41 protein-coding genes and 1 pseudogene (1 of these 42 cut by a window edge) are annotated in these 41,434 nt (G+C 61.4%); 33 read left to right on the forward strand and 9 right to left on the reverse strand.

Annotated elements, in window-relative coordinates; translation table 11 throughout:
* The 16 genes from CUN63_RS31400 to CUN63_RS31475 all read left to right on the forward strand — a co-directional run.
* On the forward strand, nt 1–1,135 hold the 3' portion of the coding sequence (locus CUN63_RS31400; protein ID WP_256657636.1) for a M15 family metallopeptidase. The gene continues 233 nt to the left of window position 1, outside the view; only the last 1,135 of its 1,368 coding nucleotides appear in the window; its start codon lies off the left edge, out of view; it ends in the stop codon at nt 1,133–1,135.
* 108 nt (nt 1,136–1,243) lie between these two features.
* The gene (locus tag CUN63_RS31405; protein WP_174553771.1) at nt 1,244–1,915 is read left to right on the forward strand and encodes a GntR family transcriptional regulator; all 672 of its coding nucleotides are present in this window, start codon (nt 1,244–1,246) and stop codon (nt 1,913–1,915) included.
* Nucleotides 1,916–2,029: 114 nt separating this feature from the next.
* The gene (locus CUN63_RS31410) at nt 2,030–2,962 is read left to right on the forward strand and encodes a 4-hydroxyproline epimerase (RefSeq protein WP_129444999.1); all 933 of its coding nucleotides are present in this window, start codon (nt 2,030–2,032) and stop codon (nt 2,960–2,962) included.
* The gene (locus CUN63_RS31415; RefSeq protein ID WP_129445000.1) at nt 2,959–4,074 is read left to right on the forward strand and encodes an FAD-binding oxidoreductase; all 1,116 of its coding nucleotides are present in this window, start codon (nt 2,959–2,961) and stop codon (nt 4,072–4,074) included. The genes CUN63_RS31410 and CUN63_RS31415 overlap by 4 nt, the downstream gene beginning before the upstream one ends.
* The gene (locus tag CUN63_RS31420) at nt 4,067–4,303 is read left to right on the forward strand and encodes a (2Fe-2S)-binding protein (RefSeq protein WP_008157207.1); all 237 of its coding nucleotides are present in this window, start codon (nt 4,067–4,069) and stop codon (nt 4,301–4,303) included. The genes CUN63_RS31415 and CUN63_RS31420 overlap by 8 nt, the downstream gene beginning before the upstream one ends.
* The gene (locus CUN63_RS31425; RefSeq protein WP_129445001.1) at nt 4,300–5,556 is read left to right on the forward strand and encodes an FAD/NAD(P)-binding oxidoreductase; all 1,257 of its coding nucleotides are present in this window, start codon (nt 4,300–4,302) and stop codon (nt 5,554–5,556) included. Before CUN63_RS31420 ends, CUN63_RS31425 begins: the two co-directional genes overlap by 4 nt.
* Before the next feature lie 74 nt (nt 5,557–5,630).
* The gene (locus CUN63_RS31430) at nt 5,631–6,380 is read left to right on the forward strand and encodes an AraC family transcriptional regulator (protein ID WP_129445002.1); all 750 of its coding nucleotides are present in this window, start codon (nt 5,631–5,633) and stop codon (nt 6,378–6,380) included.
* A 250-nt stretch (nt 6,381–6,630) separates the two neighbouring features.
* On the forward strand, nt 6,631–7,449 hold the full coding sequence (locus CUN63_RS31435) for a transporter substrate-binding domain-containing protein (RefSeq protein ID WP_095132633.1): 819 nt from the start codon (nt 6,631–6,633) through the stop codon (nt 7,447–7,449).
* A gap of 10 nt (nt 7,450–7,459) precedes the next feature.
* The gene (locus tag CUN63_RS31440) at nt 7,460–9,238 is read left to right on the forward strand and encodes an aconitase X (protein WP_129445003.1); all 1,779 of its coding nucleotides are present in this window, start codon (nt 7,460–7,462) and stop codon (nt 9,236–9,238) included.
* The gene (locus CUN63_RS31445) at nt 9,231–9,896 is read left to right on the forward strand and encodes an amino acid ABC transporter permease (protein WP_008157202.1); all 666 of its coding nucleotides are present in this window, start codon (nt 9,231–9,233) and stop codon (nt 9,894–9,896) included. The genes CUN63_RS31440 and CUN63_RS31445 overlap by 8 nt, the downstream gene beginning before the upstream one ends.
* Nucleotides 9,897–9,906: 10 nt before the next feature.
* Complete coding sequence (locus CUN63_RS31450; RefSeq protein WP_008157201.1) at nt 9,907–10,557, forward strand: amino acid ABC transporter permease; 651 nt, start codon at nt 9,907–9,909, stop codon at nt 10,555–10,557.
* Nucleotides 10,550–11,272 (forward strand): amino acid ABC transporter ATP-binding protein, encoded by a 723-nt coding sequence (locus tag CUN63_RS31455; RefSeq protein WP_129445004.1) that lies wholly within the window; start codon nt 10,550–10,552, stop codon nt 11,270–11,272. Before CUN63_RS31450 ends, CUN63_RS31455 begins: the two co-directional genes overlap by 8 nt.
* Before the next feature lie 134 nt (nt 11,273–11,406).
* A complete protein-coding gene (locus CUN63_RS31460) occupies nt 11,407–12,435 on the forward strand; it encodes a proline racemase family protein (RefSeq protein WP_129445005.1) in 1,029 nt (342 codons plus the stop codon).
* Between the two features lie 136 nt (nt 12,436–12,571).
* Nucleotides 12,572–13,489 carry a dihydrodipicolinate synthase family protein gene (locus CUN63_RS31465; RefSeq protein ID WP_007903713.1) on the forward strand — a complete coding sequence of 306 codons (918 nt, stop codon included), beginning with the start codon at nt 12,572–12,574 and terminating at the stop codon, nt 13,487–13,489.
* Between the two features lie 72 nt (nt 13,490–13,561).
* The gene (abaF, locus tag CUN63_RS31470) at nt 13,562–14,959 is read left to right on the forward strand and encodes a fosfomycin efflux MFS transporter AbaF (RefSeq protein WP_129445006.1); all 1,398 of its coding nucleotides are present in this window, start codon (nt 13,562–13,564) and stop codon (nt 14,957–14,959) included.
* Between the two features lie 62 nt (nt 14,960–15,021).
* Nucleotides 15,022–16,602, forward strand: coding sequence for an aldehyde dehydrogenase (NADP(+)) (locus CUN63_RS31475; RefSeq protein WP_129445007.1), 1,581 nt, complete (start codon nt 15,022–15,024; stop codon nt 16,600–16,602).
* Nucleotides 16,603–16,743: 141 nt separating this feature from the next.
* Here CUN63_RS31475 and CUN63_RS31480 read toward each other — a convergent pair whose 3' ends face one another.
* Nucleotides 16,744–17,751, reverse strand: a complete 1,008-nt coding sequence (locus CUN63_RS31480; protein WP_129445199.1) for an Ldh family oxidoreductase — start codon at nt 17,749–17,751, stop codon at nt 16,744–16,746.
* Nucleotides 17,752–17,988: 237 nt separating this feature from the next.
* Here CUN63_RS31480 and CUN63_RS31485 point away from each other — a divergent pair, with 237 nt between their 5' ends.
* The 4 genes from CUN63_RS31485 to CUN63_RS31500 all read left to right on the forward strand — a co-directional run bounded on the left by CUN63_RS31485 (nt 17,989) and on the right by CUN63_RS31500 (nt 20,104).
* Nucleotides 17,989–18,429, forward strand: coding sequence for an Ohr family peroxiredoxin (locus tag CUN63_RS31485; RefSeq protein WP_129445008.1), 441 nt, complete (start codon nt 17,989–17,991; stop codon nt 18,427–18,429).
* Nucleotides 18,430–18,505: 76 nt separating this feature from the next.
* Nucleotides 18,506–18,958 (forward strand): Ohr family peroxiredoxin, encoded by a 453-nt coding sequence (locus CUN63_RS31490; RefSeq protein ID WP_129445009.1) that lies wholly within the window; start codon nt 18,506–18,508, stop codon nt 18,956–18,958.
* A 109-nt stretch (nt 18,959–19,067) separates the two neighbouring features.
* On the forward strand, nt 19,068–19,508 hold the full coding sequence (locus tag CUN63_RS31495) for an Ohr family peroxiredoxin (RefSeq protein ID WP_129445010.1): 441 nt from the start codon (nt 19,068–19,070) through the stop codon (nt 19,506–19,508).
* 134 nt (nt 19,509–19,642) lie between these two features.
* Nucleotides 19,643–20,104, forward strand: a complete 462-nt coding sequence (locus CUN63_RS31500; RefSeq protein ID WP_129445011.1) for a MarR family winged helix-turn-helix transcriptional regulator — start codon at nt 19,643–19,645, stop codon at nt 20,102–20,104.
* Nucleotides 20,105–20,141: 37 nt separating this feature from the next.
* On the opposite strand, the gene CUN63_RS31505 is transcribed toward CUN63_RS31500, so the two are convergent.
* Nucleotides 20,142–21,026, reverse strand: a complete 885-nt coding sequence (locus CUN63_RS31505) for a LysR family transcriptional regulator (protein WP_129445012.1) — start codon at nt 21,024–21,026, stop codon at nt 20,142–20,144.
* Between the two features lie 100 nt (nt 21,027–21,126).
* Here CUN63_RS31505 and CUN63_RS31510 point away from each other — a divergent pair, with 100 nt between their 5' ends.
* On the forward strand, nt 21,127–22,518 hold the full coding sequence (locus tag CUN63_RS31510; RefSeq protein ID WP_129445013.1) for an aldehyde dehydrogenase family protein: 1,392 nt from the start codon (nt 21,127–21,129) through the stop codon (nt 22,516–22,518).
* 45 nt (nt 22,519–22,563) lie between these two features.
* Here CUN63_RS31510 and CUN63_RS31515 read toward each other — a convergent pair whose 3' ends face one another.
* Entirely contained in the window at nt 22,564–22,935 is a 372-nt protein-coding gene (locus CUN63_RS31515) for a nuclear transport factor 2 family protein (protein ID WP_178082689.1), read from the reverse strand.
* A gap of 147 nt (nt 22,936–23,082) precedes the next feature.
* On the opposite strand from CUN63_RS31515, the gene CUN63_RS31520 reads away from it, so the two are divergent.
* Nucleotides 23,083–23,763: a glutathione S-transferase family protein gene (locus CUN63_RS31520; protein WP_129445014.1), complete on the forward strand. Its 681-nt coding sequence runs from the start codon at nt 23,083–23,085 to the stop codon at nt 23,761–23,763.
* 18 nt (nt 23,764–23,781) lie between these two features.
* Here CUN63_RS31520 and CUN63_RS31525 read toward each other — a convergent pair whose 3' ends face one another.
* Nucleotides 23,782–24,600, reverse strand: a complete 819-nt coding sequence (locus tag CUN63_RS31525; protein ID WP_134422838.1) for an aldo/keto reductase — start codon at nt 24,598–24,600, stop codon at nt 23,782–23,784.
* Here CUN63_RS31525 and CUN63_RS32515 point away from each other — a divergent pair.
* Together CUN63_RS32515 and CUN63_RS31530 are read left to right on the forward strand one after the other, a co-directional pair.
* Entirely contained in the window at nt 24,599–24,892 is a 294-nt protein-coding gene (locus CUN63_RS32515) for a hypothetical protein (protein WP_256657771.1), read from the forward strand. The genes CUN63_RS31525 and CUN63_RS32515 overlap by 2 nt on opposite strands.
* A gap of 309 nt (nt 24,893–25,201) precedes the next feature.
* On the forward strand, nt 25,202–25,990 hold the full coding sequence (locus CUN63_RS31530) for an alpha/beta hydrolase (RefSeq protein ID WP_129445016.1): 789 nt from the start codon (nt 25,202–25,204) through the stop codon (nt 25,988–25,990).
* Nucleotides 25,991–26,227: 237 nt separating this feature from the next.
* On the opposite strand, the gene CUN63_RS31535 is transcribed toward CUN63_RS31530, so the two are convergent.
* Nucleotides 26,228–27,559 carry a PLP-dependent aminotransferase family protein gene (locus CUN63_RS31535; RefSeq protein ID WP_129445017.1) on the reverse strand — a complete coding sequence of 444 codons (1,332 nt, stop codon included), beginning with the start codon at nt 27,557–27,559 and terminating at the stop codon, nt 26,228–26,230.
* 83 nt (nt 27,560–27,642) lie between these two features.
* Here CUN63_RS31535 and CUN63_RS31540 point away from each other — a divergent pair, with 83 nt between their 5' ends.
* Nucleotides 27,643–28,533 carry a DMT family transporter gene (locus tag CUN63_RS31540; protein ID WP_129445018.1) on the forward strand — a complete coding sequence of 297 codons (891 nt, stop codon included), beginning with the start codon at nt 27,643–27,645 and terminating at the stop codon, nt 28,531–28,533.
* On the opposite strand, the gene CUN63_RS31545 is transcribed toward CUN63_RS31540, so the two are convergent.
* The gene (locus CUN63_RS31545; RefSeq protein WP_129445019.1) at nt 28,481–28,888 is read right to left on the reverse strand and encodes a hypothetical protein; all 408 of its coding nucleotides are present in this window, start codon (nt 28,886–28,888) and stop codon (nt 28,481–28,483) included. The two genes, CUN63_RS31540 and CUN63_RS31545, sit on opposite strands and share 53 nt — an antisense overlap.
* A gap of 173 nt (nt 28,889–29,061) precedes the next feature.
* Here CUN63_RS31545 and CUN63_RS31550 point away from each other — a divergent pair, with 173 nt between their 5' ends.
* Nucleotides 29,062–29,922 carry a CAP domain-containing protein gene (locus tag CUN63_RS31550; protein ID WP_129445020.1) on the forward strand — a complete coding sequence of 287 codons (861 nt, stop codon included), beginning with the start codon at nt 29,062–29,064 and terminating at the stop codon, nt 29,920–29,922.
* A gap of 16 nt (nt 29,923–29,938) precedes the next feature.
* Here the strand turns inward: CUN63_RS31550 and CUN63_RS31555 are convergent, their stop codons facing one another.
* From CUN63_RS31555 to CUN63_RS31565, 3 genes are all read right to left on the reverse strand, one after another.
* Nucleotides 29,939–30,568, reverse strand: a complete 630-nt coding sequence (locus CUN63_RS31555; RefSeq protein ID WP_129445021.1) for a PQQ-binding-like beta-propeller repeat protein — start codon at nt 30,566–30,568, stop codon at nt 29,939–29,941.
* Between the two features lie 36 nt (nt 30,569–30,604).
* Nucleotides 30,605–31,825 (reverse strand): helix-turn-helix domain-containing protein, encoded by a 1,221-nt coding sequence (locus CUN63_RS31560; RefSeq protein ID WP_129445022.1) that lies wholly within the window; start codon nt 31,823–31,825, stop codon nt 30,605–30,607.
* Nucleotides 31,826–31,971: 146 nt separating this feature from the next.
* A complete protein-coding gene (locus CUN63_RS31565) occupies nt 31,972–32,904 on the reverse strand; it encodes a LysR substrate-binding domain-containing protein (protein WP_129445023.1) in 933 nt (310 codons plus the stop codon).
* A 199-nt stretch (nt 32,905–33,103) separates the two neighbouring features.
* On the opposite strand from CUN63_RS31565, the gene CUN63_RS31570 reads away from it, so the two are divergent.
* From CUN63_RS31570 to CUN63_RS31830, 7 genes and pseudogenes are all read left to right on the forward strand, one after another.
* Nucleotides 33,104–34,396 carry an MFS transporter gene (locus CUN63_RS31570; RefSeq protein WP_256657637.1) on the forward strand — a complete coding sequence of 431 codons (1,293 nt, stop codon included), beginning with the start codon at nt 33,104–33,106 and terminating at the stop codon, nt 34,394–34,396.
* A 30-nt stretch (nt 34,397–34,426) separates the two neighbouring features.
* Nucleotides 34,427–35,653 carry a CaiB/BaiF CoA-transferase family protein gene (locus tag CUN63_RS31575; protein WP_129445025.1) on the forward strand — a complete coding sequence of 409 codons (1,227 nt, stop codon included), beginning with the start codon at nt 34,427–34,429 and terminating at the stop codon, nt 35,651–35,653.
* The gene (gene scpB / locus CUN63_RS31580; RefSeq protein WP_129445026.1) at nt 35,650–36,444 is read left to right on the forward strand and encodes a methylmalonyl-CoA decarboxylase; all 795 of its coding nucleotides are present in this window, start codon (nt 35,650–35,652) and stop codon (nt 36,442–36,444) included. The genes CUN63_RS31575 and scpB overlap by 4 nt, the downstream gene beginning before the upstream one ends.
* A gap of 447 nt (nt 36,445–36,891) precedes the next feature.
* Complete coding sequence (gene katG, locus CUN63_RS31585; RefSeq protein ID WP_129445027.1) at nt 36,892–39,147, forward strand: catalase/peroxidase HPI; 2,256 nt, start codon at nt 36,892–36,894, stop codon at nt 39,145–39,147.
* Nucleotides 39,148–39,299: 152 nt separating this feature from the next.
* Nucleotides 39,300–39,828: pseudogene (locus CUN63_RS31590) on the forward strand (AbrB family transcriptional regulator).
* Nucleotides 39,829–40,100: 272 nt separating this feature from the next.
* Nucleotides 40,101–40,919 (forward strand): diaminopimelate epimerase, encoded by an 819-nt coding sequence (dapF, locus tag CUN63_RS31595; protein WP_129445028.1) that lies wholly within the window; start codon nt 40,101–40,103, stop codon nt 40,917–40,919.
* Between the two features lie 239 nt (nt 40,920–41,158).
* The coding region (locus CUN63_RS31830; protein ID WP_165353302.1) for a hypothetical protein at nt 41,159–41,434 on the forward strand (276 nt) is incomplete at its 3' end.

Consider the following 41,434-nt stretch of genomic DNA (forward strand, 5'->3'; position numbering starts at 1 on the left):
CAGCCGTGCCGTTGCCGATATGGGGCGCTTCGCTTTGGTGCCGGGTGACCCACGCAAGGCCGAGTTCTATCCGCGCGTGGACAAGCAGAACTTCTGGCGCCTGGGTTACGTGGCACGGGTGTCCAACCACTCCAAAGGCTCAACCGTGGATCTGACACTGACCGGTCCCGATGCCCTGCCCGTCGATAGCTGGACGCCTTCAGCCGGGCAAGTCGATTGCACGGCCGCCTATGGCCAGCGTTGGCGCGACGGCGCGCTCGACATGGGTACCGGTTTCGATTGCTTTGATGAGCGAGCGCATACCGACAACCCGACGATCAGCGCTGCCGCCAGGGACAATCGCCAGAAGCTCAGCAGGGCCATGGAGAAAGAAGGGTTTACCGGGTACTCGAAGGAATGGTGGCACTTCACATACAGTGGGGAAGGTTCGCCGAAGAATGTCATGGACTTCCCCATCACGCCGCTCGGTACACGCGACGCTCTCGACACCGCCAATCAGCTGATCGTGGTCACCACAAAAAACTGGACTGACATCCAGGGCACGGCCCAGCGCTACGAACGGCAGGGCAACACCTTTCGAAAATACGAAACGTCGTTTCCAGTGGTGGTCGGCAAGAGCGGGCTGGCGTGGGGCAAGGGGCTTGGCAGCGTTGAGCAACGCGAAGGTCCGGTCAAAAGTGAAGGCGATGGAAAAGCGCCTGCCGGGGTATTCAAACTGGGAGCGGCTTTTGGCTACGACGGTACGGCCGACACCAAACTGCCTTACCTTGCGTTGACCTCGACCATCGAATGCGTGGATGACAGCCACTCCGCACGCTATAACGAGCTGGTTGATGGAGCGACTGTTTCGAAAGACTGGAACAGCTCCGAACGTATGCGTCGCGATGACGACCTGTATCGAAAAGGCATTTTCATCGAGCACAATACGCCAGCGTCCCCCGCCTCGGGCTCGTGCATTTTCTTTCACATCTGGCGTGGCCCCACCTCTCCGACGCTGGGCTGCACCGCCATGGATCCAGCGGATATTTCTCGCTTGTTCCATTGGCTGGATCCTCGCCAGTCCCCTCTGCTGGTTCAAATGCCCGAGGCGCAATACGAGCACTTTCACGAACGCTGGAACCTGCCCGAACGTTGATAGCGTCAGCATTGGCAGACGGTGTCTGGAAGTCCTGGCCATCGCCGAAGGAACACCCAGTGCAAATTCGTATACCCTATCTGCAATTCATTCCGAACGATCACGACCGTGGCCCTGACAAAACTCAACGCTCCCGACCTTGGCAATTCGCCTTCGACGTCGGAAATCATCACCCGTCATCTGCGTGACGCCATCGTCGCCGGGCATTTCGCCGAGGACGAGCCGATTCGCCAGGACGACATCGCCCGCCAGTTCAACGTCAGCAAGATTCCGGTGCGCGAAGCCCTCAAGCGCCTGGAGGCCGAAGGCCTGGTGATGTTCCAGCGAAATCGCGGGGCGATGGTCACCCGGGTTTCCGATGCAGAACTGGCGCAGATGTTCGAAGTGCGCATGCTGCTCGAAGACAAGGTGCTGCGCCTGGCCATTCCGAACATGACCGAAGAAACCTTCGCCCGTGCCGAGCGTATCTGCCAGGAGTTCATCGGCGAAGATGATGTGGGGCGCTGGGCCGAGCTCAACTGGGAACTGCACGCTTGCCTCTACGAGCCGGCGCAACGTCCGTTTCTGGTCGGCCTGATCCGCTCGGTCAACGACAAGCTGGAGCGCTACCTGCGCATGCAGATGAGCCTGTCGGCCGGTAAGGAACGCGCCGATCACGAACACCGGGAAATCCTTGCGGCCTGCCGTGCCGGTGACGTGGACCTGGCGGTGAAGTTGCTCGACGAGCACATTGCCGGCGTCTGCAAGACCCTGTTCGAGCACCTGCCTCACCACCACTGACAGCTCGCCGCACTGTGCCGATTTCGTCATCGACACTGAATAAAACCATCAAGCCGGCAAGCCCCCGCACAGGCCACTCTTTCGTTCACTCATCTGAACGGACGTGGCCATCCCATGAAACGCATCACCGTGATCGACTCCCACACCGGCGGCGAACCGACCCGCCTGGTGACCGCCGGTTTTCCTGACCTGGGCAGCGGCAGCATGGCCGAACGTCGACAGCGGCTGGCCGAACAGCATGATCAATGGCGCGCTGCCTGCGTGCTCGAACCACGGGGCAGTGACGTGCTGGTCGGCGCCCTGCTCTGTGAGCCGGTGGACCCGAGCGCCTGTGCCGGCGTGATTTTCTTCAACAACAGCGGTTACCTCGGCATGTGTGGCCACGGCACCATCGGCCTGGTGGCCTCACTCGCACATCTGGGCAAGATCGGCCCCGGGGTGCACAGCATCGAAACCCCGGTGGGCACGGTGCAGGCGACGCTGCACGACGACCATTCGGTGAGCGTGCGCAATGTGCCGGCGTACCGTTACCGCAAAGCGCTGGCGCTGCAGGTGCCGGGGATCGGTCAAGTGACCGGCGATGTTGCCTGGGGTGGAAACTGGTTTTTCCTGATTGCCGAGCACGGTCTGCGCATTGCCGGCGATAACCTCGATGCGCTGACCGCCTACACCTTCGCCGTGCAGCAAGCACTGGAGACTCAGGGTATTCGCGGCGAAGACGGCGGCTTGATCGACCATGTCGAGCTGTTCGCCGATGACGAGCAGGCCGACAGCCGCAACTTCGTCCTCTGCCCCGGCAAGGCCTACGACCGCTCGCCCTGCGGCACCGGCACCAGTGCCAAACTGGCGTGCCTGGCGGCCGACGACAAATTGCAGCCGGGACAGATCTGGCGTCAGGCCAGTGTCATCGGCAGCGAGTTCGAAGGTTCCTACGAACTTCAGGGTGAGCGCATCGTGCCGACCATTCGCGGTCGCGCCTTTATCAGCGCCGAAGCCAGCCTGATCATCGAACAGGACGACCCGTTCGCCTGGGGCATTCGCCCGTGAACGAGGGCCGGGTGGCCGATGTGATCGTGATCGGCGCCGGCATCATCGGCGCCGCCTGTGCCCAGGCGTTGGCAGGTCGCGGCTTGCGCGTGCTGGTGCTGGACGCCGGCCTGCCCGGCGCTACGGCGGCGGGCATGGGCCACTTGCTGGTCCTCGACGACAACCCGGCCGAACTGGCCCTCAGTCAATATTCTTTGCAACGCTGGCGCGAACTCGCGCCGACCTTGCCCGACGGCTGCGCCTACCGTTGCAATGGCACCCTCTGGCTGGCCGCCAATGCTGAAGAAATGGCCGTCGCCCACAGCAAATACCTGAATTTGCATGCCCAAGGCGTGGCCTGCGAATTGATCTCCAGCAATGCCTTGCACCAGCGCGAACCGGAACTGCGCGAGGGCCTGGAAGGCGGACTGCTGATCAATGGCGACGGCATTCTTTATGCCCCGGCGACCGCCAATTGGATGCTCGACACACCAAACATCAGCCAACGCCGGACGCGGGTCAGCGAAGTCGATGGCAACCGCGTGCGACTCGACGACGGCCACTGGCTAAGCGCCGAAGCAGTGATTCTGGCCAACGGCATCCAGGCCAACGCGCTTTGCCCCGAGCTGCCGATCGAACCGAAGAAAGGCCACTTGCTGATCACCGACCGCTACCCCGGCAAGGTCACTCACACCCTGGTGGAACTCGGTTACGTCACCAGTGCCCACAACGCCAGCGGTCCCTCGACGGCGTGCAATATCCAGCCTCGGCCGACCGGGCAATTGTTCATCGGCGCCTCGCGACAATTCGGCACCACCGACCCTCAAGTCGAGGGCTGGATGCTGGCGAAAATGCTCCGGCGTGCCACCGACTACATGCCGGGTCTGGCTCAGCTCAACGGCATCCGCGCCTGGACCGGTTTTCGCGCTGCCAGCCCCGACGGTTTACCGCTGGTGGGTCAGCACCCGCAACGCAAAGGTTTATGGCTGGCAGTCGGTCACGAGGGCCTCGGCGTGACGACCGCCCCCGGCACCGCCGACCTGCTGGTCGCGCAGCTGTTCGACGAAACGCCGCCACTGGCCGCGCACCCGTATCTGCCGCAACGTTTTCTCGGAGAGCCCGTTTATGCCTGAATTGATGCTGGACGGACGTGCCCTGCGGGTTGCCGAGGGCACCAGCGTCGCCGCTGCACTGGCCCTGAGCGGCGACGGCTGCACGCGCACATCGGTCAGTGGCCAACGCCGCGCCCCGTTATGCGGCATGGGCATTTGCCAGGAATGCCGGGTGACCATCGACGGTCGCCGGCGCCTGGCCTGCCAAACGCTGTGCCGTGACGGCATGCACGTGGAGACGCAAGCATGAGCGAATACGCCGACCTGCTGATCATCGGTGCCGGTCCCGCCGGCATGGCCGCCGCGCTCGCTGCGGCGCCAAGCGGTGCGCGCATCGTCCTGCTCGACGACAACCCGCTCCCGGGCGGGCAAATCTGGCGTGACGGGCCTCAGGCCAACCTGCCGAACCTGGCGCGTCAAATGCGCGAACGACTGGAGGCGTGCAGCAACATCCACCGCCACTCCGTCACTCGAGTGATTGCCTGCGCCGGGCCGAAACAACTGCTGGTCGAAGACGCCGATCGAGGCTGGTTGATCGGTTACGACAAACTGATTCTGTGTACCGGCGCCCGCGAGTTGCTGCTGCCCTTCCCCGGCTGGACGCTGCCCGGCGTGACTGGCGCGGGTGGCCTCCAGGCATTGATCAAAGGCGGGCTGCCGGTGCAGGACGAACGCATTGTGATTGCCGGCAGCGGACCGTTATTGCTGGCCAGCGCCGCCACCGCAAAACACAACGGCGCCCGGGTGCGGCGCATCGCCGAGCAAGCCCACGCGACCGCCGTCGCCGGTTTCGCCGCGCAACTGCCACGCTGGCCCAACAAGCTGATGCAGTCGGTCACGTTGTTCGACTGCCATTACCGTACCGGGACCTACGTACTGGCCGCCGTGGGCAATGAACGGCTGGAAGGTGTGCGCCTGCAACAGCAAGGAAAAATCGTCGAGCTGGAATGTGATCGCCTGGCCTGCGGTTTCGGTCTGATTCCCAATACCCAACTCGGCCAGGCCCTCGGCTGCGAGCTCGATGGCCCGGCGATTGCCGTCGATGCCTGGCAGACCACTCGCCGTGCCGATCACTATGCGGCGGGTGAATGCACCGGTTTCGGGGGCAGTGAACTGGCGTTGGTCGAAGGCGCAATTGCCGGTCACGCCGCGGTCGGTGACCTTGAGTCGGCCCGAGCTTTGTGGCCGCGTCGTGCGCGCTGGCACGGTTTCGCCAACGCCCTCAACAAAGCATTCGCTCTCGATCCGCAACTCAAGTCGCTGGCACAACCCGACACCTTGGTGTGCCGTTGCGAAGACGTGCCTTACGGCTTGCTTGCCGGGCACACTGACTGGCGCGAGGCCAAGCTGGCCAGTCGCTGCGGCATGGGCGCCTGCCAGGGCCGGGTGTGTGGCGGCGCGTTGCAGCACCTGTTCGGCTGGCAACCTTCGGCACCACGGCCGCCCTTCAGCCCGGCGCGGATCGAGACCTTGCTGTGCCTGGACGACACCCCGCATGCCTGAATGCCGGCCCGGGGCTTTCGGGTCCGTCGCCGAGTCTTTATGATCCGGGGCATTGCCTCCAGACGCCCAGCGCCATGTATGCCTCGCTCACTACTTTCAAACCCTGCGACCTGCCCACCCTGCTGAGCAGTCTGCAGCCGATCGCGGCGCTGCTCGACACTCTGTCGGACGTGGTGTTTTTCATCAAGGACAGCGAGGCCCGCTACGCCTTCGTCAACCAGACCCTGGCCCGGCGCTGCGGCTTCAAACACAGTGACGAGCTGCTCGGGCGCACTGCCGACAGGGTCTTTCCCGAGCGCTTCGGCCCGCTGTACACCGAGCAGGATCGGCGGGTGCTGTCCACCGGCCGCGAACTGGCCGACCAACTCGAACTGCACCTGTATTACGGTAACCAGCCAGTCTGGTGCCTGACCCACAAACTCGCGCTGCGCGACCTGCAAGGTCAGATCGTCGGCCTGGCCGGCATCTCCCGCGACCTGCAAGCGCCACAGTCCAGCCATCCGGCGTTCCAGAAACTCGCGGCGGTGGACGCGCATATCCGCAGCCATTTCGCCCGGCCGATCAGCCTCGCCGAACTGACCGCAATCGCCGGGTTTTCCGTGGCGCAACTGGAGCGCCATTGCAAACGGGTGTTCCAGCTCACCCCACGGCAGATGATTCACAAGGCGCGCCTGGAGGAAGGCTCCCGACTGTTGCTGCACACCGATCTGCCCATCACCGAGATCGCCCTGCGCTGCGGTTACACCGACCACAGTGCCTTCAGCCGGCAATTCCGCGCCTTGACCAGTCTGGCGCCGAGTCAGTATCGCGAAAGCCGTCGCTGAACCCGGGCGAGTGTTCCTTTAAGCGGCGCCCGGCGTTCCCATTGCTCCCTTCTGTAACACCGCCTGATACGACCCATAGAGGCGTTCTTCTCCTACGCCCTACTCCCACAATCTTGTAAGACCTTTAACTCAAGGCTTGGCGATTAATTCTCGCCTCTGTTCGGAAACAGGCACGCTCATTGCTAATCACATATCGTATACGAAATTCACAATACGATATCCAACAGCACTTTCCGACAACGAGGCCTCTATGAAAAACCCCGCATTTGCCGTAGCCCTCAGCGCTGTTCTCAGTACTTCCTTTATCGCCACCGCCCAGGCTGACAAGCTCGACGACATTATTGGCTCGGGCAAGCTGCGCTGCGCCGTGACCCTCGACTTCCCGCCCATGGGTTTTCGCGATGAAGGTAACAACCCCGCCGGTTTCGACGTGGACTATTGCCGCGACCTGGCGAAGATCCTCGGGGTCGACGCCGAAGTGGTTGAAACGCCCTTCCCCGATCGAATTCCGGCGCTGGTCTCCGGGCGTGCCGACGTGATCGTTGCGTCCACGTCCGATACCCTCGAACGGGCCAAAACCGTCGGCCTCACCGTGCCGTACTTCGCCTTCCAAATGGTGGTGCTGACCCGCGACAACACCGGCATCAACAGCTTCGCCGATATCAAGGGCAAAGCCCTGGGCAACACCAGTGGCACCTATGAAGCCATCGCCCTGGAAAAAGACGTGAAGAGCTGGGGCACCGGCACCTTCCGCGCTTATCAGTCGCAAAACGACACGCTGCTGGCGGTCGCCCAGGGTCACATCGACGCCACCGTGGTCACCAACACCGTGGCCGCCGCCACGATCAAGTCGGGTAAATACAAGAACCTGAAAATCGCCGGTAACGCGCCGTACACCATCGACTACGTGTCCCTGGGCGCCAAGCGCAACGAGTATGGCCTGCTCAACTACCTCAACCTGTTCGTCAATCAGCAAGTGCGCAGCGGCCGCTACAACGAGCTGTTCACCAAATGGGTCGGCACCGAGATTTCACCCACCGACCTGACCGTGCCCAAGGTCTATTACTGAGGTGTCCGGCATGCCTAGGCCAACCTCTCTGACCGGTCGCAGCCTGGTCGCCGGTGCCGCACAAGGCGCCTTGCTGTTTGCCGATGTCGGGCTGAGCTTCTGGGGCGGGGTCGACCCCTACAGCGGCGAGGTCATCGACCGTCACCACCCGCTCAGCGGCGAATACCTGGCTGGCCGGGTGCTGGCGATTCCCAGCGGCCGCGGCTCGTGCACCGGCAGCAGTGTGCTGATGGAACTGATCAGCAACGGTCATGCGCCGGCCGCACTGGTACTGGCCGAACCCGATGAGATCCTGACCCTGGGCGTGCTCGTGGCACAGACCATTTTCGAGCGTTCCCTGCCGGTGCTGTGCATCGGCCGGGAGGCCTTCGCCGCCTTGCGCGGCAAGGCCTTTGCTCGGGTCGAAGCATCAACGGTGACCGTGTTCGAACACCTGCCGGGCGATGCCTGGCAGGCACTCGACAGTCCGTTGCCGACAGCAGAAAAAAGCACCTCGATCGAACTCACCGAACTCGATCGGGCGCTGCTCGACGGCAAGCATGGCAAGGCCGCCCAAGTGGCCATGCAGATCGTCCTGCGCATGGCTGAACTGCAAGGTGCCCGCCACCTGGTGGATGTCACCCAGGCACACATCGACGGCTGCATTTATACCGGACCTGCGAGCCTGCGCTTCGCCGAACAGTTAGTGCAGTGGGGCGCAAAAGTACGGGTGCCGACCACCCTCAATTCAATTTCCGTCGACCAGCGCCGTTGGCGCGAGTTGGGCATTGATCCGGCACTCGGCGTACCGGCCAGTGCCTTGGGCGATGCGTACATGGCGATGGGCGCACAGCTGAGTTTTACCTGCGCGCCCTACCTGCTCGACAGCGCACCAAAGGCCGGCGAGCAAATCGTCTGGGCCGAATCCAACGCCGTGGTGTATGCCAACAGCGTGCTCGGCGCACGCACCCTGAAATACCCGGACTACCTGGATATCTGCATCGCCCTGACCGGCCGCGCGCCGTTGATTGGCTGCCATCTGGACGCGCAACGTAAAGCGAGACTGCAAATCGAATTGCCGGTTTTACGCGAGCTGGACGATGCCTTCTACCCGCTGCTCGGTTACCACATCGGTGCCCTGGCCGGCAGCCGGATTCCGCTGGTGCTGGGGCTGGAACACAGCAAGCCGAGCCTGGATGACCTGAAAGCCTTCGGCGCCGCTTTCGCTACTACCTCCGCGGCGCCGCTGTTCCATATCGCCGGGGTGACCCCGGAAGCATTCGACCCGACGCAGGTGCTGGAGGCGGATGCCCATGTGCCGGTGGAAAAAATCCGCCTGAAGGATTTGCTGCTCAGCTGGCGCGAACTCAACAGTGCCCGCGACAACCGGGTGGATGTGGTCTCGCTGGGCAACCCGCATTTCTCCCTCAGCGAATTCGCGCATCTGGCGCGGCTGTGTCGGGGTCGGCACAAGCACCCCGAGGTTGTGCTCGCCATTACTTGCGGTCGTGCGGTGCTGGAGCAGGCGCGCGAGGCCGGGCATATCGCGGTGATCGAAGCCTTCGGCGCGACCCTGGTCACCGATACCTGCTGGTGCATGCTCGGTGAGCCAGTGATCCCGCGGGCTGCCAAAACCTTGATGACCAACTCGGGCAAGTACGCCCATTACGCACCCGGCCTGGTGGGCCGCAAGGTGCACTTCGCCAATCTCGCCGAATGTGTCGACGCCGCCTGCAGCGCCACGGCCAGCGGTCGTTTGCCGGCCTGGCTGCAATCGGCCGCCTCACTGGAGAGCCCCGCGCATGTTTGATTACACCTTCCAATGGCGCGCGACCCTGCGCGCCCTGCCGGACATGCTCGCCGGCGCCTGGGTCACCTTCGAGACCGCCGCGCTGTCGATGATTTTCGGCGTGCTGATCGCCCTGGCCCTGACGGTGATGCGCGAAACCAAACAGCCCTTGTTGCGCGGCATCGGCAACGGCTGGGTGTCGATCGCCCGCAACACCCCGTCGCTGTTCCAGATCTATGTCCTCTACTTCGGCCTCGGCTCGCTGGATTTGCATGTCAGCTCATGGTTCGCGCTGCTGGCCGGGATCACCTTCAACAACGCCGGTTACCTGGCGGAAAACTTTCGCGGTGGCCTCAAGGCTGTGCCCGGCACACAAGTGCGCGCCGCGCGTTCGCTGGGCATGAGTGCCTTCCAGGCCTACCGGATGATCATCGTCCCGCAGCTGCTGCGGATCGTGTTCTACCCGTTGAGTAACCAGATGGTCTGGGCGGTATTGATGACGTCGCTAGGGGTGATCGTCGGGCTGAACAATGACCTCACCGGCGTGACTCAGGATTACAACGTCAAGACGTTCCGCACCTTCGAATATTTCGCCATCGCCGCGGCGCTGTATTACCTGATCGCCAAGGCGATCGTCGCCGTCGCCCGGCTGATGGCCTGGCGACTGTTCCGTTACTGAGGAGGTGACCATGTTGACCACCAGTTTTTCCTGGAATGACCTGTTGTTCTTGCTTGATGGCGCCTGGGTCACTCTGAAACTCACGTTTTGGTCGATCATCCTCGGCTCCTTCGCCGGGCTGCTGTTCGGTTTGCTGCGGGCGCTGTTGCCGCGCGCCAGCCTGCCACTGGCCTGGGTGCTGGACGTGTTTCGCAGCGTGCCGTTGCTGATCCAGTTTGTGTTGTTCAACTCGCTGAAAAGCATCGTCGGCTTGAACATCAGCGCCTTCAGCGTTGGTTGCATTGTGCTCGGGGTCTACGCCGCCGCGTACTTCACCGAAATCGTGCGCAGCGGCGTGCTTTCGGTGCCGTTCACCGTGCGCCGTGCCAGTCGTTCACTGGGCCTGAGTTTCCTGCAGGACCTACGCTGGATCGTCCTGCCGATGGCCACGCGGGTAGCCTTTCCCGGCTGGCTGAACCTGGTCCTCAGTGTGATGAAAGACACCGCGCTGGTGATGTGGATCGGCATCGTCGAACTGCTGCGCGCCTCGCAAACCATCGTGACCCGCATTCAGGAGCCGCTGCTGGTGCTGTGCATCGCGGGCCTCATCTACTACGTCATGAGCCTGGTGGTCGCTCGCCTGGGCGCTCGTCTGGAAAGAAGGTGGCAAGAAAATGATTGAGATCGACAACGTACACAAATCCTTCGGCGACCTCGAAGTGGTCAAGGGCGTGAACCTGACGGTGAACAAGGGCGAGGTGGTGTCGATCATCGGCGGCTCCGGCTCGGGCAAATCGACCCTGCTGATGTGCATCAACGGCCTGGAGCCGATCCAGAAAGGCAACATCCGCGTCGACGGTGTCGAGGTCCATCACAGCGCCACCGACCTCAACCGTCTGCGGCAGAAGATCGGCATCGTCTTCCAGCAATGGAATGCGTTCCCGCACCTGACCGTGCTGGAAAACGTGATGCTGGCGCCGCGCAAAGTGCTGGGCAAGAGCAAGGCTGAAGCCGAGGAACTCGCGGTTAAACAACTGACCCATGTCGGTCTGGGCGACAAGCTCAAGGCCTTTCCCGGCAAGCTCTCCGGCGGCCAGCAGCAGCGCATGGCGATCGCCCGCGCCCTGGCCATGTCGCCGGACTACATGCTGTTCGACGAAGCCACCTCGGCCCTCGATCCGCAGCTGGTGGGCGAGGTGCTGGACACCATGCGCATGCTTGCCGAAGACGGCATGACCATGGTCCTGGTGACTCATGAAATCCGCTTCGCCCGGGATGTGTCTGATCGTGTGGCGTTTTTTCGCAATGGGCTGGTGCATGAGATTGGTTCTCCGGATCAGGTGATTGGTAATCCGGTGCATGCGGAAACTGCGGCGTTTCTGAAATCAGTGAAATAACTAATGGCCCCATCGCGAGCAAGCTCGCTCCCACAGGGTTTGGTGGTGTACACAAAATCGATGGCCAGCACTGATCAATGTGGGAGCGAGCTTGCTCGCGATGAGGCACTAACAGACAAAACAAGGAGCAAACCATGCGCTCATCGAAAGTCATCCATGTAGTCAGCTGCCACGCCGAAGGCGAAGTCGGCGACGTGATCGTCGGCGGCGTAGCACCACCGCCCGGGGCTACGGTATGGGAACAGTCGCGCTGGATTGCCAAGGACCAGACCCTGCGCAACTTCGTCCTAAACGAACCGCGCGGCGGCGTGTTCCGTCACGTCAACCTGCTGGTGCCGGCCAAGGATCCTCGGGCGCAGATGGCCTGGATCATCATGGAACCGGCCGACACCCCGCCGATGTCCGGTTCCAACTCGCTGTGCGTGGCCACCGTGTTGCTCGACAGCGGCATCCTGCCGATGACCGAACCGCAAACCCGGCTAGTGCTCGAAGCCCCAGGCGGGCTGATCGAAGCGGTGGCCGACTGCCGTGACGGCAAGGTCGAACGGGTGGAAATCAAGAACGTGCCCTCCTTCGCTGACCGCCTCGACGCCTGGATCGAAGTCGAAGGCCTCGGCTCGTTGCAGGTCGACACCGCGTACGGCGGCGACAGTTTTGTGATCGCCGATGCCAAGAGCCTGGGCTTTTCCATTCGTCCTGATGAGGCGGCCGAACTGGTCGAGGTCGGGCTGAAAATCACCCGTGCGGCGAATGAACAACTGGGCTTTGTCCATCCGCTGAACCCCGAGTGGTCGCACATTTCCTTCTGCCAGATCGCTGCGCCCATCGTCGTTGAAAATGGCATCGCTACCGGCGCCAATGCGGTGGTGATTCAACCCGGCAAGATCGACCGTTCACCGACCGGCACTGGGTGCTCGGCGCGCATGGCGGTGCTGCAGGCCAAGGGCTTGATGCAGGTCGGCGAGCGTTTTATCGGCCGTTCGATCATCGGTTCCGAGTTCCACTGCCGCATCGATTCGTTGACGGAAGTGGCTGGACGCCCAGCAATTTACCCGTGCATTTCCGGCCGGGCCTGGATTACCGGCACTCATCAATTGCTGCTCGATCCGAGTGATCCGTGGCCACAAGGCTATCGACTCTCTGACACTTGGCCTGGGGCCTGAGCACAGCCTTACAAACCCTCACCCAAATCTCTGACCAACGGCTAGCAAAAACCCCTCGTAACTGAAAAAAGCACTGGCCGAGTCTTTTCACATGCAATATCGTATACGAAATACAATAAATGAACCGGAGGCAACAATGAGCAAGCGCATTAACTGGAGTGGCGTCTTCCCCGCGGTGACCACTCAATTCAACGACGACTTCTCCATCAACCTGGAAAAAACCCACCAGGTGATTTCCAACGTGATCCGTGACGGCGTATCGGGCCTGGTTGTGTGCGGTTCGGTGGGGGAAAACACCTCGCTGACCGCCGAAGAAAAAATCGCCGTGACTGAAGTCGCGGTCGACGCTTCCCGCGGTCGGGTGCCGGTGATCTGCGGTGTGGCCGAATTCACCAGCGTGCAAGCGGCCAAGGTCGCCAATGCCGTGCGCCGGGTTGGTGTTGACGGGGTCATGCTGATGCCGGCGCTGGTCTACGGCTCCAAGCCGTTCGAGACCGCCGAGCACTACCGCTACGTGGCGAAGAATGCCGACGTACCGCTGATGGTTTACAACAACCCGCCGATCTACAAAAACGACGTCACCCCGGACATCCTGATTTCCCTGGCCGACTGCGACAACGTGGTGTGCTTCAAGGATTCCTCCGGCGACACCCGTCGCTTCATCGACGTGCGCAATGAAGTGGGCGATCGTTTTGTGCTGTTCGCCGGCCTTGATGACGTGGTGCTGGAAAGCATCGCGGTGGGGGCCGAAGGCTGGGTCTCGGGCATGTCCAACGTGTTCCCGAAAGAAGGTGAAACCATCTTCCGCCTGGCCAAGGCCGGTCGCTTCGCCGAAGCCATGCCGATCTACGAATGGCTGATGCCGATCCTGCACCTCGACGCCCGTGCCGACCTGGTGCAGTGCATCAAGCTGTGCGAAGCCATCGCCGGTCGCGGCAGCGCCCTGACCCGTCCGCCACGCCTGGCCCTGCCGGAAGCCGATCGGGTTTTCGTCGAGCAGATCATGGCCAAGGCCCTGGCCAATCGTCCGGAACTGCCGGACGTCGGTCTCTGAGTGATTGCCGGGCGGGCCCCTTGCGGACCCGGCCCGGCTACCTGTCTTTGCGCCTCTACAGGAAACGTCAGCATGCCCAATCCTCACAGCACCGCCCGCGCAACCACACCTTCGGGACTCAAGCGTGTCGTGGCCGCCGCCATGGCCGGCACGGTCGCCGAATGGTATGAATTCTTTCTCTACGGCACCGCCTCGGCACTGGTCTTCGGCCAGCTGTTCTTTCGCCAGACCGACAGCCCGATCGACGGCATCCTCGCCGCCTTCGCCCTGTATGCGGTCGGCTTCCTCGCCCGCCCGCTGGGTGGTTTGGTGTTCGGTCACTACGGTGACAAGTTCGGCCGCAAACGCTTGCTGCAACTGAGCCTGGTGGTGGTCGGCATCACCACGTTCCTGATGGGTTGCCTGCCCGGCTTCGACCAGATCGGCTATGCCGCGCCTGTGTTACTGGTGCTGCTGCGGCTGATCCAGGGTTTCGCCTTCGGTGGTGAATGGGGCGGTGCGATTCTGCTGGTGTCCGAACACTGTCCGGACAATCGCCGAGGCTTCTGGGCCAGCTGGCCGCAAGCCGGTGTGCCGGCCGGTAACCTGGTGGCGACCGTCGCGTTGCTGCTGTTGTCGTCGAACCTGTCGGAGGAGCAGTTCCTCGCGTGGGGCTGGCGCGTAGCGTTCTGGTTCTCGGCGGTGGTGGTGCTGATCGGCTACTGGATTCGCACCAGCGTCGATGACGCGCCGATCTTCAAGGAAGCCCAGGCTCGTCAGGCGCAAAACAAGCAACAACAGCTGGGCGTGGTCGAAGTGCTGCGTCATCACTGGCGTGCAGTGCTGGTCGGTATCGGCGCGCGGTTTGCCGAGAACATCCTTTACTACACCGTCGTGACCTTTTCGATTACCTACCTGAAACTGGTCGTGCATAAGGACACTTCAGAGATTCTGTTCCTGATGTTTGGCGCGCACCTGCTTCACTTCTTCATGATCCCGCTGATGGGTTATCTGTCCGACCTGGTCGGGCGCAAACCGGTGTACCTGACGGGTGCGATCCTCACCGCATTCTGGGGCTTCATCGGCTTCCCGATGATGGACACCGGCAACAACTGGCTGATCATCGGCGCTATTACTCTGGGCCTGGCGATCGAGTCGATGACCTACGCGCCCTACTCGGCGCTGATGGCCGAAATGTTCCCGACCCACGTGCGCTACACCGCGTTGTCCCTGTGCTACCAGGTGGCACCGATCTTCGCCGGCTCGTTGGCGCCGCTGATTGCCCTCACCCTGCTCAACAAGTATCACAGCTCGACACCGATCGCCTGGTACTTGGTCGGCGCTGCGCTGATCTCCATCGTCGCCGTCGGCCTGACCCGGGAAACCCGGGGTAAGTCGCTGCACCTGGTGGATAGCGAATCCGCTGCGCGCATCGCCGCTCTGGACACCGCCGAACCCGCCAGCGCACGCCGGGGTGATTCGTTGGCCTGAGACGCCCCCGCACCGCTCGCTCCAAAAGGACCCGGCCCCAACCTTTTCGACAGGAGTTTTTCATGCCCCACATCATCGGCCACAACTACATCGGCGGTGCGCGCAGTGCCGCCGGCAACATCACCGTGCAAAGCCATGACGCCAGCACCGGTGAAGCGTTGCCCTATGCGTTCGCTCAAGCCACCGTTGAAGAAGTCGACGCCGCTGCCCAAGCCGCGGCTGCCGCCTACCCGGCCTTCCGCAACTTGCCGGCGAGCCGGCGTGCGGAGTTTCTCGAGGCCATCGCCGCACAACTCGATGCACTGGACGATGAGTTCGTTGCTCTGGTCACCCGCGAGACGGCGCTGCCGACCGGGCGTATCCAGGGTGAGCGCGGTCGCACCAGCGGTCAGATGCGCCTGTTCGCTCAGGTCCTGCGCCGTGGCGATTTCTATGGCGCGCGCATCGACCGCGCCTTGCCCGACCGTCAGCCGCTGCCACGGGTCGATCTGCGTCAGTACCGGATCGGCGTCGGCCCGGTCGCGGTGTTCGGTGCGAGCAACTTCCCGCTGGCGTTCTCCACCGCCGGTGGCGACACCGCTGCTGCCCTGGCCGCCGGTTGCCCGGTGGTGTTCAAGGCTCACAGCGGGCATATGGCGACTGCCGAACTCGTGGCCGATGCGATCATCCGCGCCGCCGAGCAAACCGGCATGCCCAAGGGTGTGTTCAACATGATCTACGGCGCGGGTGTCGGCGAAGCGCTGGTCAAGCATCCGGCGATCCAGGCGGTCGGCTTCACCGGTTCGCTCAAGGGCGGTCGCGCCCTCTGCGACATGGCCGCCGCACGGCCTCAGCCAATTCCGGTGTTCGCCGAAATGAGCAGCATCAATCCAGTGCTGGTACTGCCCGAAGCCCTGCAACTGAGGGGCGAGAAAATCGCCAGCGAACTTGCCGCGTCTGCGGTGCTCGGCTGCGGCCAGTTCTGCACCAACCCCGGATTGGTGATCGGCATTCGCTCCCCCGAGTTCAGCGCATTTGTTGAATCGCTCAGCGCGGTAATGGCCGACCAGCCGGGGCAAACCATGCTCAACGCCGGCACGTTAACCAGTTACGCCAAGGGCGTGCAGGCGCTGCGGGCGCATCCGCACATCAGCCACCTGGCCGGCCGCGAACAACAGGACAAGCAGGCCCAGCCGCAGCTGTTCAAGGCCGACGTCAGCCTGCTGATCAACGGCGACCCGCTACTGCAGGAGGAAGTGTTCGGCCCCACCACGGTGCTGGTGGAAGTGGCCGACAAGGCCGAACTGCAACGGGCATTGCAGAGTTTGCACGGTCAACTTACAGCCACCCTGATTGCCGAAGCCGGTGACCTGCAAACCCATGGCGAACTGCTGCCGCTGCTTGAACAGAAAGTCGGTCGGGTACTGTTCAACGGCTACCCGACCGGTGTCGAAGTCTGCGATGCGATGGTGCATGGCGGACCCTATCCGGCCACCTCCGATGCCCGTGGCACCTCGGTCGGCAGCCTGGCTATCGAGCGTTTCCTGCGTCCGGTGTGCTACCAGAACTGCCCGGATTCGCTCTTGCCCGATGCGCTGAAAAACGCCAATCCGCTGGGCATCGCCCGTCTGGTCGATGGTACCAGCCATCGCGAACCGGTTTAAAAAACACTCAAATGTGCAGCGAAATCCTGTGGGAGCGAGCTTGCTCGCGATGGGGCCATAACATTCAGCATTTATGTCGACTGTTACACCGCTATCGCGAGCAAGCTCGCTCCCACAGGAGGGTTGGCCACCCCCACTTCTTCAGCCCAGCAGTGCCTGCAAGTCGTTGTACAAGGCTTCGGGAATCTGCACGCCCTCCACCAAACTGCGTGCTCGCGCCTCATAACGTCGTTGCGACGGCAAGCGTGCGCCCTGCCCTTGTATGCTCTGGAACATGACTTCGGCACGGGCCAGGTGCTGCTCGGTGGCCTCACCGAGAAAGCGTCGCGGATCGAGGGCGATGATCAGCTCGCCGTGGTACGGCGACGACTTGCTGCCTGCGTCGTACGCCAGCGATTCAGCACTGGTCAGGTCACCAATCAACGGCCCGGCGATCAACTCCACCATGGCGGCCAGCGCCGAGCCCTTGTGCCCACCGAACGTCAGCATCGCGCCGGCATCGAGCACCACGTTCGCATCGGTACTCGGCTGCCCGTCTGCATCCACACCCCAACCTTCAGGAATCGCTTTGCCGGCGCGCCGATGCAACTCGATCTCGCCACGGGCAATCGCACTGGTGGCGAAGTCAAACACAAACGGATCCTTGCCCGAACGCGGCCAGCCGAATGCGATGGGATTAGTCCCAAACACCGGCTGACTGCCCCCCGCCGGTGCGACCCAGGCATGGCTGGGATTACACGCCAGCGCCACCAGGCCGGCAGCGGTCAGCTGCTCGATCTCGACCCACAGGGCGGAAAAATGCACACAGCGATTGATCGCCAAGGCCGCAATCCCGTTTGCCTGGGTTTTCTCCTCCAGCAATGGCAGACCCGCCTGAAACGCCAACTGGGAGAAACCACCCGCCGCATCGACCCGCACGATCGAAGGGGCCTGGTCGATCACCCGTGGCTCGGCATCGGCCACCACCTTGCCGGCCCGGAGCGAATTGACGCACCCCAATACCCGATACAAACCGTGGGAGGCGCAGCCATCGCGCTCGCCGGCAATCACCGTGGCGGCCACCGCCTGAGCGTGGGCAAGGTTGAAACCGTTGTGCAGCAAGATCGATTCGGCCAGCTCGCGAGCTTCGGCCAGGGACAGTCGTTTCATCATCAACTCCTTGGACAGACCGCCCAGACTGGCCCATTCCAGACGCCACGGCTTGATCGCTTTAGGCCCGGTCGACGACGAATTCGGCATATCCCGGCAACACGGCCGCTCGTCGGCTGGACCTCACACCACCCCTTGACACCGATTGAGCTCTGCGCGAGTATTATTTACATCGCGTACGATACAAACGTATACGACAGACAAATACCACTTATTGAAACGTTGAGGATTCATTCCATGAGCAAGATCGAAAAAGTACTGTTTACCGGCAAAACCCACACCACGTTCAGCGATGCGACCCGTGCCCACGGCAACCTCGACATCGAGCTGTCGTCGCCAGGTAACGCAAAACCGGCCCACGTGTTCGCAGCCACCCAAGCGCACCCGTCCGCCGAGCAACTGTTCGCCGGTGCATGGTCGGCCTGCTACATCTCCGCCATCGAACAGATAGCCAAGGCGAAAAAAGTGGCGCTGCCGGCCGATGTGTCCGTCGACATCGAGGTCGATCTGGGCCAGACCGGTCAGGCTTACTTCCTTCAGGCTCGATTCTTTGTCCGCTTGCCGGGCGTGGCACACGACGTCGCAACCGCACTGGCGCACGCCGCTCACGAACTCTGCCCGTACTCGAAAGCGACGCTGGGCAACATCGACGTGGCGGTGAACGTCCTGACGGCGTGAAGATCGCTTTAACCCATCAATTATGTCGCATGCGATATAAGCGCATACGAAAACAATAGAAACTCAGGAAATCATCATGAGCAAGATCGAAAAAGTACTGGCCACCGGCAAAACCCACACCACCGTCAGCGACGCTGGCAACACCTCGCGCGGCCATGACGGCAGCCTCGACATCACCCTGTCGACGCCTGGCAACGCCAAGCCCGCCCACGTGTTTGCAGCCACCCAGCCGCACCCGACTGCCGAGCAACTGTTCGCCGGCGCCTGGTCGGCCTGCTACACCGCCGCCGTCGGGCTGGTGGCCGGTGAGATGAACGTGGTGTTGCCGTCGGATTTGTCCGTCGACATCGAAGTCGATCTGGGTCAGACCGGTCCGGCCTACTTCCTTCAGGCTCGATTGACCCTGCGCGTACCGGGCTTGTCGGACGATATCGCGACGACACTGGCGCACACCGCCGATCAAATCTGCCCGTACTCGAAAGCGACGCGGGGTAACATTGACGTGGCCCTGAACGTCCTCACGGCTTGACGCACCGCGCGGCGTTGCTATCGATCGGCATTGTCGATAAGCCACATATATCGCATACGCTTTAAGCGCATACGTATTACAAACCCAACACAACGTTGAGGACTCAACCATGAACAAGATCGAAAAAGTCCTGGCCACAGGCAAAACCCACACGACGTTCAGCGACGGTGACAACTCTTCCTGCGGCCTCGCCATCCAGCTCTCGTCGCCTGGAAACCCTAGACTGGCACACGAGTTCGCAGCCATTGTGCCGCACCCAACGGCAGAGCAGTTTTTCGCCGGCGCATGGTCGGCCTGCTACACCGCTGCCGTCGAGCTGGCGGCGAAAAATATGAAGGTGACGCTGCCGCCCAATCTGGCCGTTGATATTGAGGTCGATCTGGGCCAGACCGGTCCGGCCTACTTCCTCCAGGCCCGGCTGAATCTTCGCGTGCCAGGCTTGGCACAAGACGTCGCGACGGAGCTGGCGCACGCCGCAGACCAAATCTGCCCGTACTCGAAGGCAACGCGCGGCAATATCGACGTTGTCATCAACGCCCTGACCGCATGATGCACCGTACGACCGGTTCGACTTTCGCCGTCGAACCGGTCGCCACCGTCAGTTAGAGTCGTTCCGACACAATCGCATACGAGGTATATTTCATTTTTTTGCGAGCCATCCGTCTTTGGCCAACGAGGATGCACATGAAATCCACCGACAACGCCGCCACCGACAACCTGAAGCTCTCCGAATTCCTGTGTTTTGCGGTCTATTCCACCAACCTGGCCTTCGGCAAGGCTTACAAGCCGATACTCGAGCAGCTTGGGCTGACCTACACGCAATACATCACCATCGTCGCGCTGTGGGAGGAAGATAATCAGACCGTGGGCAGCCTGGGCGAGAAGCTGTTTCTGGAATCGAACACCCTGACCCCGATCCTGAAGAAGCTGGAAGCGATGGGCTTTTTGCAAAGGCAGCGCGATCCCGAGGACGAGCGCCAGGTGCGGATCAGCCTGACGAAGAACGGTCGACAGCTGCGCGAAAGCCAACCGGAAATGGGCCTCGCAGACGCGACGGGCCTGACGCTCGACGAGTTCACGACCATGCAGAAGGCGATCGTGAAGCTGCGCAACAATCTCATCAAGTCGACGAAAGCCGGGGAATAAGCCGGCACACCGATCTGGACATTCTCAAGCGCGCGAACTAGCGCGCCACTTCATCCCGCACCACCCCGCGCTCCTCCAGCAAGCGCACAAACATGGTCAGACTTTGCGACACCGTTCCCCGGCGCCACACCAGCCAGGTGCGCAAATAGCGGAACGATTCCGATAACGGCCAGACGCTCACGGTGGTGCATCCGGGCATGCTGTTGAGCATGCTGCGGGGCATCAGCGCCAGGCCCGCACCGGCGCTGACGCACGCCAGCATGCCGTGATAGGACTCCATTTCGAAAATCTTGCCGGGCACCGCCGCGTCCTTGGCGAACCAGCTTTCGAAGTGGTGGCGGTAGGAACAATTGGAGCGAAAGGCATAGATGTTTTCGCCATTAACATCCCGCGCACGATGGATGGGGGAATGGTTGAGCGGTGCGATCACTACCATCTCCTCCTCAAACGCCGGCACGCCTTCCAGTGCCGGGTGCAGCACCGATCCATCGACAAACGCTGCCGCCAATCGTCCCGACAACACCCCATCGATCATGGTCCCCGAAGGTCCGGTGGACAGGTCCAACTCGACCTTGGCGTGCTTCTGGTTATACGCGGCCAACAACTCAGGGATGCGCACCGCAGCGGTACTCTCCAGTGACCCCAAGGGAAACGATCCCTGCGGTTCTTCGCCCGCCACCGCCGCGCGAGCCTCCTGGACCAGGTCGAGAATGCGCCGGGCATAGTCCAGAAAACTCCAGCCGGCCGGCGACAGGCGCAGGCGGCTCTTCTCGCGGATAAACAGGTCCACGCCCAGATCCAGCTCCAGCTGCTTGATCCGCGTCGTCAGGTTCGAAGGCACCCGATGGATGTGCTGAGCCGCCGCGCTGATGCTGCCGTGCTCGGCGACGGCTTTGAAAATTTCCAGCTGAACCAGATCCAAGTCATTCTCCAAACGTGAACGATATGCTCAGTATTATTCAGTTTCCAGAAAGCAAACGCCACCGTAACCTGAGCGCATCCCCACCTCGCAGGACGGTGCCATGACTCAAGTTTCCAACCTCACCCATGCCATTTCGATCAACCCCGCCAACGGCGAGCAGATCGGCCACTACCCTTTCGAATCCGCATCGGCACTGGACGATGCCCTGTCCCGCGCCGCTGCCGGGTTCCGCGCCTGGCGCAGCAAACCGGTTGATCAACGCTCGCAGTTGTTGATCGCCCTGGCTCAGGCCTTGCGCAATAACGCCGCCGCGATGGCGAACATGATCACCCTGGAAATGGGCAAGCCGATCACTCAGGCGCGCGGCGAAATCGAAAAGTGTGCGCAACTCTGCGAGTGGTACGCCGAGCACGGCCCCGCGATGTTGAGCGCTGAACCGACGCTGGTTGAAGGCGGCAAGGCGCGCATTGAATATCGCCCGCTCGGCCCGATTCTCGCGGTGATGCCGTGGAATTTCCCGATCTGGCAGGTCCTGCGCGGCGCGGTTCCAGCATTGATCGCCGGCAACACCTACGTGCTCAAACATGCGCCCAACGTGATGGGCAGCGCTTATCTGTTGCGGGAGGCCTTCAAGCAAGCCGACTTCCCCGAAGGTGTCTTCGAGGTCATCAATGTCACGCCGGATGGCGTCTCCACCGCAATCGCCGATCCACGCATCGCGGCAGTCACCCTCACCGGCAGCGTGCGAGCCGGCATCGCCATCGGCGCTCAAGCCGGTGCGGCGTTGAAGAAGTGTGTGCTGGAACTGGGCGGCTCCGATCCGTTCATCGTCCTTAACGATGCCGACCTCGACGAAGCGGTCAAAGCTGCCGTGATTGGCCGCTACCAGAACACCGGGCAAGTTTGCGCGGCGGCCAAACGCTTGATCGTCGAGCAAGGCATCGTCGAAGAATTCACGCGCAAGTTCGTCGAAGCCACGCAAAAACTGGTTGTCGGTGATCCACTGGCCGCCAACACCTACATCGGGCCGATGGCTCGCTTTGATCTGCGTGATGAACTGGATCAACAGGTGCGCGACACACTGGAAGAAGGTGCGACGTTGCTGATGGGCGGCAAGAAGGCTGAAGGCGCCGGCAATTTTTACGAGCCCACGGTCTTCGGTGATGTCACCGATCAGATGACCTCGTTCAAACAGGAACTGTTTGGCCCGGTGGCCTCGATCATCACGGCGCGCGATGCGGCGCATGCATTGGCACTGGCGAATGACAGTGAGTTCGGCCTAGCCGCAACCATTTACACACGCAACGTCGAGCTTGCCGAGCAGATGGCCGGTGAACTGGAAACCGGTGGTGTGTTTATCAATGGTTATTGCGCCTCCGACCCACGCGTCACCTTCGGCGGCGTGAAGAAAAGCGGTTTTGGCCGTGAGCTCTCGCATTTCGGCGTGCGCGAATTCTGCAATGCCCAGACGGTGTGGCTGGATCGGCGCTGATTGCATAACGATGCCCGGGAGCCTTTTGGCTCCCGGGCTCACGCGCTATTCGTTCAGGTAATACAGCTTGTTCACAATCATCCAGCGGTAATTGATGTTCAGTAGCGACAGATAATCGGTAAATCGCATGCCGAGATACTCATCAGTGACTTTTACCGCGGCGGCATCACCCGTGACATCGACGCTGAGTACTTCCCAAAACGGTTTGACTTCTTTGGCTGCCGGCCCCTCGGCCTTGATCGCGCTGATAAATTCCTCCAGGGATGCCCATTCAAGCTTTTCTTCGTAATGGCCAATGATGCGGCAAGAAGGATGAAAGGCCTGTCGCAGCAAGGCTTCATCAGCGAACACCATGCCTTCTACATAATTGCGGACCACCACGTTGATGTGTTCTTTAGCCAGCAGTTGAGTCGTCATGTCATACCTCCAGCGTTCTCACCATCGCACCGCCGGATCAGGTTGTTCGATCGTCCATCCCACCCTGAAAGTCTAGCACCGCGTACTTAACAGTCCCCGACGACGACTATGATGATGGGGGTCACTTGCCTTTCGAGGAGCTGAGAGATGTCGCTGACTCTTTACTACCATCCGCTGTCGTCGTTCTGCCACAAAGTGCTCATCGCGCTCTATGAAAACGCTGTCGAATTCGAGAAGCGGATCATCGATCTCGCCAACGATGCAGACAGAGCAGAGCTGCAAGCGCTGTGGCCGCTCGGCAAGTTCCCGGTCATCCGCGACCACGCTGGCCAGCGCAACGTGGCAGAGACCACGATCATCATCGAATACCTGGACCGATTTTATCCAGGTGAACATCCGCTCGTTCCCAACGATTGGGACACCGCACTGGAAGTCCGCTTGTGGGACCGTGTGTGCGACCACTATCTACAGGCGCCGCTGCAACAGATTGTGCTTGATCGCCTACGCGGCGCTCACGGCGATTTGAGCAGAGAACGTTCCACACTGCGGACGACGTACGGCATGCTCGACCACCAATTGGCCTCCAGAATCTGGCTCGCCAGTGCAGATTTCAGCCTGGCCGATTGCGCCGCGGCCCCGGCACTTTTCTATGCCAGTACGCTCGAGCCGTTTCCCAACGACTACGGTCACTTGAAAGCCTATTTCGACAGGCTGATGAGCAGACCGTCCGTCAAGCGGGTCATCGACGAAGCCAGGCCATGGTTTTCGTTTTATCCATTTGCGGAGGCCATCCCGGAGCGATTTCGCCAGACACCGGACAACACCTGACAGGCCTCGAAAGTTCGCCTACCCCACCACGTCAATCAACTGCTCGCGCTGCGCCCCCGTCAGCATCGGACCGAAACCTGCACCGGCATTTTCTGCCATATAACGCGGGTTGCCGGTGCCGGGGATCACGCAAGTCACCGCCGAATGCGTCAGCAGGAACTTGAGCGCCAGTTGCGCCCAGCTATTGACCCTCACATCCGCGGCCCAGCGCGGTAACGGTTTGTCCTTCAAGCGGGCGAGCAAATCACCGCCGCCGAAGGGCCGATTGCAGATCACCGCCACGCCCCGCTCGCGACACAGCGGCAGAATGCGCTTCTCGACGCCGCGATCGTCCAGGGCATAGTTGATCTGCAAAAAGTCCAATGGCTCAGCCTTGAGCACCGCTTCCACTTCGTCATACGCCGACGCCGTGTAATGGGTGATGCCGATGTAACGAATGCGCCCTTCCTCCTTCCATTTGCGTAAGGTCGGCAAATGGGTTTTCCAGTCCAGCAGGTTGTGTATCTGCATCAGGTCGATCCGGTCGGTCTGCAGCAGTTTGAAGGACTGTTCCATCTGCGCGATGCCTTCTTGGCGGCCACGGGTCCACACCTTGGTGGTCAGAAACGCCGGCGAGCGCGGTTCATGAATCGACAGCAGTTCACCGGTCGTCTGTTCGGCGCGACCGTACATCGGCGAACTGTCGATCACCTTCCCGCCCTTCTCGAACAACGCGCGCAGCACAGCGGGCAACTGCTTGTAAGCGGGACTTGAAGGCTCGACATCAAAACCGCGATACGTACCCAGCCCGACGATCGGTAAGAGTTCGGCGCTGGATGGAATGGCCCGGGTCAGCATGTTCTTGCCTCCTGTTTCGGTCGACGGCGCGGATGCTGCAAAAGCCGGATCGAAGGTGAAAACCGCCGAAGCACCGGCAGCCAGCGTGAGTATTTTTCGACGCGAGTACCCATCAGTGTGGCTCATGGAATTGCCCTTCCACATTTTTGCTGTCAGCCACGGTCCACAGCACTTCTCGCGCCGGACGCACGAGGCTCGCCACGTCAGCATAGCTACCGGCGACACAAGCACCGCAATCTCCAACAGCACCAGCACGCAGAAATGGAAGGCAAAGCCCAGCCTCAGCGCCTAATGCCAATCAGTTAAGGAACGACACAATCCGTAGCAGCTGGCGAAGCCTGCGTTCGGCTGCGCAGCAGTCGTAAAACCCGAGTTTGCGGTCTTCCTGAAACACCGCATCGTCTGATTTCACGACTGCTTCGCAGCCGAACGCAGGCTTCGCCAGCTGCTACGGATCGCGTTTTGGCTTAACTGATCGGCATTAGCCTCAGCGCCACTCTTTCCAACGATGGGCATGGCGGCCCTCCCGGTGCGTCGCGCTATCGGTCTACTACACTCTGACAGCGATCAAGCGAGAGCCGTCTTCAGGCCAGAGCCGTCAATGCCGCCCACTAAAGTTAGCCGAATGCCACGAATCCTGGTGTCAATCGTCGTCATCATCGCCGTTGTGTATCTGGCGCTCTGCGCTGCGCTGTTCATCTTCCAGCGCGCCCTCATCTACTTCCCGCAACCCCGCGCTGTCGGCACCTCGGCAACTCTGCTCACGCTGACAGTCGACGACGCGCAGGTGCTGGTCTCCGTCCGACCGCACGAGGGGCCCAATGCATTGATCTATTTCGGTGGCAATGCCGAGGATGTCTCCCGGAGCCTGCCTTCGTTTTCCAAAGCCTTTGCCGATCGTGCCCTCTACTTGCTGCACTACAGAGGCTACGGTGGCAGTTCCGGATCGCCCTCCGAGGAGATGATTTCGCGCGACGCCATGACCTTGTTTGACTTGGTCTACGCCACCCATCCACACATTACGGTGGTCGGTCGCAGCCTGGGCTCGGGCGTCGCCGTGCGCCTCGCCAGCCAACGCCCGGCGGCGCGTCTGGTGCTGATCACGCCCTACAACAGTGTTTTAGAACTCGCCGCCCGGCAGTTCCCCATCTTCCCGGTGAAATGGTTGCTCAAGGACACCTTTGAATCCTGGAAGTACGCCGCCCACATCACGGTGCCGACGCTCTTGATCGCGGCGGAGCACGACGAAGTGATACCGCGTTCCAGCACCGAGCGGCTCTTCACGCATTTCGCCAACGGGGTGGCGTCGCTGAAGGTCATTCCGGGTACGGGGCATAACTCAATATCCGAGAGCCCCGAGTACCTCAAGGTGTTGGGGGGTGGTTTGTAAGTGGCGGTGCCCGCCGCGCCGATACCGGTGTTCGACTAGCGCCGCAGCGGCACTCCGCGCGAAGACAAATGTTTCTGCAAGGTGGGCGCCTTGCGACTTAGGGCAGCAATCGGAACGCCGTGCGAAGTTCCTCGGTAAAAAGCTGCGGCCGTTCCCAGGCCGCGAAGTGGCCGCCCTTTTCGGTGCGCCCGGGCCGTTTCGCGGTCCATTCCCGGCAGGCTGATGGGCGACTTCGAACTATGAATAAGCACCAATCACCCACTTCACTTTTTCAAGCGCCTCACGCAGTGCGCCCATCTCTGCCGACCCCAGCGCCAAGCGAATCGCATGCGGTACATGAGCAGACGTGGCGAAAGGCTCGGCGGTTGAAACCGCCACTTTTTCACGCAGCAACGCCGCGGCGATCTGGTCTGCCCTCGCATCTTCAGACAATGGCAGCCAAAGAAAATAGGACGACGGATGGCGAATGCACGGAAGGCCCGCCAGCACTTCTGCGGCCATGGTTTGCCTGGCTTGCGCATCCTGGCGTTTTTCAGCTTCCAGTTGCATGACGGTGCCATCGTCGAGCCACGTGCTCGCGATCGCCGTCAGCACGCCCGGGGTATTCCAGGTGGTCGCCCTGATCGTTCGCTCCAGCGCGGGCACTTTTTCGGTCGGGGCTGCGACGAAGCCTACGCGCAGCCCAGTGGCCACACTCTTGGAGAGCCCTGAAACGTACACGGTCCGCTCGGGGGCGAGTTGCGCTATCGGTGCCGGCGGGTTCTCGGCAAGGAAGGCATAGGCGGCGTCCTCGATGATGAGCAAGTCATGCCTGCGCGCAATCGTGACCAGCGACTCGCGCTGATCGGCACTCATCACCCATCCCAGTGGATTGTGCAGCGTCGGCATCGTGTACACCGCCCGCACGCGGCGACTCCGGCACAGACTATCCAGCGCCTTCAGATCAGGTCCCTGTTCGGTCACGGGAATGGGCACGATTTCAAGGTGCAAGGCTTCGGCCAGCACGATGAATCCTGAATAGGTCAGCGCATCCGCTGCAATCACATCACCGGGTTGCAGCAGGGCCATCATCGTCACGGCCAGCCCATGCTGGGCGCCACTGACCATTAACACTTGCTCGGCATCCACCGTCAGCCCTCGGGCGAGTAAGTGGCGTGCAACAGAAGCACGCTCATGCAGACGCCCGGCGTGTGGCTGGTAGCGCAACAGGGATTCCAGATCTCCGCCCGAGGCGAGCTGGCGCAGTGCATTTCGCAAGAGCTCTGCCTGCCCTGGCAGCGAGGGATAGTTGAAGTTGAGGTCGGTCATGCCCACTGCGACGTTTTTCTGGTCGATACCCAAGCCCGGCGGCAACGACGTTTCCCGCACGAACGTGCCTCGCCCCGTCTCGCCGCTGACCAGACCCATGGCTTCGAGCTCAGCGTAGACCCGACTGGCGGTCACCAGCGCCAACCCTTCTGTGGCCGCCAGTTGGCGATGCGTCGGCAAGCGCGTGCCCGGCAACAACCGGCCAGACCGGATGTCAGCCGCCAAAGCATCCACTAATGACTTGTACCGTGAGCGAGGCATGTCGAAATGTATCCATGACGATTTTTTGATTGTACTGATCGTCGATCATACGATGGAACTCTGCAAATTCAGAGTGCCCTCAAATGGAACGGACCCTGCAAAACCCAATGACGGAAAAGACCGCGAGCGGATGGCTCAACGGATTTATCGGCGTGCTGATTTTCAGCGGCTCGCTGCCGGCCACACGGTTGGCCGTGCTGGAATTCGACCCGGTTTTCCTGACCGTTGCCCGAGCGGCGATTGCCGGGCTTCTGGCGCTTTGCATGCTGGTGCTGTTTAAAGAAAAACGTCCTGCCAAGCGTCAGCTTTTGCCCTTGGCGATCGTGGCAATGGGCGTTGTAGTAGGATTTCCGCTGCTGACGGCGCTGGCGCTTCAGTACGTGACGTCGGCGCATTCCATCGTCTTCGTTGGCTTGTTGCCACTCTCCACTGCGGTGTTCGGCGTATTGCGCGGAGGGGAACGTCCGCGACCGGTGTTCTGGTTCTTCTCGGTGCTGGGCAGCGCGTTGGTCGTGGGATTTGCCATCTCTCAAGGCCTGACCGCTTCGCCGACCGGCGACATTCTCATGCTGCTGGCCATCCTCGCCTGCGGGCTGGGTTATGCCGAAGGCGCAAAGCTTTCAAGAACCCTGGGAGGCTGGCAGGTCATCTCTTGGGCGTTGCTGCTGTCGCTGCCCGTCATGGTCCCGCTGACCTGGCTCATGGCCCCGGCTTCGTTCTCGGGAATCACCCCATCCGCGTGGCTCAGCCTGGCGTACGTATCGATCTTCAGCATGCTGATCGGTTTCGTATTCTGGTACCGCGGGTTGGCCCAAGGGGGGATTGCTGCCGTCGGCCAGCTGCAACTGCTGCAGCCATTTTTTGGTTTGGCGCTGGCGGCCACCCTGCTTCACGAGCACGTCAGCATCGGCATGCTGGGGGTTACCGTCGCGGTGATCCTTTGCGTGGCCGGGGCGCGAAAGTTTTCGAAGTAAGCGAGCGCGACAAGCGTTGCTGCCAGTTTCCGCCATTGGCGCGCTGGCAGGCTTCTTCAGAATCGAACTGCACATGGGCCGATATTGGGCTGACGAGAACGTCCGCTTCGTTTAACGCATTGGCGGTCAACTCGACCATGCGCTCGCCCTGCCCACTGGCCAGCGCCTGATCCTTGTTGGCCTGCGTATCGAAGACCCAGATGACCCGCAGACTGGAGGGAAACAGGTCGTAATCGATCTCGTGGGTCAGCCAGCAGAACCCGAGGATGTCCACTTTGGCCGTCTCACACGCCTCGGTCAGGGTGGCAATCAGGCGACGCTCGATGTGCGCCTGATCGCGTTTGCTTAACGGCATGGGTGGATCCTTGTGACGGGTAAAAAGAAGCCATCATACGATACCTCCCTGTCCTCTTTGGCGGACGCACTGCACCCAGCGCAAATATGTCTCTTTCGCCCATGAACCTTGTGTTGAAGCGCCAGTCATAGCCGAGCCGTGAATTCCACTTGCCCGCTCAGAGCTATTCATCCATGCGCCAAACCCGCCTGTCCGTTCGCGTTGCCTCGCTCTGTTTCATTCCTCTGTTTTCCCTGTTCGCCAACCCCGTCCATGCCGGTGCCGAAAGGCAGTTGGTGGAAGCCATCAACGACTACCGCGCTCACCCCGATCGCTGCTCGGGGCGTGCGGGTCGAGCGTTATCGCCGCTGGCGTTGAAGTCGAACCTGGCCTTGCCGATCGGCTATGGCGGCGGTTTGCGCGATCGATTGAAAGCGTCCGGCTATCAGGCAGTGACCGTGCGCACGATTCGCGTGGTCGGTGCGCAGGATGCCGATGAGGCCTTCGACATGCTCCAGAGTGATTACTGCGGGGCGCTGCTCGATACCCAATACGCCGACATTGGCGTCAGTCGCGCCCGAAGTGAGTGGCAGGTGGTGCTGGCGCAGCCCGTGCTGGACAGTCGCGTGGGTGATTCGCGAGCCGTCAGCAAAGCGTTGCTGGCACAGGTCAATGCGGCACGCTCAAAGCCGCGGCTCTGCGGTCGTCAGCGCTTCGCCGCCGCACGGCCATTGACCTGGAACGCAGCCCTGGGCGCTGCGGCGCAAGGGCATAGCAAGGCGATGGCCTACGGCAACTACTTCGCCCACCAGGACCCCGACGGTGACATGCCCGCGGACCGGGCGCGAGCCGCTGGTTTCCGTGGCCGGCAGATCGGCGAGAACATCGCTGCCGGCCAGGGCTCACCGAGCAAGGCCATGTCGGGCTGGCTGGCCAGCCCGGGGCATTGCGCCAACCTGATGAATCCGATGTTTACTCAGATGGGTGCAGCCTATGCGGCGGACGCGCGCAGTGATGAGGGGGTTTATTGGACGATGTTGTTTGGGGCGCGTTGAGTGATTGAGCGGCGCCTTATTTAGGGCGCCGCAGCGCCCTCACCTTTCCGCTGCCACCGCCGCCGCAGAAAAACTGATCGCCGCCGTCCGATTCAAGCCCCGATACGCCGACGCCCGCCGGCAGCTTCACGCTCTCCAACACCTCGCCGGTGGTCGAATCGATATGGCGTAGCTCACTCTCGTCTTCTTCCCAGGTGCCATGCCACAGCTGACCTTCGACCCAGGTCACCCCGGTGACAAAGCGGTTGGATTCGAGGGTGCGCAGAATCGCGCCGGTCTCGGGATCGATCTGATGAATCTTGCGATCCCGATACTCGCCGACCCACAACGTGCCTTCCGCCCACGTCAGCCCTGAGTCACTGCCGCCAGGTGCCGGGATAGTCGCGAGTACACTACCGGTCTGCGGGTCAATTTTCTGGATGCGATCCTCGGCGATCTGGAACAGGTGCTGGCCATCGAAGGCGGTGCCGGCATGGGCGGCGACATCGATTGAACGCAGTGTCTTGCCACTTTCAGGGTCCAGGGCGTTGAGTTTGTCGCCGGTGGCAAACCACACGTGCTGGCCGTCCCAGGTGACGCCATGCACCTTGTCGACACCGGCAAAGGGTCCATATTCACGAAGGATTTGGGCTGCTGACTGTTTCATGTTGGCATTCCTAGTTACGGGTGGGTGGCGTTCATCCTAGTCACCCGGCAACGGAACCGGGAGTAACAAGGTCGTCGCGAAACCCGGCACCGGCGGAGTCATCCAGCGACGTGCCCGACCGCGACCGAACGACTGCACCTTGCCCGCGCGGGCCAGTTCCTCGAGTGCCCGTTGCACCGTCCGCTGGCTGGCACCGAGGGCCAGTGCCAGGGCCGAGCTCGACCACGACTCACCGTCGACGAGGAAAGCGAACACCGACCCGTGCTTCTCTTCGACGTGTTGCGCCAGCACCACAACGTCAGAGGCAACCAGCGACACCAGCGCAAAACCACGTTGGGTTGCAGTGACGCCGGCCAAGGGTTTCAGCGCCGCGCGCAGTCGTCCGACTTCGACTCTCAACCGCGCGCGAAGGGACTCATCGGCGTGCTTCAAACGAAAGGCCTGGGTAATCAGCGTTTCCCTCGACACGTCGGCCGGCCACGCTTCGGCCAGTGCCCGTGCGAGGGCAAACAGGACCGGGCGTGTGGCGAGGGAGACCGACATGCCGGCGCCACGCACCACGTAGCGACAGGCGTCCACGACCATCGACGTGGACGCGAATAACGCTTCAACCTCCTCCAGCAACAGCGGCCGTTCTTCGCCATAGGCAATCAAACGCGCGACGGGCGTGTCCAGGACAAGGGCAGCGTTTTCCACCTCGGCCGTCAGCGCAGGAATATCGGCGTCGCGCGCTGCGTGCTCGGCCCTTGTGAGTGCAGACCGCGCCTTGTTCGTCTCGAGTCGTCGCATCGCGATCCCGGCCACGACCAGTTCGTGGGCGGCGCGCAATGCCGGCGGCAATGGCGGGGGGTCCAGCTCGGCGAGCAGCACGTCGGCCTCTGCGAGATGCCCGATCAGCAGCAAACGCCGTATCTGCAGATACCGCGCATGAGCGGCGTTCACTCGATCGCCGTGCGTCTCAAGCGTCACCCGCGCCGACTCGAGTGCCTTCACCGGCCAGCCCAACTCCCGGGAGGCGAGCGCGATCTCGGCCTCGGCGACCACACACCGCGCCCGAGCCAAGGCCTCCTTCGGCCCGAAGGCCCGCGCGGCCCTCTGCACCAGTGCCTTGGCTCGCACCAGATCGCCGAGTTGCGCCATCGCAATCCCGCGCAACGCCAGCGCCGGCGCATCCTCGCGCAACGCGACCCGGTTCAGCGCGCCGAGCGGATCACCCGCCGCCAGCGCCTGCGCTGCGGCCGTGATCAGCGAGTCCATCTGAATCCCGCCACCGTTGTCACTCCTACCGTTCGATGCCTGCTGATGAGTCTATCTCACGCCTGCTTGATGAATATAAGGAAGGCTGATCCGGGATTTTCTGTGCTTGTGCCACCGTCATCGCGGGCAAGCCCGCGATGAGGCCCTCACAGCCGACACAAGTCACTGCCCGCCGCCCACCCCGACTGCCGGCCAAATTCCTCGAACAGTTCAAAAATGGTCGCTTTGACCTTTTGCACCGCGTTGCTCTCGACGACCGTGTCATGCCAGCACAGCGAAAGATCACGGGTAAACAGTCGATGATCGATCCTGGCCAGTTTGAGCCTGTGTTGCTCAAGTTCAACATGGGCGGCCGCCCACGGCAGGATTGTCACGCCCAGTTTGGCCAGGACAGCCGAGAACAGCAGGTCCGTGGAGTTGGCCTCGAACTCAACCTCACAGTGCAGGCCAGCCTCCTGGAAGGCCGACTCGACCCGGCTGCGAATCGTGTTCGGCGCACAGGGCAGTACCAGCGGCATCTTCGCCAACGCCTCGATCGACACTGGTCCATCCGGTAATAAAAACTCGGGCCATGCCACCAGGTACAGCGTTTCGGTGAACAGCCGCTGCATGGCCATGCCACGGGTTTCGACCGCATCGACATTCACCGCCAGCGCCACCCGCCCCACCGTGATCAGGCGCCCCAGGTCGGCGCTCGGTGCATCAATCAACTCCAGCTTGATGCCCGGATAGCGACTGCGAATCGTGCGCGCGAGCGGAATCGCCAACATGCGGGCGGTACTAGACGGCATGCCGACCGACACTTTGCCTTGCGGGAACTCGGCATCCTGACGCAGCAGTTCCTGGGTGCCGTCGGCCTGGCGCAGCAGTTCGATGGCATGCCGATACAACGTCTGCCCGGCCGCGGTCGGCACGACACCCTGCACGCTGCGCTCGAGCAGTTGCATGTCCATGTCCAGTTCCAGATTACGCATCTGCTGGCTGATCGCGGGCTGCGCGATATGCAGCGCTTCGCTGGCCCGAGTGATGTTGCCGCACTCGACCACTTTGATGAAATACCACAACTGGCGCAGGTCCATGCATCCCTCCAAAGCCATATAACTTTCCGATGGAAGCAGAGGAATATCATATTTGAAGCTTATGAGATACGACGCCTAGACTCGTCTCACAACAAACGAAGCGCCAACGGCCGTCACCGGCAAGCAGCGCTTCTATAGGCCTGATCAAGGTCAATGGGAGATCTTAATGTCTAGAGCATTAACAGCATCAGCAACGGGCGTGAAGCCCATCAAAACGCCCCTGACCCGCGAGCAGATTCGCGGTTTCTGGACGGTTTACGTGGGATGGGTTCTGGATGGCGTGGATTCGGTGATCTTCGCCCTGGTGTTGATTCCTGCCCTGACCGAACTGCTGCCCGCCTCGGGCATTGAGCCCACCGCCACCAACATCGCCATGTATGGGTCGATCACGTTCGGGCTGTTTCTGATCGGCTGGGGGATGTCGTTCATCTGGGGACCGCTCGCCGACCGCTTTGGCCGGGTGAAGATGCTGGCCGCCAGCATCCTGGTCTACTCGCTGTTTACCGGTGCGGCGGCGTTCTCGGAGAACATCTGGCAGCTCGCGGCGTTCCGACTGATCGCCGGGATCGGCGTCGGCGGCGAGTGGGCACTCGCCGGCACCTATGTGGCCGAAAGCTGGCCGGAAGACCGGCGCAAGATGGGCGCGGGTTATCTGCAAACCGGCTACTACTTTGGCTTCTTCATTGCCGCGCTGCTGAACTACACCGTCGGCGCCACCTATGGCTGGCGCGTGATGTTTCTCTGCGGCCTGTTCCCGGCGTTCATTGCGATCTATACCGCGCTGAAAGTGAAAGAGCCTGGCCAGGTGCGCAACGCTGCGCTCAACCTCAAAACCCCCGAGTTGAAGCCTGCAACCCGCGCGTCGTGGTGGGAAATCTTTGCCCCGGCCTTTCGGCGCCGCACGCTGACCAGCTCTTTATTGGTCGGGGTCGCCATCGTTGGTTTGTGGGCCGGCTCGGTATACGAAGCGACGGCCGTCGTCACGCTGGCCACCCAGGCGGGTATCGATCATGTCGGCGCGGTGCACCTCGCCTCCATCGGTGCGGCGGTGCTGTCGCTCAGCACGATTCTGGGTTGCCTCGTGGCGCCCTGGCTGGCCGAACGACTGGGTCGACGGGTTGCGCTGGGAATCTATTTCGCCGGCATGGCGGCATCGATCATCGTCGCGTTCGGCTGGGTGTTCTACATGGACGATGGCCTTCATCTGTTCATGGTGTCGCTGGTATTCCTCGGCTTCTTCGGCGGCAACTTCGCGATTTTCTCGCTCTGGCTGCCCGAGCAGTATCCGACCCGGATCCGCGCCACGGCCTTCGCCTTCAATGCCTCGGTCGGCCGCTTTATCGGCGCGGGCGTCAACTTCCTGCTGGCCGCTGCGATTCACTGGTACGGCTCGCTCGGCGCGCCCATCGCCTGGACGGCCGCGGCCTTTGTGGTCGGCATTCTGATCCTGCCGTTTGCCGTCGAAACCCGTGATCAAACCTTGCCGCAATAACGCGCACCTGAACATTCATTGGAGAACCCTATGCAAGCGTTGCAAGGCGTGAAGATTGTTGATCTGAGTCGCGCACTGTCGGGGCCTTTCTGCACCATGGTGCTGGCGGACCTCGGGGCCGATGTGATCAAGGTCGAGCCCGGCCCGACCGGCGACATGAGCCGCACCTGGGGCCCGTTCGACCGGGGCGTAAGCACTTACTACCTGTCGTGCAACCGCAACAAGCGCGGCCTGTGCATCGACTTCCGCAATCCCCAGGGATTGGCCACGATCCAGCGCCTGATCGATGACGCCGACGTCGTCATCGAGAACTTCAAACCCGGCACCCTCGACAGCATGGGCCTGGGCTATGACGTGCTCAGCGCCCGCAATCCGCGACTGATCATGGGCAGCATCAACGCCTTTGGCACGGACGGGCCGATGAGCAGTTGGCCGGGTTTCGACCAGATTGCCCAGGGTTATTCGGGACTGATGAGCCTGACCGGTTTCGTCGATGGCGACCCGACGCGTACCGGCACCGCCATCGGCGATTTGACCTCGGGCATGTGGCTGGTGACGGCGGTGTTGGCGGCCCTGCTGGAGCGCTCGACGACCGGGCAAGGCCAACACGTCAGCACGTCGTTGCTGGCCAGCCTGGTCGGGCTGTTGAGCGTGCACGGTCAACGCTATCTCAGCCTGGGTGATGTGCCCCGTCGTACCGGCAATGCGCATTCGGTGATTGCGCCTTATGGCGTGTTCCAGACGCTGGACGGCCCGCTCAATCTGGCGCCGATCACCTCGGCCATGTGGGGGCGTTTGTGCGTGCTGCTCGATTTGCCTGAGTTGCCGGATGACCCGCGATTTGCCACCAACGAAGCACGAGTCGAACGGCGTGACGAGTTGCGGGAGATTCTGGAAAGCCGCTTGAGAACCCGCAGCAAACTCGAATGGACCACGCTGTTCGTCGAGGCAGGATTACCCGCCGGTCCGATCAACACGCTCGACGAAGTGTTCGACGACCCGCAAGTGCTGCACAGCCAACTGACCGAGACACTCACGCACCCGACACTGGGCGCATTGCGTCAGGTGGTGACACCGGTGTTTAGCGCTACTGACGGCGCCGCCAGCCGCCCGCCGCCGCTCCTGGGCGAACACACCATCGAAGTCCTGCGCGAAGCCGGTTTCGATGCCGCATCGATCAACGCACTGCTCGCCGCCAAGGTCGTGTTTCAGGACACCGACGATTCGCCCGCACAATCAACAGGAACCGCCCAATGAACCCGACCTCCTCCACCACCGTGACCGTCAACATCGTCGATGAACGCATCGCGCGGGTGGTGTTCAGCAACGCCACCCACCGCAACGCCCTCAGCGCGCAGTTGCTGGCATCCCTCGACGAAAGCCTCACCACCCTCGCCTCCCAACGCATCCCCGTGGTGATACTCGGCAGCGAAGTGGGCCAGCCGGTATGGAGCGCCGGCCACGACATACGCGAACTGCAACACGACCGCGACCCGATTGCCTACGGCAAACCCCTCGAACAGGTATTGCGCCGCATCCGCGCCTACCCCGGCGTGGTGATCGCCCTGATTTCCGGCTCGGTCTGGGGTGGAGCGGTCGACCTGGCCATGAGCTGCGACCTGGTCGTTGCCGACCACAGTGCAAGCTTCGCGATGACTCCGGCAAACATCGGCCTGCCCTACACCACCAGCGGGTTGTTGCGCTTCTTCAACAATTTGCCGATCCACGTGCTGAAGGAAATGTTCTTCACGGCGCAGAAACTGGATGCCGAACGGGCTGAAAGGTTTGGTTTGGTGAACAGGCTGGTCGACAGCGATGCGCTGGAATCGACCGCGCTCGAATTGGCCCAAGGCATCGCCGCCAAAGCGCCGCTGGCCATTGCGGCGGTGAAGGAACAATTGCGCATTCTGGAAGACCTGCAACCAATGCCCGTGCAGGCGATGGAGCAGATTGCGGAACTGCGGCGACAGGCCTGCGAAAGCGCCGATTTCACTGAAGGGCTAACTGCCTTCGCAGAGCGCAGGCCGGCGATGTTTAGCGGTAAATAGCACACAGCTGTGAAAGCTTCTGTGTTTGTGATGGCCTCATCGCGAGCAAGCTCTACTCCTACAGGAGCGTGGTTGCCCGCGATGAGGCCCCAACGTTGCCGAGAAAAACTCCCTGATACCAGCAAAAGACTCTGCCTATCACAGCCCAATACTCCCCCTATTAGCTGACTTCCCAACTGGGGTCTAACCTTATTCGAGCGCCGGCACCATAAGCCGGCCGGTCAAGAGCTGATAAGGAGATAGGAATGGGTCAGAAGCCTGACTAAACCTGCCGTAGGCCACCGTACAGGCAACTCGATTGCCGCTGTTCGGAATTCCCGTGTGATCAAAACAATCAGTTGATCAAACTGCTGGCCCTGCAGCCTGTGTCATTGGTTTCGCCCGTTGCTGTTTAACGCCCACGCTGGGCCGGATAGCCGGATGAATACGACCAAAGGTAGCTCACACATGGCAAACGAATCGAAATGCCCGTTCATTAGCGCCGCTGGCGGTGGCACGACAAACCGCGATTGGTGGCCGAACCAACTGAATCTGAAGATCCTCCATCAGCACTCGTCCCTGTCCGACCCCATGGACGAGGGTTTCAACTACGCCGAAGCATTCAAAAGCCTTGACTTTGAAGCGGTCAAAAGAGACCTGACTGCGTTGATGACCGACTCCCAGGACTGGTGGCCGGCGGACTTCGGTCACTACGGGCCACTCTTCATTCGTATGGCCTGGCACGCCGCCGGTACGTACCGCACCGGTGACGGTCGTGGTGGCGCCGGTTCCGGTCAGCAACGCTTCGCGCCGCTCAACAGTTGGCCGGACAACGTCAGCCTCGACAAGGCACGCCGGCTGCTCTGGCCGATCAAGCAAAAGTACGGTCGTAAAATTTCCTGGGCAGATCTGATCGTCCTTACCGGCAACGTCGCGCTGGAGTCCATGGGCTTCAAGACCTTTGGTTTTTCCGGTGGCCGTCCGGACGTTTGGGAACCGGATGAGGACGTCTACTGGGGCTCGGAAAACAAATGGCTGGGCGGCGACACCCGCTACGGCAAACACAAGGAACCCATGCAAGAGCCCGGCGAAGGACCACTCGTTGCTGAGCCGGGGGAAAATGAGGAGAGCCGCACCGACCAGGGGCGCTTCCTGGAAAACCCGCTCGCCGCCGTGCAAATGGGCCTGATCTACGTCAATCCGGAAGGCCCGGAAGGCAACCCCGACCCGGTCGCTGCCGGGAAGGACATCCGCGAAACCTTCGCGCGCATGGCAATGAATGACGAAGAAACCGTGGCACTGATCGCCGGCGGCCACGCCTTCGGCAAGACCCACGGCGCCGGACCTGCCGACAACGTCGGCGCCGAGCCCGAAGCCGCTGGCCTCGAAGCACAGGGCTTTGGCTGGAAGAACAGCTTCGGCACCGGCAAAGGGCCGGACACCATCACCAGCGGCCTGGAAGTGACCTGGACCACCACGCCCACCCGGTGGAGCAACAACTATCTGGAAAACCTGTTCGGCTTCGAGTGGGAGCTGAGCAAAAGCCCGGCCGGTGCGAACCAGTGGATACCGAAAAACGGCGCCGGGGCCGGCATCATTCCGGATGCTCACGACCCTTCCAAGCGTCGTAATCCGACCATGCTGACCACCGACCTGTCGCTGCGATTCGACCCGATCTATGAACCGATTTCGCGGCGCTTCCTGGCCAATCCAGACCAGTTGGCCGACGCGTTCGCCCGCGCCTGGTTCAAGCTGATCCACCGCGACATGGGTCCCCTCTCCCGCTACCTTGGCCCGGAAATCCCGAGCGAAGAATTGCTGTGGCAAGACCCGATTCCAGCGGTCGACCATGCCCTGGTCAACGACAGTGACGTCGCCGCACTCAAGAGCAAACTCCTCGCCTCGGGCCTGACCGTCTCGCAGCTTGTATCAACGGCTTGGGCGGCGGCTTCGACCTTCCGCGGCTCCGACAAACGCGGCGGCGCCAACGGTGCTCGCCTGCGTCTGGCCCCGCAGAAGTTCTGGCAGGCCAACCAGCCTGAGCAATTGGCGAACGTGCTGGCGAAACTCGAGGGTATCCAGAGCGAGTTCAACAACAGCGGCAAGAAGATCTCGCTGGCAGACCTGATCGTGCTGGCCGGTAACGCCGGCGTCGAACAGGCGGCGAAAAATGCCGGTCAAACCGTGACAGTGCCGTTCACACCAGGACGGATGGACGCCTCCCAAGAGCAGACGGACGTGGAGTCTTTCGGCTTCCTCGAACCCATCGCCGATGGCTTCCGCAACTACCTCAAAGGCAGATACAGCGTAGCGGCCGAGCAGCTGTTGATCGACAAGGCGCAACTGCTGAGCCTCACCGCGCCAGAAATGACCGCGCTCATTGGCGGCATGCGCGTGCTGAACACCAACGTCGGACAAACCAGACACGGTGTGTTCACCCAGCAGCCGGAAGCGTTGACCAACGACTTCTTCAAAAACCTGTTGGATATGGGCGTGGAATGGAAACCGGTTTCGGACGCTAACGAGGAGTTTGAAGGGCGCGATCGCAAAACCGGCGAAGTGAAGTGGACAGGCACCCGTGTCGACCTTGTCTTCGGCTCAAATGCGCAGCTGCGAGCGTTGGCGGAAGTCTATGCAACCGCTGATGCGCAGGAGAAGTTCGTGAAAGACTTCGTAGCCGCCTGGGCCAAAGTGATGGACCTGGATCGCTTCGACCTTAAGTAACGCAAGCGGTAGTGCTAAAACTGCAACGCCTCCCACTGTGGAGGCGTTGTGCTTTTTGTCACTTGACGCTTCACGCCGTTAGATGGGAAAACGTGCGTGGCCCGGATGCAAGCGTTGGGTTCGGCATGAATCAAGGAAGACTCATCAACACCATGAAAACCCTCCTGTGTTTGCTGATCGCCACCGGCGTCGGCACCGCGCTGCAATATGCCGGTCTCCCCCATGGCCTGTTGCTGGGCTCGATACTCGCCACCGCGTTGATCGCCAGCAACTTGCGTTTTTCCCCCACGCTGCCCTTCAGCCTTGGCTACGTGCAAATCGTGTTGGGGATCGCGACCGGTCTGATGTTCACGTCGTGGAACAGCCAAACGGCGGCCGCCATGTTGCCCAGCCTGGGCTTCATGCTGCTGGGCTTGATGGTCCAGAGCGCCGTGGCCGGTTTGTGGCTGCTCAAGGTCTCGGGATGGAACCCGAAGGACTCCCTGTTAGCCGTGTATCCGGGCGCACTCGCCGCCGTGTTCGATTTACATGCCTGGCGCCATCGAGACCATCGCCCTCGTCGCCTTCAGTGGCGGGCTGAACGTGGTGATCATTCTGACCCATCATCTGGTGCGGATGGTCGTGCTGCACTTTGCGCCGGCGTTGGTCGTTCAGGCGCGGCGCTGGCGGGAGGATGTTTGATCGCAGAACGGACTAAGCGGGAGAGATCGTGGCTAGGGCACCAATCAAAATGGTTAACACCAAAAATCCACCCAGGAAAATCGCCATCTTGCCCATTGGGCCTCCTACATTATGAGTTTGCGGTGCAGTGGCTAACGTGACTGTGGACCGTGCTGTCATTGTGAGCCGGCGGCTGTGTGCATTACAGATGCAGATAGCGCAGGAAAATACGGATCAGAACACCGAATTGGGGCTAAATCGCCTTTAAACGTCAATTCCGTCAGGATCTATTTATGCCGCTGAGCTTTCATAAAATGCACGCCAATGGCGATGACTTCGTTATTGTGGACCCGCGAAACGCGGCCAATCCAATGACAAGTACCCTGGCTCGGCGAATGGGTGATCGGCACCGAGGAGTCGGATTCAATCAACTCGCGGTGGTGCTCGATTGCGATGATGCAGATGCGCGTTTGATGTTTTGGAATGCAGATGGCTCCACGCTGGACGTTTGTGGCAGTGCAACGCGGGGTGCCGCGGATATGCTGATGCGCGAATCAAATACCACTTCGATAGCGCTCCGAACCAACCGTGGTCTACTCCCTTGCGAACGAACCTCTACCGGCGCAATTTCCGTCAACATGGGGGAACCGCTCTTCAGCTGGTCAGATATTCCCCTGGCTCTGGAACTGGACACTGCTGCTTTGCCTCTTGCTGGTGACCCAACAGCTTGCAGCATGGGAAATCCGCACTGCACCTATTTTGTGGATGATCTAACAGCCCTTGATATAGCGACACTCGGCCCGACAATCGAAACCCATCCCCTATTTCCCCTCAGGACGAACGTGCACTTCGTCCAGATCATTAACCGAAAGCACATTCGGTTGCGCATCTGGGAGCGCTCGGGTGGTATTCCGCTCGGTTCAGGTTCCTGCTCTTGTGGCGCCGCTGTTAACGGAATTCGTCGCGGCTTGTTAGACCATTCCGTTGAGGTTGAATGTGATGGAGGAACCGTAACGGTTCAATGGGATGGCGTGGGACCTGTCTTTCTCATCGGACCGGTAAAGACAACTTTTTCGGGAATGATTACGGATAGCTCATTGCAAGCTTTATAGCGGCTATATCGTGATAAACGGAGGAGTTAATCATTCACGACAAGGCACGACATAGGGAACTTTATTTTTAAGTGCCTGGATTATTTAAAACCTCTGTCTACAAAAACGATTATTGAAGCTGCTCACTCTACTGACCACTCGTCGTAAATCTACGCCAACCTGTTATTTTTGACAGTAGCCAACCCTCCCGCTCCAGGCCTTAAATCACTCCATCGCCTTTCACCGACCGGAGTGCCGCCATGCTCGTCCAAGCCCTGAAAAACCTCAGCCCGCTAGCCCTGCTCGCCCCGGAAATCCCCGGAGCCCTCGAGCCCCGGCCACCGGCGGAAGAATGGGGCATCAACCTCGCCGCCGCCCAGCTCAACTTTCCGGACCAGGGCCTGAAGGTCCAGATCCCGATCTGGTCGAACAAGAACCTGGGCGACAAGGTCGAGCTGCTGCTCAACAACAACGTGGTCGATCAACACACCATCAGCGCCCCCGTCGAACTGACCGAGCGCGCCACCCTGTTCGTC

The organism is Pseudomonas sp. ACM7 (genome assembly GCF_004136015.1).
GTDB lineage: Bacteria > Pseudomonadota > Gammaproteobacteria > Pseudomonadales > Pseudomonadaceae > Aquipseudomonas > Aquipseudomonas frigoris.

Coding starts and splice junctions, on each gene's coding strand:
- CUN63_RS31450 (WP_008157201.1), top strand. CDS start 9,907: ATGTTGACCACCAGTTTTTCCTGGAATGACCTGTTGTTCTTGCTTGAT.
- CUN63_RS31530 (WP_129445016.1), top strand. CDS start 25,202: ATGCCGCCCACTAAAGTTAGCCGAATGCCACGAATCCTGGTGTCAATC.
- CUN63_RS31560 (WP_129445022.1), bottom strand. CDS start 31,825: ATGGACTCGCTGATCACGGCCGCAGCGCAGGCGCTGGCGGCGGGTGAT.
- CUN63_RS31490 (WP_129445009.1), top strand. CDS start 18,506: ATGAGCAAGATCGAAAAAGTACTGGCCACCGGCAAAACCCACACCACC.
- CUN63_RS31500 (WP_129445011.1), top strand. CDS start 19,643: ATGAAATCCACCGACAACGCCGCCACCGACAACCTGAAGCTCTCCGAA.
- CUN63_RS31540 (WP_129445018.1), top strand. CDS start 27,643: ATGGAACGGACCCTGCAAAACCCAATGACGGAAAAGACCGCGAGCGGA.
- abaF (WP_129445006.1), top strand. CDS start 13,562: ATGCCCAATCCTCACAGCACCGCCCGCGCAACCACACCTTCGGGACTC.
- CUN63_RS31465 (WP_007903713.1), top strand. CDS start 12,572: ATGAGCAAGCGCATTAACTGGAGTGGCGTCTTCCCCGCGGTGACCACT.
- katG (WP_129445027.1), top strand. CDS start 36,892: ATGGCAAACGAATCGAAATGCCCGTTCATTAGCGCCGCTGGCGGTGGC.
- CUN63_RS31430 (WP_129445002.1), top strand. CDS start 5,631: ATGTATGCCTCGCTCACTACTTTCAAACCCTGCGACCTGCCCACCCTG.
- CUN63_RS31550 (WP_129445020.1), top strand. CDS start 29,062: ATGCGCCAAACCCGCCTGTCCGTTCGCGTTGCCTCGCTCTGTTTCATT.
- CUN63_RS31410 (WP_129444999.1), top strand. CDS start 2,030: ATGAAACGCATCACCGTGATCGACTCCCACACCGGCGGCGAACCGACC.
- CUN63_RS31565 (WP_129445023.1), bottom strand. CDS start 32,904: ATGGACCTGCGCCAGTTGTGGTATTTCATCAAAGTGGTCGAGTGCGGC.
- CUN63_RS31420 (WP_008157207.1), top strand. CDS start 4,067: ATGCCTGAATTGATGCTGGACGGACGTGCCCTGCGGGTTGCCGAGGGC.
- CUN63_RS31525 (WP_134422838.1), bottom strand. CDS start 24,600: ATGCTGACCCGGGCCATTCCATCCAGCGCCGAACTCTTACCGATCGTC.
- CUN63_RS31485 (WP_129445008.1), top strand. CDS start 17,989: ATGAGCAAGATCGAAAAAGTACTGTTTACCGGCAAAACCCACACCACG.
- CUN63_RS31515 (WP_178082689.1), bottom strand. CDS start 22,935: ATGACGACTCAACTGCTGGCTAAAGAACACATCAACGTGGTGGTCCGC.
- CUN63_RS31460 (WP_129445005.1), top strand. CDS start 11,407: ATGCGCTCATCGAAAGTCATCCATGTAGTCAGCTGCCACGCCGAAGGC.
- CUN63_RS31555 (WP_129445021.1), bottom strand. CDS start 30,568: ATGAAACAGTCAGCAGCCCAAATCCTTCGTGAATATGGACCCTTTGCC.
- CUN63_RS31495 (WP_129445010.1), top strand. CDS start 19,068: ATGAACAAGATCGAAAAAGTCCTGGCCACAGGCAAAACCCACACGACG.
- CUN63_RS31575 (WP_129445025.1), top strand. CDS start 34,427: ATGCAAGCGTTGCAAGGCGTGAAGATTGTTGATCTGAGTCGCGCACTG.
- scpB (WP_129445026.1), top strand. CDS start 35,650: ATGAACCCGACCTCCTCCACCACCGTGACCGTCAACATCGTCGATGAA.
- CUN63_RS31445 (WP_008157202.1), top strand. CDS start 9,231: ATGTTTGATTACACCTTCCAATGGCGCGCGACCCTGCGCGCCCTGCCG.
- CUN63_RS31480 (WP_129445199.1), bottom strand. CDS start 17,751: ATGAAACGACTGTCCCTGGCCGAAGCTCGCGAGCTGGCCGAATCGATC.
- CUN63_RS31440 (WP_129445003.1), top strand. CDS start 7,460: ATGCCTAGGCCAACCTCTCTGACCGGTCGCAGCCTGGTCGCCGGTGCC.
- CUN63_RS31535 (WP_129445017.1), bottom strand. CDS start 27,559: ATGCCTCGCTCACGGTACAAGTCATTAGTGGATGCTTTGGCGGCTGAC.
- CUN63_RS31475 (WP_129445007.1), top strand. CDS start 15,022: ATGCCCCACATCATCGGCCACAACTACATCGGCGGTGCGCGCAGTGCC.
- CUN63_RS31435 (WP_095132633.1), top strand. CDS start 6,631: ATGAAAAACCCCGCATTTGCCGTAGCCCTCAGCGCTGTTCTCAGTACT.
- CUN63_RS31425 (WP_129445001.1), top strand. CDS start 4,300: ATGAGCGAATACGCCGACCTGCTGATCATCGGTGCCGGTCCCGCCGGC.
- CUN63_RS32515 (WP_256657771.1), top strand. CDS start 24,599: ATGTTCTTGCCTCCTGTTTCGGTCGACGGCGCGGATGCTGCAAAAGCC.
- CUN63_RS31510 (WP_129445013.1), top strand. CDS start 21,127: ATGACTCAAGTTTCCAACCTCACCCATGCCATTTCGATCAACCCCGCC.
- CUN63_RS31545 (WP_129445019.1), bottom strand. CDS start 28,888: ATGCCGTTAAGCAAACGCGATCAGGCGCACATCGAGCGTCGCCTGATT.
- dapF (WP_129445028.1), top strand. CDS start 40,101: ATGCCGCTGAGCTTTCATAAAATGCACGCCAATGGCGATGACTTCGTT.
- CUN63_RS31520 (WP_129445014.1), top strand. CDS start 23,083: ATGTCGCTGACTCTTTACTACCATCCGCTGTCGTCGTTCTGCCACAAA.
- CUN63_RS31455 (WP_129445004.1), top strand. CDS start 10,550: ATGATTGAGATCGACAACGTACACAAATCCTTCGGCGACCTCGAAGTG.